General features: G+C 56.1%; 54 protein-coding genes and 1 riboswitch (1 of these 55 cut by a window edge). Of the genes, 36 read left to right on the top strand and 18 right to left on the bottom strand.

Features of this window, described 5'->3' with window-relative positions; all coding sequences use genetic code 11:
- Positions 1–289: 289 nt before the first annotated feature.
- Positions 290–1672 carry a Na+/H+ antiporter NhaC family protein gene (locus tag L1D43_RS13735; RefSeq protein WP_239852434.1) on the top strand — a complete coding sequence of 461 codons (1383 nt, stop codon included), beginning with the start codon at positions 290–292 and terminating at the stop codon, positions 1670–1672.
- Between the two features lie 149 nt (positions 1673–1821).
- On the opposite strand, the gene nhaD is transcribed toward L1D43_RS13735, so the two are convergent.
- The gene (gene nhaD / locus L1D43_RS13730) at positions 1822–3297 is read right to left on the bottom strand and encodes a sodium:proton antiporter NhaD (RefSeq protein ID WP_239852432.1); all 1476 of its coding nucleotides are present in this window, start codon (positions 3295–3297) and stop codon (positions 1822–1824) included.
- 304 nt (positions 3298–3601) lie between these two features.
- Positions 3602–4462: a pirin family protein gene (locus tag L1D43_RS13725; RefSeq protein ID WP_041508482.1), complete on the bottom strand. Its 861-nt coding sequence runs from the start codon at positions 4460–4462 to the stop codon at positions 3602–3604.
- Between the two features lie 324 nt (positions 4463–4786).
- Here L1D43_RS13725 and L1D43_RS13720 point away from each other — a divergent pair, with 324 nt between their 5' ends.
- The 4 genes from L1D43_RS13720 (at position 4787) to L1D43_RS13705 (ending at position 7933) form a co-directional block, all read left to right on the top strand.
- The gene (locus L1D43_RS13720) at positions 4787–5395 is read left to right on the top strand and encodes a hypothetical protein (RefSeq protein ID WP_239852429.1); all 609 of its coding nucleotides are present in this window, start codon (positions 4787–4789) and stop codon (positions 5393–5395) included.
- A 14-nt stretch (positions 5396–5409) separates the two neighbouring features.
- Positions 5410–6492, top strand: coding sequence for a rhomboid family intramembrane serine protease (locus L1D43_RS13715; protein WP_239852428.1), 1083 nt, complete (start codon positions 5410–5412; stop codon positions 6490–6492).
- A gap of 189 nt (positions 6493–6681) precedes the next feature.
- Positions 6682–7044, top strand: a complete 363-nt coding sequence (locus L1D43_RS13710) for a response regulator (RefSeq protein WP_239852426.1) — start codon at positions 6682–6684, stop codon at positions 7042–7044.
- 295 nt (positions 7045–7339) lie between these two features.
- Entirely contained in the window at positions 7340–7933 is a 594-nt protein-coding gene (locus tag L1D43_RS13705) for a hypothetical protein (RefSeq protein ID WP_239852424.1), read from the top strand.
- Between the two features lie 81 nt (positions 7934–8014).
- On the opposite strand, the gene L1D43_RS13700 is transcribed toward L1D43_RS13705, so the two are convergent.
- The 4 genes from L1D43_RS13700 to metH form a co-directional block, all read right to left on the bottom strand.
- A complete protein-coding gene (locus L1D43_RS13700) occupies positions 8015–8692 on the bottom strand; it encodes an SDR family NAD(P)-dependent oxidoreductase (RefSeq protein ID WP_239852422.1) in 678 nt (225 codons plus the stop codon).
- A gap of 143 nt (positions 8693–8835) precedes the next feature.
- Positions 8836–9315, bottom strand: a complete 480-nt coding sequence (locus L1D43_RS13695; RefSeq protein WP_041508488.1) for a YbaK/EbsC family protein — start codon at positions 9313–9315, stop codon at positions 8836–8838.
- Between the two features lie 162 nt (positions 9316–9477).
- Positions 9478–10305 (bottom strand): SseB family protein, encoded by an 828-nt coding sequence (locus L1D43_RS13690; protein WP_239852420.1) that lies wholly within the window; start codon positions 10303–10305, stop codon positions 9478–9480.
- A gap of 1257 nt (positions 10306–11562) precedes the next feature.
- Complete coding sequence (metH, locus tag L1D43_RS13685) at positions 11563–15285, bottom strand: methionine synthase (RefSeq protein WP_239852418.1); 3723 nt, start codon at positions 15283–15285, stop codon at positions 11563–11565.
- 329 nt (positions 15286–15614) lie between these two features.
- On the opposite strand from metH, the gene L1D43_RS13680 reads away from it, so the two are divergent.
- The 18 genes from L1D43_RS13680 (at position 15615) to L1D43_RS13595 (ending at position 34214) form a co-directional block, all read left to right on the top strand.
- Positions 15615–16226, top strand: coding sequence for a histidine phosphatase family protein (locus L1D43_RS13680; RefSeq protein ID WP_239852411.1), 612 nt, complete (start codon positions 15615–15617; stop codon positions 16224–16226).
- Positions 16227–16278: 52 nt separating this feature from the next.
- Positions 16279–16459, top strand: a riboswitch (cobalamin riboswitch).
- 103 nt (positions 16460–16562) lie between these two features.
- Complete coding sequence (locus L1D43_RS13675; RefSeq protein ID WP_239852404.1) at positions 16563–17525, top strand: ABC transporter ATP-binding protein; 963 nt, start codon at positions 16563–16565, stop codon at positions 17523–17525.
- Entirely contained in the window at positions 17512–18555 is a 1044-nt protein-coding gene (locus L1D43_RS13670; protein WP_239852403.1) for an iron ABC transporter permease, read from the top strand. The genes L1D43_RS13675 and L1D43_RS13670 overlap by 14 nt, the downstream gene beginning before the upstream one ends.
- 153 nt (positions 18556–18708) lie before the next feature.
- Entirely contained in the window at positions 18709–19737 is a 1029-nt protein-coding gene (gene cobT / locus L1D43_RS13665) for a nicotinate-nucleotide--dimethylbenzimidazole phosphoribosyltransferase (protein ID WP_239852398.1), read from the top strand.
- 41 nt (positions 19738–19778) lie between these two features.
- Complete coding sequence (locus L1D43_RS13660; protein ID WP_239852397.1) at positions 19779–20546, top strand: adenosylcobinamide-GDP ribazoletransferase; 768 nt, start codon at positions 19779–19781, stop codon at positions 20544–20546.
- On the top strand, positions 20543–21091 hold the full coding sequence (gene cobU, locus L1D43_RS13655) for a bifunctional adenosylcobinamide kinase/adenosylcobinamide-phosphate guanylyltransferase (RefSeq protein ID WP_239852395.1): 549 nt from the start codon (positions 20543–20545) through the stop codon (positions 21089–21091). Before L1D43_RS13660 ends, cobU begins: the two co-directional genes overlap by 4 nt.
- Positions 21092–21193: 102 nt before the next feature.
- Positions 21194–22708, top strand: coding sequence for a cobyric acid synthase (locus L1D43_RS13650; protein ID WP_239853229.1), 1515 nt, complete (start codon positions 21194–21196; stop codon positions 22706–22708).
- Between the two features lie 14 nt (positions 22709–22722).
- Entirely contained in the window at positions 22723–23352 is a 630-nt protein-coding gene (gene cobO, locus L1D43_RS13645; RefSeq protein WP_239852393.1) for a cob(I)yrinic acid a,c-diamide adenosyltransferase, read from the top strand.
- Between the two features lie 526 nt (positions 23353–23878).
- Positions 23879–24526 (top strand): hypothetical protein, encoded by a 648-nt coding sequence (locus L1D43_RS13640; RefSeq protein ID WP_239852391.1) that lies wholly within the window; start codon positions 23879–23881, stop codon positions 24524–24526.
- A 288-nt stretch (positions 24527–24814) separates the two neighbouring features.
- The gene (locus L1D43_RS13635) at positions 24815–25612 is read left to right on the top strand and encodes a cobalamin-binding protein (protein WP_239853228.1); all 798 of its coding nucleotides are present in this window, start codon (positions 24815–24817) and stop codon (positions 25610–25612) included.
- A gap of 54 nt (positions 25613–25666) precedes the next feature.
- A complete protein-coding gene (locus tag L1D43_RS13630) occupies positions 25667–26050 on the top strand; it encodes an MAPEG family protein (RefSeq protein ID WP_239853226.1) in 384 nt (127 codons plus the stop codon).
- A gap of 349 nt (positions 26051–26399) precedes the next feature.
- Positions 26400–27662 (top strand): HlyD family efflux transporter periplasmic adaptor subunit, encoded by a 1263-nt coding sequence (locus L1D43_RS13625; RefSeq protein WP_239852390.1) that lies wholly within the window; start codon positions 26400–26402, stop codon positions 27660–27662.
- Between the two features lie 11 nt (positions 27663–27673).
- Positions 27674–27910 (top strand): hypothetical protein, encoded by a 237-nt coding sequence (locus L1D43_RS13620; protein ID WP_041508502.1) that lies wholly within the window; start codon positions 27674–27676, stop codon positions 27908–27910.
- Between the two features lie 62 nt (positions 27911–27972).
- Positions 27973–28695 carry an ABC transporter ATP-binding protein gene (locus L1D43_RS13615; RefSeq protein ID WP_011864529.1) on the top strand — a complete coding sequence of 241 codons (723 nt, stop codon included), beginning with the start codon at positions 27973–27975 and terminating at the stop codon, positions 28693–28695.
- A gap of 11 nt (positions 28696–28706) precedes the next feature.
- Positions 28707–30017: an ABC transporter permease gene (locus tag L1D43_RS13610; RefSeq protein ID WP_239852381.1), complete on the top strand. Its 1311-nt coding sequence runs from the start codon at positions 28707–28709 to the stop codon at positions 30015–30017.
- 10 nt (positions 30018–30027) lie between these two features.
- Positions 30028–31224 carry an FtsX-like permease family protein gene (locus tag L1D43_RS13605; protein WP_239852379.1) on the top strand — a complete coding sequence of 399 codons (1197 nt, stop codon included), beginning with the start codon at positions 30028–30030 and terminating at the stop codon, positions 31222–31224.
- A 114-nt stretch (positions 31225–31338) separates the two neighbouring features.
- Positions 31339–32841, top strand: coding sequence for a sigma-54 dependent transcriptional regulator (locus L1D43_RS13600; RefSeq protein ID WP_239852377.1), 1503 nt, complete (start codon positions 31339–31341; stop codon positions 32839–32841).
- On the top strand, positions 32841–34214 hold the full coding sequence (locus tag L1D43_RS13595; protein WP_239852374.1) for an ATP-binding protein: 1374 nt from the start codon (positions 32841–32843) through the stop codon (positions 34212–34214). Before L1D43_RS13600 ends, L1D43_RS13595 begins: the two co-directional genes overlap by 1 nt.
- An 81-nt stretch (positions 34215–34295) precedes the next feature.
- Here L1D43_RS13595 and pyrC read toward each other — a convergent pair whose 3' ends face one another.
- A complete protein-coding gene (pyrC, locus tag L1D43_RS13590) occupies positions 34296–35324 on the bottom strand; it encodes a dihydroorotase (protein ID WP_239852372.1) in 1029 nt (342 codons plus the stop codon).
- A gap of 248 nt (positions 35325–35572) precedes the next feature.
- On the opposite strand from pyrC, the gene L1D43_RS13585 reads away from it, so the two are divergent.
- The 4 genes from L1D43_RS13585 to L1D43_RS13570 all read left to right on the top strand — a co-directional run bounded on the left by L1D43_RS13585 (position 35573) and on the right by L1D43_RS13570 (position 38561).
- Positions 35573–37273 carry an FAD-dependent oxidoreductase gene (locus L1D43_RS13585; protein WP_239852370.1) on the top strand — a complete coding sequence of 567 codons (1701 nt, stop codon included), beginning with the start codon at positions 35573–35575 and terminating at the stop codon, positions 37271–37273.
- A 125-nt stretch (positions 37274–37398) separates the two neighbouring features.
- On the top strand, positions 37399–37833 hold the full coding sequence (locus tag L1D43_RS13580; protein WP_239852368.1) for a YeeE/YedE family protein: 435 nt from the start codon (positions 37399–37401) through the stop codon (positions 37831–37833).
- 9 nt (positions 37834–37842) lie between these two features.
- Positions 37843–38313: a DUF6691 family protein gene (locus L1D43_RS13575; RefSeq protein ID WP_239852366.1), complete on the top strand. Its 471-nt coding sequence runs from the start codon at positions 37843–37845 to the stop codon at positions 38311–38313.
- A 110-nt stretch (positions 38314–38423) separates the two neighbouring features.
- Complete coding sequence (locus L1D43_RS13570) at positions 38424–38561, top strand: hypothetical protein (protein WP_239852364.1); 138 nt, start codon at positions 38424–38426, stop codon at positions 38559–38561.
- Between the two features lies 1 nt (position 38562).
- Here L1D43_RS13570 and L1D43_RS13565 read toward each other — a convergent pair whose 3' ends face one another.
- The 6 genes from L1D43_RS13565 to yjjX form a co-directional block, all read right to left on the bottom strand.
- Complete coding sequence (locus L1D43_RS13565) at positions 38563–39363, bottom strand: phosphatase PAP2 family protein (RefSeq protein ID WP_239852363.1); 801 nt, start codon at positions 39361–39363, stop codon at positions 38563–38565.
- A gap of 189 nt (positions 39364–39552) precedes the next feature.
- Positions 39553–40011, bottom strand: a complete 459-nt coding sequence (locus tag L1D43_RS13560) for a SufE family protein (RefSeq protein ID WP_239852361.1) — start codon at positions 40009–40011, stop codon at positions 39553–39555.
- Between the two features lie 20 nt (positions 40012–40031).
- On the bottom strand, positions 40032–41243 hold the full coding sequence (locus tag L1D43_RS13555) for a cysteine desulfurase (protein WP_239852359.1): 1212 nt from the start codon (positions 41241–41243) through the stop codon (positions 40032–40034).
- A gap of 107 nt (positions 41244–41350) precedes the next feature.
- Complete coding sequence (locus tag L1D43_RS13550) at positions 41351–42391, bottom strand: NADP(H)-dependent aldo-keto reductase (RefSeq protein ID WP_239852358.1); 1041 nt, start codon at positions 42389–42391, stop codon at positions 41351–41353.
- Positions 42392–42513: 122 nt separating this feature from the next.
- Positions 42514–43482, bottom strand: coding sequence for a bifunctional helix-turn-helix transcriptional regulator/GNAT family N-acetyltransferase (locus L1D43_RS13545; RefSeq protein WP_239852357.1), 969 nt, complete (start codon positions 43480–43482; stop codon positions 42514–42516).
- Between the two features lie 169 nt (positions 43483–43651).
- A complete protein-coding gene (gene yjjX / locus L1D43_RS13540) occupies positions 43652–44224 on the bottom strand; it encodes an inosine/xanthosine triphosphatase (RefSeq protein WP_041508515.1) in 573 nt (190 codons plus the stop codon).
- A gap of 443 nt (positions 44225–44667) precedes the next feature.
- Here yjjX and L1D43_RS13535 point away from each other — a divergent pair, with 443 nt between their 5' ends.
- Both L1D43_RS13535 and L1D43_RS13530 read left to right on the top strand, forming a co-directional pair.
- Positions 44668–45939 (top strand): serine/threonine transporter, encoded by a 1272-nt coding sequence (locus L1D43_RS13535; RefSeq protein ID WP_239852356.1) that lies wholly within the window; start codon positions 44668–44670, stop codon positions 45937–45939.
- Positions 45940–45995: 56 nt separating this feature from the next.
- Positions 45996–47363, top strand: a complete 1368-nt coding sequence (locus L1D43_RS13530) for an L-serine ammonia-lyase (RefSeq protein ID WP_239852355.1) — start codon at positions 45996–45998, stop codon at positions 47361–47363.
- Positions 47364–47450: 87 nt separating this feature from the next.
- On the opposite strand, the gene L1D43_RS13525 is transcribed toward L1D43_RS13530, so the two are convergent.
- Positions 47451–47894, bottom strand: a complete 444-nt coding sequence (locus L1D43_RS13525; protein ID WP_239852354.1) for a GNAT family N-acetyltransferase — start codon at positions 47892–47894, stop codon at positions 47451–47453.
- 141 nt (positions 47895–48035) lie between these two features.
- Here L1D43_RS13525 and L1D43_RS13520 point away from each other — a divergent pair, with 141 nt between their 5' ends.
- Both L1D43_RS13520 and L1D43_RS13515 read left to right on the top strand, forming a co-directional pair.
- Complete coding sequence (locus L1D43_RS13520; RefSeq protein WP_239852353.1) at positions 48036–48341, top strand: DUF4234 domain-containing protein; 306 nt, start codon at positions 48036–48038, stop codon at positions 48339–48341.
- A 152-nt stretch (positions 48342–48493) separates the two neighbouring features.
- Positions 48494–49792 (top strand): dicarboxylate/amino acid:cation symporter, encoded by a 1299-nt coding sequence (locus L1D43_RS13515; RefSeq protein WP_239853223.1) that lies wholly within the window; start codon positions 48494–48496, stop codon positions 49790–49792.
- Between the two features lie 89 nt (positions 49793–49881).
- Here L1D43_RS13515 and L1D43_RS13510 read toward each other — a convergent pair whose 3' ends face one another.
- A complete protein-coding gene (locus tag L1D43_RS13510) occupies positions 49882–50295 on the bottom strand; it encodes an META domain-containing protein (protein WP_239852352.1) in 414 nt (137 codons plus the stop codon).
- Positions 50296–50458: 163 nt separating this feature from the next.
- On the opposite strand from L1D43_RS13510, the gene L1D43_RS13505 reads away from it, so the two are divergent.
- On the top strand, positions 50459–50692 hold the full coding sequence (locus tag L1D43_RS13505; protein ID WP_239852351.1) for a hypothetical protein: 234 nt from the start codon (positions 50459–50461) through the stop codon (positions 50690–50692).
- A 7-nt stretch (positions 50693–50699) separates the two neighbouring features.
- Here the strand turns inward: L1D43_RS13505 and L1D43_RS13500 are convergent, their stop codons facing one another.
- Both L1D43_RS13500 and L1D43_RS13495 read right to left on the bottom strand, forming a co-directional pair.
- On the bottom strand, positions 50700–51644 hold the full coding sequence (locus L1D43_RS13500; RefSeq protein WP_239852350.1) for a GGDEF domain-containing protein: 945 nt from the start codon (positions 51642–51644) through the stop codon (positions 50700–50702).
- A gap of 210 nt (positions 51645–51854) precedes the next feature.
- Positions 51855–52820 carry a GGDEF domain-containing protein gene (locus L1D43_RS13495; protein ID WP_239852348.1) on the bottom strand — a complete coding sequence of 322 codons (966 nt, stop codon included), beginning with the start codon at positions 52818–52820 and terminating at the stop codon, positions 51855–51857.
- 121 nt (positions 52821–52941) lie between these two features.
- Here L1D43_RS13495 and L1D43_RS13490 point away from each other — a divergent pair, with 121 nt between their 5' ends.
- The 3 genes from L1D43_RS13490 (at position 52942) to L1D43_RS13480 (ending at position 54430) form a co-directional block, all read left to right on the top strand.
- The gene (locus L1D43_RS13490; protein WP_239852346.1) at positions 52942–53517 is read left to right on the top strand and encodes a GNAT family N-acetyltransferase; all 576 of its coding nucleotides are present in this window, start codon (positions 52942–52944) and stop codon (positions 53515–53517) included.
- Positions 53518–53528: 11 nt separating this feature from the next.
- A complete protein-coding gene (locus L1D43_RS13485) occupies positions 53529–53930 on the top strand; it encodes a hypothetical protein (protein WP_239852344.1) in 402 nt (133 codons plus the stop codon).
- Between the two features lie 92 nt (positions 53931–54022).
- The gene (locus L1D43_RS13480) at positions 54023–54430 is read left to right on the top strand and encodes a VanZ family protein (RefSeq protein ID WP_239852342.1); all 408 of its coding nucleotides are present in this window, start codon (positions 54023–54025) and stop codon (positions 54428–54430) included.
- A gap of 70 nt (positions 54431–54500) precedes the next feature.
- Here the strand turns inward: L1D43_RS13480 and metK are convergent, their stop codons facing one another.
- Positions 54501–55652: a methionine adenosyltransferase gene (metK, locus tag L1D43_RS13475; protein WP_239852340.1), complete on the bottom strand. Its 1152-nt coding sequence runs from the start codon at positions 55650–55652 to the stop codon at positions 54501–54503.
- Between the two features lie 511 nt (positions 55653–56163).
- Here metK and tkt point away from each other — a divergent pair.
- Positions 56164–56416, top strand: partial view of a transketolase gene (gene tkt, locus L1D43_RS13470; RefSeq protein ID WP_239852338.1) — the 5' end (the start) only. Its footprint extends 1742 nt past the window's final position; only the first 253 of its 1995 coding nucleotides appear in the window; the start codon lies at positions 56164–56166; the stop codon falls past the right edge of the window.

The following is a 56416-nucleotide window of genomic DNA, read 5'->3' as shown; positions in this document are numbered from 1 at the left end:
GCGCATCATATTTTGCTTATATTGTTATTTATCAATACCTTGTGCGCTTTGTGTTTGGGGCTTAAAAATTTTTTGTCGCCGGATAACTATTTCTGATTGACTCAGTCTCCAATGCAGATTATTTTGCGCCCGATGTTTTAGCTGGGGTACAAAAATAAAGGCATGGTTCGCCAAGGGCGAACGTCGTTATGTCCATAATAAAGCAGCAATTAAGCGTATAAACTTTGGGGTTTTACGCCGAGTAAAATGAGTTTGCCGTATCGGCTCAATTTTAGAAGGACCTTAAGCCATGTCTGACGCGACAGCCTTAAGTCTTATCCCACCTGTGGTGGTCTTGGTGTTAGCGGTTTGGCTACGCCGTCCAATCCTTTCGTTAATCATAGGTGCCTTAGTGGGTCTGGTCTTGTATCAACCCGATCAGGTGCTGAATAACTTCTCCGATATCTCGCTCTCTGTCATGGCCGATGAAACCATAGGTTGGTTGATTCTGGTGTGTGGCGGTTTTGGCGCCCTGATCGCCCTCCTGGTTAAGACGGGTGGCTCTATGGCCTTCGGTCGCCACGCGCTCAAGTATGCCAAGGGGCCTAAGTCATCCCTGCTGATGACCTTCATCCTGGGCGTGGTGATCTTTATCGACGACTATCTCAACGCCCTGACTGTGGGCTCGACCATGAAGTCGGTGACCGACAAGTTTAAGGTGTCGCGGGAGATGCTGGCCTATGTGGTGGACTCTACCGCCGCGCCCATCTGTGTGCTGGTGCCGCTATCGACCTGGGCCGTCTTCTTCGGTGGCCTGTTGGTGGACAACGGAGTGGCGGGCGAGGGCCAAGGGATCAGCGTCTATATGTCGGCCATTCCCTACATGCTCTACGCTTGGTTGGCGGTGGCCATGGTGCTGCTGGTGATCCTGGGCATAGTGCCTGCTTTTGGCCCGATGAAGAAGGCGCAGCTGGCGGCTTTGGAGGGTAAACCTGCCAAGGCGGTCGATGCCTTTGATGAGGTGCAGACCTCGGATGATTATAGCCTCAAGGCGATCGAAGAGGAGTTTAAGCATGCCGATAACCTTGGCAAGCTACACAACTTCATGGTGCCTATCCTCTTGCTGGTTGGCTTTACCGTCTACTTCGATATCGACGTGCTCAAGGGGCTGATCGCCACCCTGGCGGTGACCCTGCCCTATTATGGGGTGCAGCGCCTGATGCCACTGTCTGAGATGATGGAGCAGATGCTCGACGGCTTTAAATCCATGTTGCCAGCTATCGGCACGGTTATCGCCGCCTTCGTGTTTAAGGATGTGTGCGACAAGCTGATGCTGCCGCAATATGTGATTGGCAACCTGAGCCCCTTCATGACTTCTCAGTGGCTGCCAGCCGTGGTCTTCCTGACCATGTCGATACTGGCCTTTGCCACAGGTTCAAGCTGGGGGATCTTCGCGGTATCTATCCCTATCGTGATGCCACTGGCCCAGGCGGTGAATGCTGATATTCCGCTGGTGATCGGCGCCCTGTTGTCGGCCTCATCCTTCGGTAGTCAGGCCTGTTTCTACTCTGATTCTACCGTGCTGGCGGCCCAGGGCTCAGATTGTAACCTGGTGAGCCATGCGGTGACCCAGCTGCCCTACGCTTTACTGGCGGCCGGACTGACCTTTATCGGTTTCCTTGTCTTGGCCTAAGGGGTTTCCTCGTCTTGGCCTAAGCTAAGTCGGAAGCAGACATAAAGGAGAAAGGGGCGTTGACTAGTCTAGTCAACGCCCCTTTTGATTAACCCATAGGGTGACTATAGGTAATCTAACCTTTTCATTCCTTCACGCTACACACTGGCTTAGAACAGCGAGCTGTTCAACCAGAGGTGCACTAGGATGCTGGCGGCATAGCCGAGCGCAATCACTGGGGTCCACTTAAGGTGGCTGGCGAAGGTGTAGATGCCGCGGGCCTGACCCATCAGGGCGACCCCGGCGGCGCTGCCGATAGAGAGCAGGCTACCACCCACACCCGCGGTCAGGGTGACCAGCAGCCATTGGCCCAGCCCCATGTCAGGATTCATGGTCAGCACGGCAAACATCACTGGGATGTTATCCACGATAGAGGAGAGTACACCCACGGCGATGTTGGCATAGGTCACGTCCCAGTGGGTATACATGGCCTCGGAAACCAGGCTCAGGTAGCCCATGAAACCCAGACCACCGACGCAGAGCACCACGCCGTAGAAGAAGAGTAGGGTATCCCACTCGGCGCGGGCGATGCGGCTAAACACATCGAAGGGCACCACGTTACCCAGCTGCTCCAGGCGCTTGATATTGTTATCGCGCTCCGCCTGTTCTTTCGCCTTGAGTACCGCCTTGGGGAAACTCTTACGCAGGTAGAAGCCGAAGAACTGCAGGAAGCCAAGGCCTGTCATCATGCCCAGTACAGGCGGTAGGCCCAGTAGGCTGTGGGTGCAGACGGCGGTGGCTATGGTGAGCAGGAACAGGGCGACGATACGCTTGGCGCCGCGCTTCATCAGCACCTTCTCCTCATCCGCCTCCTGGACCTGGTTGACGATGAAGGCGCTCATAATCGCCGCCGGTACCAGGAAGTTGACCAGAGAAGGGATGAAGAGGTCGATGAACTGCTCGAAATGCACCACGCCTTTCTGCCAGACCATCAGGGTGGTGATATCGCCGAAGGGGCTGAAGGCGCCACCGGCGTTGGCCGCCACCACTATGTTGATACAGGCCAGGGCGACAAACTTCTTGTTTTCGCCGCCGACCTTCATCACCACGGCGCACATCAACAGGGCAGTTGTCAGGTTATCGGCGATGGGGGAGATGAAGAAGGCCATGAAGCCGGTGAGCCAGAAGACGGTACGTTGACTAAAGCCCTTACCCACCATCCAGGCCCGCAGGGCGTCAAATAGGTTACGCTCCTCCATGGCGTTGATGTAGGTCATGGCAACTAACAGGAAGAGCAGCAGCTCGGCATACTCTAAGAGGTTGTGCTTGAAGGCGGTCTCTGAGAGTTCCGACATGCCATGCTGTACATAGATGTAACCTATGATGCCCCAGATCAATCCGGCGGCGACCAGCACTGGCTTGGATTTCCTCAGATGCAGCACCTCTTCGCCCATCACCAGCAGGTAGGCCAGGACGAAGATGACCACGGCGAGATAACCAGCCCCTGTGGCGGTGAGATCTAACAGCTGCCCACCTGCCTCGCTATTACTGGCAAAAACAGCGGGACTAAACAGTGCGGCCAAACATACAACTAAGCTTGCTAAGGTACTGGCAAGGTTGCCAAAGGGGGGCTTAAGGTTTCTCATTAAGTATTCTCTGTGTTAGGAATAGCTTAAAAATTACCACAGCTTTCCTGCTGTAAATTTTGATGCGCCTCAAGTTTATGTGTATTAGTTACGGCTAAGTCACATAAATTTGATCAAATTATGTTTGAAAAATAAACATTTACCTACAAAGTGGTAATAAGCTTATCATGATTTTTGTGACGATTTCGAGATTTTCATTGTTAGAAAGTTAGCACAGGATCACGATTTTGGCGCAGTAGGATGCTGCTGAATTTACATAAAAAAAGAGGGCCATTGGCCCTCTTTATCTGTTGGATTTAAGCCATTAGGCCTTAATGCTGCCGAATCGTCCCGCCTGATAGTCGGCGATCGCCTGCTGGATCTCCTGCTCGGTGTTCATCACGAAGGGGCCCATGTGCACTATCTTCTCGCGAATGGGCTGACCGGCAAACACCAGCGCCCCAGCGCCCAGCTCGCCCGCCTCGAGCTCGATGAGCTGTTGGCTATCGACGACAAGGTATTGCCCCGCGCCGTAGCGCTTTTCCGGCGCCGCCTGGCTAACCAGCTCGCCCTGATAGAGATAGAGACCCACATATTCGCGCGACTTTAGATCCAGCTGGGCCGAACCATTGGGCGCCAGCATCAGATCGGCTATCTTGCCATCGCCCGCCAGTTCCTGAATGGGCGCCTGCAGCGGCTCGCCACCTTTTAGTTGCCAGCTGCCGGCCAGGGCACGCAGACGGGCACCGCTGTCGTTTTGTGTCTCGGGCAGCGGCTCGTCTGTGCTATCGCGGTAGATGGCCGGGCGCATCTTCTCCTTGGCGGGCATGTTGAGCCAGATCTGAAAGCCGTGCAGGCCATCCTGAGCGTCGGCCAGGGGCATCTCTGAGTGCACCACGCCGCTGCCTGTGCTCATCCACTGTACGTCACCGGCCTTGATTGCCTTGACATTCCCCAGCTGGTCTCTGTGCTCGAAGCCCCCCTTGCGGATATAGGTAAAGGTTTCTATGCCGCGGTGGGGATGGGGCGGGAAGCCGCCAATATAGTCGCTGGCATCGTCCGACTTGATCTCATCCAGCATCAGGAAGGGATCGAAGCGGGTGTTCATAAAGTCGGCCACACGGCGGATGTTGACGCCGTCGCCATCCATTGCGGGACGGGCGGTAAATTGGCTGATCACTTTCATCTTAAGTACCTCATGATTGGGAACCGCCTGGTGCTGCTTCAGTACTGCTTAAGTGTAGCTGGCGGGAATGGGAACAGCCTATCACTGGTTAAATCGAACGAATATTGCTAAATACCGCTTAATAGTTTCTAAAAAATAGGATGTTTAACGCAGAGGTGAGTCGCCTGTTGCATTGGAACTCGGGAGGCTTGTATCACGAAAATATTCGGTAGCTATTGTTTTTGTTATCAAAATAAAACCTCGTGGTACGAATTTGTCATCGGCTTGTGTTAGTATCCGCCCCTGCTTTATACATAGCGCCTTATCAGTCACAGGAATCAGAATATGGATGTTAATGACCAAGCCTCTTTCCCAGCCACAGCCCCAGCCACAGCGATAGAGGATGGCAAGCGTTTTCCCCGTTTAGACAATCGGGAGCTGGTGAAGACCAGTTTCTGGATCAGCCAGATCTTCATGATCATCGCCACGGTCGCCGGCGTCTATCTGGCGGCGCAGGAGGGATTGTCGCAGGCGATCACCTTCGATAACCTGACCAACAAGCAGAACAACTATTACCTGCGTCATGCCCTGTATGATGAGGTGCAGGACAATATCACCATCATCAACGAGTACGCCGACTTTATCGCCGGTAAGGCGCCCTTCGACATCAAGAATCACAAGCCTGCCCTGGCTAGCTTTGTGTGGGAGAATATGCGTTACTCGCCCTATACCCTGGAGACGCCGCCTCAGCTGCTGTCACAGACCCGGCGCTTCTATCTGCAGGTGACCGATATCATTGGCAAGATTGAGGGGCGAGTCTTTGGCGCCAAGTATGGCGGCGACCTGCTCAAGGGGCTGACCAAAGAGATGAGCGACAACACTCTGCCGGCACTGAAGGCCAATTATACTGCGCTGGCCGATGAACTGAGACGCAACGACATCATAGTAGATTAGCAAAGGAGCTCCCCATGACCCATATTTGTCTAGGTTGCCACGAGGGGCGACTAAGAGCCTACAATTTTCACGGCGAGCATGTGGATTGCTGCCGTCAGTGCGGTGGCCTCTGGTTTAAAAACGGCGAGCTAAATGCCGCCCTGTCGAAGGCCGACAACGGCGATGATGATGTCAGGGTCGAAGAGACACTGGGCGAGCTGCTGGGGAGCTCCAGCCGCAGCTGTCATCAGTGCGACCTGAGCCTGCATCGCTACCATCTGATGACAGGATATGAGATCGAGGTTGATGTCTGCCATAGCTGTAGCGGTGTCTGGGTCGATGAGCATGAGCGTACCAAGGTGGTGCAGTCGCCCAAGGTGAGACAACTGCTGGAGGAGTTAAACGCTAGCATCAGCGTCAAGACCTGGCTGTTTCAGTTCCTCTGCAAGATGCCGGTGGAATTTAACCTCAAACCGAAATCGACGCCCTTAGTGACCTACATGCTGCTGGCGCTCAATATACTGATCTTCGTCGCCTACGGCTTTAACCTGAGCAGCACAGAGACAGTGTTCGAAAACTTTGCCATGCGCTCCAACGAGCTGCTGGCGGGCCACCACCCCTGGACATTGCTGAGCCATATGTTCCTCCATGGCGATATCATGCATCTGGCGGGTAACATGTATTTCCTCTACGTGGTGGGGGATAACCTGGAAGATGTGTTGGGCCGCGCCAAGTTTCTCGGGCTCTATCTCCTGTGTGGCCTGGCCGCGGCGGCCGCGCAGATCGCCGCCGACCCTGGCTCTGGCATCTACATGGTGGGCGCCAGCGGCGCCATCGCCGGGCTGTTCGGCATGTACCTCATGTGGTTCCGTCATGCCAGCCTGACCTTCATGTTCGTGGTGTATCAGAAGAAGCTCAGCCCCATGGCCTTCTTCGCCATCTGGCTGGGGTTCAACATCTTTGGCCTGGTGATGGCGGGCCAGGGCGTGGCCTACTGGGCGCACATAGGCGGGTTTGTGATGGGCCTTATCTTGGGGGTTAGCCTCAAGGCCAAGGTGATGCATGATAATCCTATGCTGGCGCTGCTCAACGAGCCCGAGGTGAAAATCGCCCGCTAACCTTTGAGTTGCCGCCGTGCTTCAAGGCCCCGTCTCCGGACGGGGCTTTTTTATGGGCGCGCTTTTTGTTGCTGAAACTTAAGCGAAAAAAATGGGTCTAAACCCTAAGGTTAACCACCTACCACAGGCTGGTATTCCCGCCAGACTTGGATACAATGTAATCAAATCAACAGCGAGAGCGAGAGATAAATGTCCAGAGCGAAAATTTTGATCATCGACGACGATCCCGTCTGTACCGGGGTGTTACTCGCCATGCTGGGAGACGATTATGAGGTTACCGCGGTGAACTCGGGCAGTGGTGGCATCGAGGTGATGAAATCCCTGGTACCGGATCTGATCCTGCTGGATATCACCATGCCCCACGTCAACGGTTATCAGGTGATCCAGCATCTCAAGGGCAGCGAAGAGACCGCCAAGATCCCCCTGGTGGTAATAAGCTCGCTGGCGGAGCAGTCGGACAAGGATTTTGCCCTCAAGCTCGGCGTCGATGACTACATCACCAAGCCTGTAATGCCAGAAGCGATTCAGGAGATAATCGAGGCCTACCTCTAACGCCGCAGCTTGCGAGGTGGTTCACAGGGAATTGGCCTAGGATTTCAAGAATATTCAGCGTCGTATTCGCCAGCCCATTCCTGACAGCAGCATCATAATAAATCATCATTTTCAGCGGCTTGTCCTATAAAGGATAAGCCGCTTTTTCGTGAGCGTGCTTCTCTCTAGACAGGCCCCATGGGCTGGGCTATCTTATGGCGGCAACAAGGAGGTCACCGCCTGGCTGACTAAGCTGTTACACCAGATTAAGTTGCTACACCAGACTAAGCTATTACACCAGATTAAGGGATTAATCATGAAAGCAAGATTCTTACTACCGCTGTTTTTTATCCTCACTAGCGCCCAGGGCGCCGACCTTCCACCACCTGATGCTTACGGCTTGGCTGGCATGGAAGTGGATGTCGATAAGCTTATCGAATTTAATGTTTCGCAGATGAAAGCCGACGGCGACTTTATCGCTATGGAGCAGGTGTCTGGCATCGACAGCGGCAAGCTGGAGCGCGGTTATCGCCACGCCATGAAGAGCTGCTTCGATAAGTATGAGCGCATGACAGAAGAGAACGCCGAGGCCTTGTCTGACTGTTTCATCGACCAGACCGCCGAGGGGGTGGGTGCCTCACGTGAGCAGTTTAATGCCTGGCTGGATGAGCTGGATAGTCAAGACGGCGAGAATCCCGATGCTATCGAGGCCCTGGATATGGAGATGGATAAGATCCATGACGCCATCTTTGCCCTGCAGGATAAGCCAGAGCTCACCCAGGCCGAGCAGGAGCAATTGGCGGATTTAGAACAACAACTTATCGAACTAGGCGAGAAACAACATAAGTTGCAGCTGGAAGAGGCAGAGGCCATGGCCGCCGAGATGGAAGCCATCTACAAGCGTAAGTGATCTGCTAGTAAGCTCTTAAGCGAGGCTCGGCACTGTTTATTCAGGCCGAGCCTTTGTTTTGGGTTCGCTGACCGCTAAGCGCTAGCCTCTGGCGATGGTGATATCGGCGATATGGCCATGTTTGGTGGCCCTTAGGGCTCCCTGTAGCATCTCGGCGGCCTCCTCGGCGCTCATGAAGCTCGAGGTGTCGAGGGACTTGCCGCTGCTGGGCCAGAAGCCGGTATCCATGCCACCGGGATAGACGGCGATGATCTTCATCGGCTTACCCTTGAGTTCCTGGCGCACCGACTCGATGAAGCCGCGCACCGCCCATTTGGCCGCGCAGTAGGTCGACTCCCCCGCCTTGGCTTGCTGGGCGGCCGTGGACATCACTACCACCAGATTCAGCGGCGTGTCTCGATAGCGCCTAACCAGCTCGCGCACCAGCAAGATGCTGGAGGTGACGTTGTTTTGTAGTAATTTAGTTATCTCATCGGCCCGCTGCTCGGCGATGGGGCCGAAGTAGCCGCTGCCGGCGCAGTGAATCACTGTGTTAAGTGGTGAGGCGCCGCTCATGGCGTCGACGCCATCTAACAGGGTCGCTACGCTCTGCTCGTTGCAGAGATCGGCACTCAGAGGATGAAGGCCGCTGCTGCTCTGCGCTACGCTGGCAAGCCTGGCTTGATCGCGCCCCGAGATCACTACCTGCTCCCCCATGTTGGCATAACGCCTGGCGAGGGCTGCGCCCAGGCCGCTGCTGGCTCCGGTAATTAGTATCATGATCCATTCACTCATTAAGCTTGGTTAGGTCGGCCTATTATGCCGCAACTTAGCCCAGATGCCAGAAGCTGTGGGTTGTGAGAAGGATTAATGGAAGCCCGGACAAAAAAAAGGGAAGCCGCCGCTTCCCTGATGAGTCAGTGCTAGTGGATGCTCTGATAGCTAAACCTCAGGTGTTTAGCGTCTTTGATTAGCTTGATGAAGTCTTCCCGGCTGAGCCTGACCAGGCTGGTGTGGTCACCGGCCTCGAGGTAGAGTTCCTTGGCTTCGATCAGCAGGTCATCATAGATGGTCTCTATGTTGTAGGCCGCGCCGAGGGAGGGGATGGCGCCATGTTCGCAATCGTCAAACATCTGATAGACGGTTTGCTCCTTCACCAGATGCAGATCGCGGTTGAGCTTGTCACCCAACGCCTTGAGGTTGATCTTATGATTGGTGGGCAGTACCGCCATGATCCTGCGTCCCTGATGATCTTCCAATATCACCCCTTTGGCGACTTGGGCGGGGGCCAGCTGGGCGGCAATCGCCGAGCTGATAGAGTTGTGGCTGTGGCGGTGCAGCACTATCTCATAGTTCACCTCATGCTCAGCCAGATAGTGATTTAACCGGTTTGAAATACTCATATACTTGCCTCGTTAACGTTGTGAAACGTTATCGATAAGTATAGTCCAGCCAGGCTCCAATGCTGGCTGAGTGCACTTTTCGCCACTGGCTTGATGTCGTTTTTGCGCTGGCTGAGCAGCGCTTTTCATCGATTACGTCACCCGCCAAGCCTGGCTTGCCGATCAGCTAAACCAGGTCTTAATTTTGCTCAACAATGAAGGGCGATAGAAGGGCTCAAGCTTCTTCAGGCAGAAGTCACTTATCTCATCATGCTTGTCACTTCTTAACAGGTAGGGGCGTATCTCCCAGCCATGAAGCTCAATCTCCCTATGGAGGTTGCGGCAATCGCTGCGAATGCGGCTGAAATCATCGCTAATCCTGTCTCCCTCAAGAGTGAGCGCCAGGGTGAAGGCGCTGTCTGTGCCGCCGCGGCGGATATCCAGCTCGCATGACTCGATGAAATAGCCCGCCTTGACGCTGGGGTAGTTAGTCAATATTTGCCGCACCGCGCCGAACATGGGCAGATCGCTTGCCAGTACCTTGCCTAGCAGCAGGAGGTGATTGCCCTGGGGGAGTAGCGCCATGTCGGGAAGCAACATATAGCGGATCTCATCGCTGCTGACGACTTTCGATAGATTACTATTGGGATTGAGCGCCATATCCATCTGATTGGTCAGCAGCAGCTGAAATGCCTGAGGTGCATCTATCTCTATCTGACCGTGAAATTCGCTGCCCTCTGCTTCCATAACCACCTTGGCCTGATCGACCGCCTCCTGGGAGGTAAACAGCGGGACGAAGTAGTGCACCTGATCATCGCTGACGGGGATGTGCCATTGCATGATGGAGAGCTCAGTGGTGCCATCGGCCTGAGGATCTTCTTGGCCATCGCTCAGCAGGTAGAGCCTGGCCTTAATCAGGTGTTCATAGAGGGTTTTGGCCTGGGTGTGATCGGCAAGTGCCGCCTGCAAGGCAGTTTCGAGTGCATTGCTCGGGATGAGTGTGACTTCCATTTTCGCTAATCCTTGTTTCCAGCTGGTATAGACCAGACGTCCTGGTGAGCAGGCATAGTAGATCAAGGTGTTAGCTGGGTCTAGAGGGAAGGGGGGAGTGGGGCAAACTTAGTTTGGGGAAATAATGTTGTGGGTCTTTGAATCACATTTGTGAGAGGTGGTCTGGTTACCTCGTAACCTAGTGGGTCTTCAACCCATACTCATGGGAGAATATCGGTCTGCCGACCGAAGAAAGTCGTGGGATTCCATCCCACACCCGACCAAAAGGGGAAAAGCGCCTGTTCCCCTTTTGGAAATCCCCCGGCGCCCCGGCGAAGTTGTTCTCCTCCGTGTCTTTTTGAAAATCCCTATCGCCTCATATTCGCCATCCATAGCTCACCTGAGGCTATCTCGGCATCCATGCCTCAATCACGTGATTTTCTGCAATCCATTCCGGCAACTTCCAACGGGGTCTTTTAAACCACAACCCGCACTTGTTATAAGTCGCCTTAGATATTCTTTAACTATCTATAATCTATAAAATTTCAAGATTGTCTGGCCTTATGCAAATGAGGTCAGATGCTACAACAAGTTCCCATCGAAGCCTGACTTAAGCCTAGAACTTCTATAAGCTGTGCTTTAAAAGCTTCGCAAGCTTTCGGGTAAGTAAAAAGCAGCCTGTACCTAGGCTGGAGCTAGATGGATTCAATCGCCTGTAAGGTGGTGATTGGCGGGTATTAAATAGGGAGGTTTTATGGCTAAAGGACCAGAGAGCAAAAGGCTGACTAGCGTTGGGCTAACTCTTTATATCGCTATGGCGAGTATTATCTTATCTGGGCTAATATTTTCTAGCCTGTATCCCAGCTCGTTTTTGGGCATCATCACTCAAAGTCTTCTAAATTCTGTAGTTTATGCTCTAGTCGTGGCGACTCCCTTCATTGTTCTTGAAAGGTATTTAGCCCAAAAAGGTATCTTGATAGTGACCAATGACCAGGGTGACTGACCCTTCAGAATAGGTTAGATGCTACAACAAGTCCCCATCGAAGTTGCCGAAGGGCGTTGGAATAAATCGGGTGAGGCGGGCATGGATGCCCGACTAGCTTCCGCAGGTGCATGGATGCATCCTTCGGAAGCGCTAGCGATTTATCCATAAGCACGAGGGATCACAACTTCGTCTGGGGTGTCCTTGGCCGGGTGAAGCCTGGAAGGCTTCGAGTTCTAGCCAAGCAAAGCTTGGCTCATCAAAGCGTAATAAGGTTTACGCAGCAACCCTCTCCACTAAACATCATAATCGAGTACTGGCGCCAACCAGCGCTCTGTCTCTTCGACACTCATCCCCTTACGTTTGGCGTAATCCTCCACCTGATCTTTACCTATGTTGGTCACACCGAAGTAGCGCGACTGCGGGTGGGCGAAGTACCAGCCGGAGACGGCGGCGGTGGGGAACATGGCATAGCTCTCGGTGATCTTGAGATCTATGGTCTCATCTGGCTTAAGCAGTTCCCACAGCAGGCCTTTCTCTGTGTGATCCGGGCAGGCGGGGTAACCTGGGGCCGGACGTATGCCCTTGTATTTCTCGCGGATCAGCGCCTCGTTATCCAGGTTCTCGTCGGCGGCGTAGCCCCAGAACTCCTTACGCACCCGTTCGTGCATTCGCTCGGCGAAGGCCTCGGCCAGACGATCGGCCAGACACTTGAGCATGATGGCGCTGTAGTCGTCGTGGTTGGCCTCGAAGCGGGCCACATGCTCGTCGATGCCGTGGCCGGCGGTGACGGCGAAGCCGCCCATGTAGTCGGCGACGCCCGAGTCTTTCGGCGCGACGAAGTCGGCGAGACAGAAGTTGTCGTTGCCCACCCGCTCTATCTGCATCCGCAGATGGTGGGTGGTCATCTCGAGTTCGCTGCGCGATTCATCCTTGTAGATCTCGATATCATCATGGTTGACCGTGTTGGCAGGGAAGAGGCCGATGACCGCCTTCGCCGTGAGCCACTTCTCATTGATTATGGTGTTGAGCATTGCCTTGGCATCTTGGTAGAGCTTGCGCGCCTCTTCGCCCACCACCTCGTCGTCGAGGATTTTGGGGAAGTGGCCGTGTAGCTCCCAGCTGCGGAAAAACGGGGTCCAGTCGATGCGATCGACCAGATCCTCTAGCGGATAGTCGTCAAACACTTGTCTGCCAAGCTGATTCGGCACGAAAGGCTTATGGCTCTGCCAGTCCTGCTGGCAGCGGTTCTCCCGCGCCGCCACAATAGAGACTATCTGCTTGCGCTTGGCCTGTGAGTTACGCTTGTCGCGCATCTCCTGGTATTCGCCGTAGGCGGCGTCTATGGTCGCCTGACGTGTGTCATCGTTGATCAGCTTGGCCACCATGGGCACGGCGCGTGAGGCATCGGCGATATAGATGGCGCCCTCGGGTGCGTGGGGGGCGATTTTCACTGCCGTGTGGATCTTAGAGCAGGTGGCGCCGCCTATGATGGAGGGGATATTCAGCCCCGCCTTGTGGAAGGCTTTCACATTGTGCACCATCTCATCCAGACTCGGGGTGATCAGCCCCGACATGCCGATGATATCGACATTTTCCGCCTTGGCGACCTCGATAATCTTCTCGACCGGCACCATGACGCCGAGATCCACCACCTCATAGCCGTTACAGGCCAGCACCACGCCGACGATGTTCTTGCCTATGTCGTGCACGTCACCCTTTACCGTGACCATGAGGATCTTGCCGTTGGACTGGCCCTCGACCTTCTCGGCCTCGATGAAGGGGTTAAGATAGGCCACGGCCTTCTTCATCACCCGCGCCGATTTCACCACCTGGGGCAGGAACATCTTGCCCGAGCCAAACAGATCGCCCACCACGTTCATGCCATCCATCAGCGGGCCCTCGATCACGTCCAGCGGACGGCTGGCCTGCTGGCGTGCCTCTTCGGTGTCCTGGTCGATAAACTCTGTGATCCCCTTGACCAGCGCGTGCTCCAGACGCTTGTTGACCGGCCAGCTGCGCCACTCGAGATCTTCCTTCTTGGCGCCCGCCGCACCATCGCCACGGTATTGCTCGGCGATCTCAAGCAGCTGTTCTGTGTTGTTTGAATCTTTAACCGGGCAGGGCAGGTTTTGCACCACGGCCTCCACCTTGGTCTTAAGCTCTGGGTCGATGTCGTCATAGATCGCCAGCTGTCCGGCGTTGACTATGCCCATGTCCATCCCCGCCTGAATGGCGTGATAGAGGAACACGGCGTGGATCGCCTCGCGCACCGGGTTGTTGCCGCGGAAGGAGAAGGAGACGTTAGACACGCCGCCTGAGATCATCGCATGGGGCAGGGTACGCTTGATCTCGCGAGTCGCCTCGATGAAGTCCACCGCATAGTTGTCATGTTCGTCGATGCCGGTGGCGATGGCGAAGATGTTGGGGTCGAAGATAATATCTTCCGGCGGGAAGCCTACCTTATCCACCAATACCCTATAGGCGCGGGTACAGATCTCTATCTTGCGCGCCATGGTATCGGCCTGGCCAACTTCGTCGAAGGCCATGATGATGGCTGCGGCGCCGTAGCGCTTAACCAGGGTTGCCTGCTCGATAAACTTCTCTTCACCCTCCTTGAGGGAGATGGAGTTGACCACGCCCTTGCCCTGGATGCACTTGAGCCCGGCTTCGATCACCTCCCACTTGGAGGAGTCGATCATGATGGGTACCCGGCTGATGTCCGGCTCGGAGGCGATAAGGTTGAGGAACTTCTGCATCACCTCGACGCCGTCCAGCATGCCTTCATCCATGTTGATGTCGATGATCTGGGCGCCGTTCTCCACCTGATCCCGAGCGACCGACAGCGCCTCTTCATATTCGCCCGTCTTGATAAGCCTGAGAAACTTGGCCGAGCCGGTGACATTGGTACGCTCACCCACGTTCACAAACAGGGAGTCGGCGTCTATGGTCAGCGGCTCAAGGCCCGACAGGCGGCAGGCTACCGGCAGATCGGGCAATTGACGGGCGCTATGTTTGATGACGGCGGTGCGGATCGCCTTGATATGTTCCGGCGTGGTGCCGCAACAGCCGCCTATGATGTTGAGCAGGCCTTCCTGGGCCCAGGGGCCGATCACCTCGGCCATCTGCTCCGGGGTCTCGTCATAGCCGCCAAACTCGTTGGGCAGCCCGGCGTTGGGGTGGGCCGACACATAACACTCGGCGATCTTCGATAGCTCCTCCACATAGGGGCGCAGCTCCTGTGGCCCCAGGGCGCAGTTGAGGCCGATAGAGAGCGGCTTCACATGGCGCAGCGAGTTGTAGAAGGCCTCTGTGGTCTGGCCCGTCAGGGTACGGCCCGACGCATCGGTAATGGTGCCCGAGATCATCACCGGCAGGCGCTGGCCCAGCTGGTCGAACAATGTCTCGATGGCAAACAGCGCCGCCTTGGCGTTGAGGGTATCGAAGATGGTCTCCACCATGATGATGTCGGCGCCGCCCTCGATAAGAGCCTGGGTCGATTCCAGGTAGGCCGCTACCAAGTCGTCGAAATAGATGTTGCGATAGCCAGGGTCGTTGACATCCGGGCTGATGGAACAGGTGCGGTTGGTGGGGCCGAGTACCCCGGCGACATACACCTCGCGGCCGGTCTCGGCGGCGACCTCATCGCAGGCGGCGCGGGCCAGGCGGGCACCTTCGAGGTTGACCTCCTTCGACAGTTCCTGCATCTCATAGTCGGCCATGGCCACGCGGGTGGCGTTGAAGGTGTTGGTCTCTATGATATCGGCGCCGGCCAGCAGGTAATCCTTGTGGATCTGCTTGATCAGCTCGGGCTGGGTCAGTACCAGCAGGTCGTTGTTGCCCTTGAGATCGCAGGGCCACTGCTTGAAGCGCTCGCCGCGAAAGTCGGCCTCCTCCAGCTTGTGGTTCTGGATCATGGTGCCCATGGCGCCGTCGAGGATCAAAATTTCCTTATTGAGCCGCGCGCGGATCGCGTCGTTAATCTGCCTTACGTTTCGAACAGGGGATTGGGTCGCCATAACTTTCACCTACTTCAACTGACCTATTGCCTAAACTGCCGCGTCTATCGATTTGACGTGCTATTTTTATTTTGGATGTATAAACGTATAGACGTCTATACTAATCGACTTATAATACCCAGGGCAAGTCAAAAGAGTATAAGCTTAAATCTGCTTTGGCTTCGAGGAAGAATGGCGGCTAAGCCGCGTTCCCATGGCAAAAGGCTCTCCCCTTGATAGTGGGTGAATCTGAAAGTTTTTCAAGGCCTTATTTATCTTTCATTGCCAAGGGATGCTTCCAGAGAGTATCCTGCTAACCATCTAGATTTTAAAGGTTTAATGCTGCAGTTATGACGCAAACGACACTCTATTTGATGCGCCACGGTGAATGCGAAGGCGGTAACCTGCTTCGCGGACACAGCGATCAACCTCTCACAGAGATAGGCTTCGCCCAGATGCAGTTGGCCTATGCCAAGCTGCCCGAGGCGGTGGACAGGGTGATCAGCTCGCCGCTGTCTCGCTGCCGCGTGTTTGCCGAGCATCTGACCAGCAAGAATCAGGTTAAGGTGGCGCTGGACGCCGGATTGAAGGAGGTTTACTTCGGCCGCTGGGACGGTCAGCCGATTCCTGAGCTGCATGCAGACCATGGCGCCGAGCTCACCGCATACTGGCAGGACCCTTGGGCCAATCCATTGCCCGAGGGCGAGCCCATGGAGGCGTTCGAACAGCGTGTCGACGAGGTGGTTGAGCAACTTGTGCACCAGCACAGCGGCGAGGCGCTCTTGCTCATCACCCATGGCGGGGTGATTCGTCATCTGATGGCCAAGGCGCTCGGGGTAGAGCGCGCGGTGGGTTTCTATACCCGCTTGAGTCTGGATTACGGCAGCGTGGTCAAGGTAAGCCATTACCGCGATAAGGCGGGAGAAAGTTTCTGGCGTCTGCACTGGCATGACGCCAACTGAGTCTGGCCTTGTGTCGGCGGCAAAATTTAGCATAATAACCGGGCGCAGGGACCGCCTGCGCCGGGAGTATGGTGTCGAGATCGCCAAGGCGATAACTCGGACTTAATAGGGAATTGGGGAAGGCCGAGCGCCGCTAGCCCAAACTGTGCCCGCAACTGTGAGTGTGCCCGCCAACTGGTTTTACTTTTTGGCCGCCACGAGTCAGGATACCTGCCTACTCTCTAACCACTATCTCAAGCGGGTGACTTGAGGGAGCCAATAGATGAAGAATACCTCGGGGCCGAGTCTGGCCCAAGGGCGAGGGCGCCTCGGCGCTGCTTCCCGGAGGGCGCGACCTTGAGCGCCCCTAGTCAGCCATCACAAACAGAATCACTCCTGTCTCACGGCGCCAGTGACGGTGCTATTTTAGGTACAGACACAGGTGCTGGTGCAGCCATCGGCGATGGCGCCTGCGCGCGCCCGGCGCTGTCGGTACGGGATCTCGGCTGGCGCTGCGGCGAGCGCGCCATCCTTTCTGGGGTCAAGCTGGATCTGCCAGAAGGCAAGATGCTGGGGATCATTGGCCCCAACGGCGCCGGCAAGTCCAGCCTGCTACGTTGCCTCTATCGTTTCCTTACCCCTAGCAGCGGCGAGATCACCCTGTTTGGTCAGCCCATTGCCAGCCTGAGCGCCAGGGCCTTTGCCCGCGAGGTGGCCGTGGTGCTGCAAGACACGCCGCAACATTTCGACATGACGACGGCCCAGCTGGTGGCATTGGGGCTCACGCCACATAAGGCCGCCTTCTCCCTGACGACCAAGGCTGATCGTCTGGCGGTGAGTCAGGCGTTGGAAACCGTAGGGCTCAAGGATCGCGCCGGACAGACCTACGCCTCCCTCTCCGGCGGCGAGAAGCAGCGAGCGCTGATCGCCCGCGCCATAGTGCAGCAGCCTAAGCTGTTGATCCTCGATGAGCCCACCAATCACCTGGATATCCGCTATCAGATCCAGATCCTCGAGCTGCTCAAGGCCCTGGGGGTGACTGTGGTGATCTCGATTCACGACCTCAATCTCGCCAGCGCCCTGTGCGATCAGCTTTTGCTGCTGGATCAGGGGCACGCCGTGGCCCAGGGTTCACCCAAGCAGGTGCTGAGTGAGGCGCAGATCGCCAGGGTGTTCGGCGTCTGCTGTCAGGTAGCGCCCCATCCTCAGCATGGTAACCCGCAGATCAACTATTTCTATGGCTATCACAACAATCAGCCGGGAGCTCACCGAGATGACGAGCCTAGTGAGATAAGGGAGGCGACTCATGTTGAGCGCTAGTCTGAGTCAGGGCGGGCGATATGGCGCCTTGCAGCAACTGGCCTTCGTCTGCCTAGGGCTCTTGACCCTGGCGACCCCGGTGCTGGCGGTGAGTTTCGGCGCGGCGCAGATAGGCGTTGCCAAGGTGCTGGAGCTGCTGCTGGCCAAGATGAGCGGCGCCGATCCCGGCGGCGTGACCGCGAGGATCATCATAGAACTGCGTCTGCCGCGCATCTTGCTGGCCTTTATCGCCGGGTTCGGCCTGGCCCTGGCGGGCGCCGTGTTACAGACGGTGACCCGCAACCCCTTAGCCGACCCCTATCTGTTTGGTATTTCCTCGGGTGCATCTCTGGGGGCCGTGGTGGTGATCACCCTGCTGGGCGGTGTCGGCGGCGCTCTTGCCAGTGTTGGCCTGCCGCTCGGCGCCTTTATCGGTGCCAGTCTGGCGGTGCTCATGGTGCTGGCCCTGTGCGGGCGGGATCTCAACACCCAGATAGAGCGCATGTTGCTTTCCGGGGTGGCGATCTCCTTCCTGTTTGGCGCGCTGGCCAGCTTGATGCTCTATTTCTCCGGGCCGCAATCGGCCGCCTCTGTGCTGTTCTGGAGCCTGGGCAGCTTTGCTAAGGCGAGCTGGCAGATGCTCTGGCTGCCCTGGCTGCTGGTGTTGGCGGCGAGCGCCATCTTGCTGCTGCTTAAGCGGCAGATCCTCGCCATTCAGGCGGGGGATGAGACCGCCCACACCCTGGGCATTCGGGTGCAGCGCCTGCGTCTCGTCAGCCTGCTGCTCTGCTCGCTGATTACCGCCGTCCTGGTGGCCAACTGTGGCGGCATCGGCTTCGTCGGCCTGATGGTGCCCCACATGGTGCGCCTATTGCTGCCGGGGCGTTTCGCCCTGTTGCTGACGGCCCTGGTGGGCGGCCTGTTTATGATCTGGGTGGATGTGCTGGCGCGCTGCCTGCTCAGCTATCAGGAGCTGCCGGTGGGGATCATCACGGCTGTGATAGGCAGCCTCTTCTTCCTGTTTATCCTGGGCGGCAAGCGTGGCAACTAGCACAGGTCCCTTGTGTATTGGAGGAAAGGCGTATCGAAGGAAAGGTGTATGGAAAGAGAGAGCATTGAAGGCAAAGCGTATTGAACTATGCCTGCAAAGAAGGTGTGGATTGGAAAGAATCGAGAACGAGGGCGAGCGATATGAGGTACCAGTATGTTTGAAGTCACTGAGGTAAGTAGCGAGTTCGATGCCAAGATCCTGCAGAAGATAGACACTAAGACCAAGCCACTGGGCGCCCTCGGCGCGCTCGAGACCCTGGCGATGACCATCGCCCGGGTGCTGGGGCCAGACAAGCCGCAAATAACCAAACCAACTCTGTTGGTGTTTGCCGGCGATCACGGCATCGCCGCCTCCGGCGTCTCCATCGCGCCTAGCGAAGTGACCACCCAGATGGTGATGAATTTCCTCAAGGGCGGCGCGGCCATCAATCTGTTCTGTGCCCAGGGGGGGATCACCATGGAGGTGATCGACTGCGGCATCGCCCAGGAGATCCATGATCAGCCCAAGCTTATCAATCACAGGCTGGGGGCGGGCACAGGTGCGATTCATCGCGAACCCGCCATGACATTGGGTGCGGTCAAGCAGGGCTTCGCCATGGCCAGGGAGCGAGTCGCGCTGCATCAGGGCCGCGGCTGTAACCTTATAGCCTTCGGCGAGATGGGCATAGGCAACACCAGCTCGGCGGCGGCCATCATGGCGGCGCTGATGGGGCGCGAGGCGGCCGAGTGTGTCGGCCGGGGCACTGGCATAGATGCCGCTACCCTGGCACGCAAACAGCTGCTGGTGGAGCAGGCGCTGTTTTTGCACCGCGAGCAGCTTGACGACCCCTATGGCGTATTGGCCTGTCTGGGTGGCTTCGAGATAGTGCAGATGACCGGCGCCATATTGGCGGCGGCAGAGCTGAAGATGCTGGTGCTGATCGACGGCTTCATCGCCACGGCGGCGGCCTTGGCGGCGGTGACCATAGCGCCCCACGCCCGGGACTATATGATCTTCGCCCACGAGTCCGGCGAGCGCGGTCACAAACTGATGCTGGAGCATCTCAATGCCCAGCCGCTCTTGTCTCTCGGGCTGCGTCTCGGTGAGGGGACCGGGGCGGCGCTGGCTGTGCCTCTGGTGCAGGCGGCGGCCACGTTTTACAACGAGATGGCCTCCCTGGAAGAGATGGGCATTTCGATTTAGCGGCAATAGCAATCTAAGGATCAAAAAGGAAAAGTGCTGAGATGTTTGCCAGAGAGTTAAACCTGTTTTTTATCGCCATGGGCTTCTTTACCCGGATCCCCATGCCTGCATGGGTGGAGGTCGACAATGAGCGGCTCAATCAGGCCAGCCGTTACTTCGCCCTGGTCGGCGTGCTTGTCGGTGGCATCTGCGCCCTGGTCTATAGCCTGGCGACTCAGGTATTGCCCATCAGCGTCGCCATCCTACTCGCCATGGTGGCCGGGCTGCTGCTCACCGGTGGCTTCCACGAGGATGGCCTGGCGGATACCGCCGACGGATTCGGTGGTGGCTGGCAGGTGCAGGATAAGCTCACCATAATGAAAGACTCGCGTGTCGGCACCTATGGCGTGCTCGCCCTGGTGATTAGCCTGCTGTTCAAGTTTGTGCTGCTCAGTGAGATTGCCCTGTTCGATGGCGATCTTGTGATGGCAGCCTTGGTGGTGGGCCACTGCCTGAGCCGTATGGTAGCGGCCTCCTTAATCTTCACCGAGACCTATGTACGGGATGACGACAGCAGCAAGAGCAAACCTCTGGCCCAGTCGCAGACCCCCAACGAGCTGGGAATTTTGCTGTTGACCGGCATCCTCACCCTCTGGCTCAGCGGTATCGCCTCGGCGCTCTCGCTCTGTTTGGTGTTGCTGGCGGCGCGCCAGCTGCTGGTACGCAGTTATCGCCGTCAGATAGGCGGCTACACTGGCGACGTGCTGGGGGCGACCCAGCAGGTGATCGAGCTGCTCTGTTATCTCTTTATCCTGGTGATCAGCCTATGATACACCTGGTTCTAGGCGGCGCCCGCAGCGGCAAGTCTCGCCATGGCCTTTCCCTGGTGGCCGATTATGTGGCCAAGGGTTATGAGTGCCTGTTTGTGGCCACCGCCCAGGGGCTGGATGAGGAGATGCGCGCGCGTATCGCCCGCCACCAGGATGAGCGCCGTGATGATGGTTTGCCCTGGCAGACCCAGGAGTGTCCGCTACACTTGAGTGCCTGTATCGAAACTCACGCCAGGGAGAAGCGGGTGATCTTAGTCGATTGCCTCACCCTCTGGCTCACCAATCAGCTACTCGAGGGCGATGACTGGCCGAGCGCTAAGGCGGAGCTGCTGCGCGCCTTGGAAACTGCGCCAGGAGCTGTGGTGCTGATCAGCAACGAGGTGGGCTGCGGCGTGGTACCGGCCGACCCCTTGAGTCGCCGCTTCGTCGACGAGGCGGGCTGGCTGCATCAGGCGATCGCTCAGCGAGCCCAGCAGGTGGTCTTGGTCACCGCGGGTCTGCCGCTGATCCTCAAGGATGAGACGAGCCAGGGCGCCAAGGAATAGGAAGAGTAGCCAATGACACCAGATAACTTAAGTAATCAGCCCAACCAGAGTAAACAGAGCAAGCAGGGCAATAGCAATCAAGAGACAAGTGGCAATATCTTGATGGTGCAGGGCACCACCTCGGATGCGGGTAAGAGCACCCTGGTGGCGGGCCTGTGCCGCTACTTCGCCCGTCAGGGGCGCAGGGTGGCGCCCTTCAAGCCGCAGAATATGGCGCTCAACAGCGCGGTGACTGCCGATGCTGGCGAGATAGGCCGTGCCCAGGCGCTGCAGGCCGACGCCTGTTATCTTGCGCCCCACACAGACTTCAATCCCATATTGCTCAAACCCAACTCGGACACCAGCTCCCAGGTGATAGTCCAGGGCAAGGCCCTGTCCCACATGGAGGCCCAGACCTATTTTGGCAAAGACAGCCAGGGTTATCGCACCAAGGCGATGGCGGCGGTGCTGGATTCGCTGTCACGCCTGGAGCAGCAGTATGAGCTGATCCTGGTGGAAGGGGCGGGTAGCCCAGCGGAGATCAACCTGCGCGAGGGCGATATCGCCAACATGGGCTTCGCCGAGGCGGTGGACTGCCCGGTGATCCTGATCGCCGACATCGACAAGGGCGGGGTGTTCGCCCATATCGTCGGCACTCTGGCACTGTTGTCAGCATCCGAGCAGGCCAGAGTCAGAGGCGTGGTGATCAATCGCTTTCGCGGCGACATCTCTCTGCTTAAGCCTGGCCTGGATTGGTTAGAGGCCAGGATAGACAAGCCCGTGCTGGGCGTCTTGCCCTACCTTAATGATCTGCATCTGGAGGCCGAGGACGCCCTGGATGCCCGTCAGGTGAGCAGTGGCAACGCCCGCTTTAGGGTCTTGGTGCTGGTCTTCCCGCGCATCAGCAATCACACAGATTTCGATCCCCTCAGGCTGCATCCAGACATAGACTTTCGCTATCAACAGGTAAACGAGGCGTTCGACGGTCAGGCAATTGATGTCGATCTCATCATACTGCCCGGCAGCAAGAGTGTGCGGCAGGACTTAGATGTCATGGTCGAACAGGGCTGGGATCGCGCCCTTAAGCGCCACCTGAGATATGGCGGCAAGGTGATAGGCATCTGTGGTGGTTATCAGATGTTGGGGCTGGCCATCGAAGATCCCCAAGGGGTCGAGGGCGAGGCTGGCGACAGCGATGGCCTGGGGCTACTGCCCATAGTCACAGAGCTGACCCCAAACAAGCGTCTGGCTCAGGTTAAAGGCACGATAAATCTGGCGGGTGAGCGCGCAAGCATATCAGGTTATGAGATCCACTGTGGCCGCTCCAAGGTGTTGTCAAAGGCGACCAAGCCCCTTGTCCTAGAGAGTGACGAGGGCAATCGGTTTAACGAGGGCTGTTTGTCCAATGATGGCCAGATCCTGGGCAGCTATCTGCATGGTCTGTTCGACAGCTCGGAGGCCTGTGCGCTGCTCCTTAACTGGGCCGGGCTATCGACCGCGGCCACCATAGACCCACAGGCGATCAAACAGGCACAGTTAGATCGCCTGGCCGATACCCTGGCCGAGCATCTGGACATGGCGAGGCTGAGCGCCATCCTCGCCGAGACGCCACTGAGGCGCCCAAACAAGAATAATTAATGAGAGGAGAGAAGATGAGCGCGGATAAGCAGGCGGAAAACCAAGCGGAAAATCATAAGGCCGAGCGTCATAAGGCGCGCCAGCAGAAGGTGAAGGAGGCGGTGGACGCCAAGATCGCCAAGGCCCAGACAGAAAAGGGCGTGCTGCTGGTGATGACGGGCAACGGCAAGGGCAAGACCACGGCGGGTTTCGGTAACATCACCCGCGCCGTCGGTCATGGCAAGAAGGCCGCCGTGGTGCAATTTATCAAGGGCAACTGGCCCTGCGGCGAGCGCGCCGTGCTGGAGAAGGTAGGCGTCGAGTTTCATGTGATGGCCACCGGCTTTACCTGGGAGACCCAGGACAGAGAGAAGGATACCCTGGCGGCGCTGAGCGCCTGGGAGGCGGCCGAGACCCTGCTGAGTGACGACACCATAGACATAGTGCTGCTGGATGAACTCACCTACATGGTGAGCTATCACTATCTGGATCTGGACAGGGTGCTGACGGCACTTAAGAACCGTCCGCCCATGCAGCATGTGATTGTCACGGGACGAGCCTGTCACAGGACGATTCTGGAGCTGGCGGATACTGTGAGTGAGGTGCAGCCGATAAAGCATGCATTTGATCACGGCGTTAAAGCCCAGCTTGGCTTTGACTACTGATTTCTGCCTGTTTGCTTCTGTGGCGGTATTGTCTGCGCCGGCTCACCCAATCACATACTCATGTATGCTCATGGACTGATCCAGCTTGACGGCTTAGCCACAGAAGCAAACCGTTTGAAATGACGGATATGGGCTTCATGACGCAATTTGGATTTCTGCCTGTTTGCTCCTGTGGCGGTATTGTCTGCGTCGGTTCACCCAATCACATACTCATGTATGCTCATGGGCTGAGCCCGCTTGACGGCTTAGCCACAGAAGCAAACCGCTTGAAATGAAGGATATGGGCTTCATGACGCAATTTAGATTTTTCTTTGAGCTCACCTCGGTGGGGTTATTGTCTTCATTTCTACTGCCAATTACATGATCATGTATGCGATTGAGTCTGCTGTAGCTTAAAGACGGAGATGATGAGTTACTTGTCTATATATATGAGAACATTTTTATTAACTTGGCCAGCTTATCAAATGTTAGAGTGAGCTAGTCTTATAAACGCTAGAAAAATTATCCGAAGGAGTTAGGGGTTGAGATGAAGATAAAATTTGTTGCACTATTAATATCCCTCACGACCTTTGTTTCTCAGGCTGGTCAATTGCTCGATTATCACGGTAAGGTCTCAGTATACGCCAAGAGCCAAGATCGTCTCGCGCTACATAGCCACTATAGATATTATGATAAGGATATAAATGCTTTAAAAGATGTCTCATATCTTGAACTATATGATGGTAATAGTTTAGGTCTTACTCCTTTTTATCAAGAAAGCTCACCAAGATTTCTCGCATTGACTTGGACTACAAATGGGGAATATCTCATTGGTATGTCAACGCATAGTCAAGCAGATAATTATTTGTCGGTGTATTCAAATGCTGGTATTCCATTGAGAACATTTAGCATGGATTGTTCCTTCTGGTTTGACGAATCAAAAGAAAAAGAGTTTGAAAATAAATCACAAATTTTCATTGGTATGTTAGGTGCGTTTTGCGATACAACGCCTGAATTATTCTACATGCTTACTGATATCAATTCATTTAAGGCTATTTATTTAGGGGGAGGCGTTAATGCCGTTGGGAGTTGCATTCGAGAAGATTGTGTTGTCTTACCTTTAGATGAAAGAAAACAGGAAAGTTTTATGACCCTATATGAATTACGAGATAAGTATAAGCTCAATAAATTTTAGATTCGTATTACATATTAATGTTTTTGGGGTTTATGTCTATAAAAGTAGTGTGGACGGTGTGAGTAAATATGAGGTGAAGTTAAGTGAAAGGGATGTACTGTACTCTGTATATTTTGACTCAGCAATGGAATTTGAAGAGTGTGAAGGGGAAAGAGGGCTAAAACCTTAGAATCATTATTTGACGGCTGAGCTGCCTTTGTTAGAAAAATGCGCAGTCCGCTCAGGTATCTCGATATTTGTAACATAAGGGAAGAAGAAAGAATGAAGATAAGGGTTAACCTGTGGCTGATGTTGGCCTTATTGCTGTGTGTGCCTGGGCTTAAGGCGGCGCCTGCGAAGCGGATCATCGCCCTGTCGCCCCATGGGGTGGAGATGCTGTTTAGTATCGGGGCGGGGGACAGTGTGGTTGCGACCACAGATCATGCCGATTTTCCCGATGCGGCCAAGGCGATACCGCGTATCGGCGGTTACTATGGCGTGCAGATAGAGCGAGTGATCGAGTTAGACCCAGATCTTATCGTCATCTGGGGCGGCGGCAATAAGCGCGAGGATATCGAGCGCCTGACCCAGCTGGGTTACCCCATCTATGATAGCGACCCTAAGACGCTGGAGGCGGTGGCGGAGGATCTGCTGGCGCTGGGTAAGCTGACCGGTAAGGAGGTTGAGGCTCAGCGGGTGGCCGAGCAGTACCTGATTGGCCTTAAGACGTTGAGAGAACAGTACCGCGCCAAGGCGCCGGTGAGCGTCTTCTATCAGCTCTGGTCAGTGCCCCTGATGACGGTGGCCGAGGGTAGTTGGATAGAGCAGATCATCCAGGTCTGCCACGGAGAGAATGTGTTTAGCGACGCGGGTAACGAGTACCCCCAGGTGAGCCTGGAGGCTGTGCTGCTCAAGCAACCTCAGGTGATATTGCAGAGTCAGGATGAGGGCAATGTGCGCGGCATCGACTGGTCTGCCTGGCAGGAGATCCCGGCGGTGAAGCAGCATAATATCTATCAACTGGATGCCGACCTCTTGCATCGGGCGACTCCAAGGGCCATCTTAGGGATTGAATCTTTGTGCAAGGCCCTGGACAAGGCAAGATAAACACAAACTAAAACTAAAATTAAAACAATGCGCTAAACAAGAAGGAGATAAATGATGACTATGCTATTGGCCTGCCTACTCTTTGCCATGTTGCTTCCCTACCTGGCCAAGGTGCCCGTGGCCATGGCGATGGCCAAGCAGGGTGGCTATGACAACGCCTACCCCAGAAGCCAGCAGGCTCAGCTGACCGGCTTCGGCGCCCGGGCCTTAGCGGCCCATCAGAATGCCTTCGAGTCCCTACTGATCTTCGCCGTGGCGGTGCTGACAGTGATAGCACGGGACAAGGTCGACGACACTGTCGGTCTGTTAGCCCTTGTACATGTGCTGGCAAGATGTGCCTATCATCTCCTCTACCTACTGGATAAGAGCACGCTGCGTTCGCTTTCCTGGTTCGTGGCCATTATCGCCGCCTTCGCCATCTTCGCCCGGGCGTTTTAACTCCTTCCTCAATACTCAGCAAGTGTGTTCGCCATGTGCGCAGCCCTTTACCCTCTGTGGTTGGGGCTGCCGCGCAATAGCTCGCTACTCTTCCAAGCGTTTTAACGCTCTATCCGGCTTTCTCCTATGTCCGTACTTTCTAGTCTGTCCGGCTTTCCTCATATGCGGACACTCGGGGAAAATGACCGGACACTTTTGCGGGTGTCCGCGGACACTTTCATCGAGCGATGAACGGATGCTCTTAATTAACTTGTTGATAATTAATAAATATAAAAGTTGGCACAACAATTGTAATCCTAATGGGCAGAAATCGACTCGGTCGAGTTACGGACACTGTTAGGGATAAACAATGATTAAAGATACCAGCGCACAAGATAAGCAAGTTGCCCCCAGCCTGGGACGTCGTATCAAATGGCCTGTCACTATCGGCGCAGGCGTACTCCTGGTTTCTGGTCTGGTATGGGCCAGCGTCAGCGGCAGCAGCGTGAGCGAGTCTATTGACCGTAGTGAGCTGCGTTTTGCCACCCTTGAGCGTGGCACCCTAATACGTGACATCGCCTCGACCGGCAAGATAGTCGCCGCCAACGCCCCCATCCTATACGCCCCCGAGAAGGGCACGGTTACCCTTATCGCCAACCCGGGTGACAAGGTGGAGCAGGGCCAGGTGGTAGCAACCATCGAGAGCCACAGCCTGACCAATAGCCTCAAGCAGCAACAGGCGCTGCTGGAAGGGATGCAGAGCAGCCTTGAGCGTGCCCGTCTCGATGCCCGCCGCGACCAACTCAAGGCGATACAGACCCTGGACATGGCCAAGGTGGATCTGGAGGCGGCGGATCGTGAGAGCCGTCGTGGCGACCAGCTGATCGAGTCCAGCCTGATCTCCAAGATAGATTATGAGAAGAGCAAGGATGAGCTACACAAGGCCAAGCTGCTCTTTGCCCACGCCCAGCAGGAAGCCGAGCTGATGAAAGACACCTTGAGCTTCGAGCTGAAGAACAAGGCCTCTGAGGTGGATCGCCAGGCACTGGTGGTCGCCGAGCTCGAACGTCAGGTGGCGGCGCTGAATATCACCGCCCCCGTCGGCGGCATCATAGGTAACTGGCTGACCGAGCAGAAGGCCCGAATCGGCCAGAGCCAGCCCATATTGACCGTTGTGGACCTTAGCGCCTTCGAGGCCGAACTGGCGGTGCCAGAGTCTTACGCCGACGAGCTGGGTCTGGGCATGGATGTCGAGCTGAACTTCGGCGGCCAACTGGTGATGGGCAAGCTGTCGGCTATCTCCCCCGAGGTGCGTAACCGTGAGGTGACCACCCGAGTGCGCTTCGCGCAGCAAGATTCGCTGCACCTGCGCCAGAACCAGCGCCTGTCGGCCCGCGTCTTACTGGAAAATCGTCCCGACGTGCTCATGGTCAAGCGTGGCCCCTTCGTCAACAGTGGCGGCGGCACTTTGGTCTATGCGGTCAAGGGCGATCTGGCCGAGCGCACCGAGATCCAGCTGGGTGCCCGCAGCATGAGCCACATAGAGGTGGTCTCGGGCGGGGAGGCGGGCGAGCAGTGGATCATCTCCTCCACCGACGCCTTTAAGAACGCCGCGCAAGTATTGATACGCTAAGGAGCGAAGCGATGAAGTCCCTGATAACAAGCCTTAATCCGCAGCGAGTGGTCGCAAGCCTGGCCCTATTGCTCCTGCTGGTGGCGACTCAGGTCTATACCCAGAATGCCTCAGACTGGTTTCTGCTTGGGCTCAACATTATCGAAGCGACCGGCATGCATGGGCAGGCCGTCGATAGCAACCAACTTCCCGACGTCGCCAGAGTTGGCGGTGATTTAACTCAATGGTTATTGGCCCGATTGTCTTAGTTGTAGGCATAGGCGAAATAGCAAACTGAATAACGCGATACAAGAAATAAAGGAAACAACCCATGTTAACGATGAAAAATATCAACAAGGTGTTTAAAACGGATTTGGTGGAAACCCATGCGTTACGGGATTTCAATCTCGAGGTTAAGGAAGGTGAGTTTGTCGCCGTCACCGGGCCGTCTGGTTCGGGCAAGACCACCTTTCTCAACATTGCCGGCCTGCTAGAGGGCTTTACTAACGGCGAATATCATCTGGACGATGTCAACATCTCCAACCTGAGCGACAACAAGGCAGCCGCCATTCGCAACGAGAAGATAGGCTTTATCTTTCAGGGCTTTAACCTGATCCCCGACCTTAACCTGGCGGAGAATGTCGAGGTGCCACTGCGCTATCGCGGCTTCAACGCCAAAGAGCGTCAGCGCCGCGTGAAGGCCGCGCTGGAGCAAGTGGGTCTAGGGGCACGTATGAAGCATCTGCCATCACAACTTTCCGGTGGTCAGCAGCAGCGTGTGGCGATTGCCCGCGCCCTGGCTGGCGAACCAAGATTTCTCCTCGCCGACGAGCCAACAGGTAACTTGGACAGCCTGATGGCTCGTCAGGTGATGGAGCTTTTAGAAGAGATCAACAAGGCGGGCACCACCATCATCATGGTGACTCACGATCCCGAATTGGCGCGCCGCGCCCAGCGCAACATTCAGATCGTCGACGGTCAGGTGTGTGACTTCACCCTGTACCAGGGCGGTCAGTCGCACCTGGTCGATACGGCCGAAAAAGTGGCCAGCTAAGGAGAGCAAGCATGTTTCTATATTACGTCGATCTCGCCTGGCGCAGCATACGCAAGACGCCGATTCTGTCGCTGCTCATGGTGCTGGCCATCTCCGTGGGGATAGGCATCACCATCACCACGCTGAATGTCTACTCTATGATGGCCTATAACCCTGCCGGTGAGCGCTCGGAGCAGCTCAATGCCATTCAGCTCTGGTCACAGGGGCCGGACACCTGGGATGACTTTCATCGTCTGATCACCTACCAGGATGCGATGAACCTGCGCAAGGGCAATGTGGCTAATGCCCAGGCGGCCATGTTCCGTAGCGGCATGGCGGTACAGACAGACAACCCAGAGGTACTGCCCAGACTGCAAGGCATCAGGGTAACGGATGGCGACTTCTTCAAGATGTTTGAGGTGCCCTTCATCTATGGTAATCGCTGGGACAAGGCGGTGGACCTCGACCCTGCCTATCAGGCGGTGATTGGCGAGAAGCTCAACCAGAAGCTGTTTGGCGGCGAGAATAGCGTCGGCAAGACCATCTACCTCAACCGTAAGCCCTATCAGGTGGTGGGGGTGATCGGCGACTGGAATCCTCAGCCTAAGTATTACGATCCGACCAGTGGCGCCTTCGCCAAATCGGAGCAGATCTATATTCCCTTTTCGCTGTCGGCAACCGAGGAATTTAGCGTCTGGGGTAACTCGTCGGGTTGGAAACATGAGCCGATGAACAACTATCAGGACAGGTTGAATTCGGAGAAGGTGTGGCTGGAGTTTTGGACCTATCTGCCGAGCGCCGAAGATCGCGCCGCCTATAAGAACTACTTGGCCAACTATGTCGAGCAGCAGAAGGAGCTGGGTCGTTTCACCGATAACAAGTCACCTGTCGACTCTGTGCTCATGTCAGATGTTGACGGCTGGTTGGAGCGCAGCCATGTGGTACCGGAAGATAACAAGATTCTGGTGGGACTGAGCGCCCTGTTCCTCAGCGTCTGCCTGGTGAATATCCTCGGCCTGATGCTGACCAAGTTTCTTAAGCGTGCGCCGGAGGTGGGTGTCAGACGCGCCATCGGCGCAAGTCGGGCACAGATCTTCTCTCAGTACATGGTGGAAGTAGGCGTCATCGGCCTGTTTGGTGGCCTGGTAGGACTCTTATGGGCCTGGGGCGCCCTCTATGCCCTGTCGGCACGCTTCGGTGTCGCCGAGGGACTGACCCATCTCTCCATGAGCATGTGGTTGATCACCCCTAGTATCGCAGTAGGTACCGCACTGCTGGCCGGACTCTATCCTGCCTGGGTAGTGTGCCGCACTAAACCAAGCGTCTACTTGAAGAGCCAATAAGGGATTGAAAATGCTTAACATTAAACCAATTTTTAGCAGTTTGCTCCGCAGTAAGAGCGGCCCGGTATTGCTGCTGGTACAGATAGTTTTGTCGGTGGCCATAGTCGCCAACGCCAGCTTCATCATCCATGAGCGTCTGGAGATGATGCAGCGTGACTCTGGTATCGCCGAAGAGGAGGTGTTGACCTTTAGCGTGTTTAACTTCGACCCCAGCATAGATGGTGAACAGCAGAATAAGATCGATCAGCAGATCCTGCGCGGATTGCCAAACGTGCAGGCGGCCACCTCCACTAACATGTTGCCCCTGAGCGGCAGTGGTTGGTCGAGCACCCTCAACCTGGGGCCAGATCCTGAGACGGCCAAGTCGACGCCACAGTTTGCCATGTACCTGGGCACAGAGCATACGGTTAAGACGCTTGGGCTCAAGCTTATCGAGGGGCGTAACTTTTACGCCGATGAGATCAACACGAGCGTCAACGATCCCGGTAAGCTGGCGATCATCTCCAAGGCATTTGGTGAGGCGGTATGGCCGGGTGAGTCGGCCATCGGCAAGTTGCTCTATGTCGATGATGAGCAGCTTGAGGTGATAGGCGTGGTGGAGAAGTTTCAGGGCGCCTGGGTCGACAGTGACGATTTGGAATACAGTGTGATCCACAACGTCGACTTTGCCGGTTATAGCTATATGGTGCGCGCCGCGGCCAGCCAACATGAGGCGCTGCAGGATGCCATCGTCAAGGCGCTGATGAAGGAGAATCCTAACCGGGTGATCGACGATTTCCAGTCTGTCGCCGAGGTGAAGAAGCGCTCCTACAGTGACCATGAGCTGATGATAACCGTGCTCTCCATGATGGTGGTCTTGCTGCTGTTGATCACGAGTCTGGGGCTGACAGGTATGGTGATGTTCAACATCCAGCGCCGCACCAAGCAGATAGGCACTCGCCGCGCTCTGGGCGCGACCAAGGGGGATATCCTCAGCCTCTTCCTGGTGGAGAACTACCTCATCTGTCTCTCGGGTGGCGTATTAGGGGCCAGCCTGGCGGTGCTGCTGGGGCAGCAACTGATGAAGTACTATGATCTGCCGCAGCTCAACCTGCTCTACCCGCTCATGACGGTAGTCGGCATGATGCTGGTGACTACTGTGGCCGTGGTACTGCCAGCACGCAAGGCGGCGAACATCTCGCCGGCCATGGCGACCCGCAGCGTCTAAGCCTGGTCTTTAAGCCTGGGCGCTAAACAAGAGACACCGAAAGCGTTTGCCCTTTTCATCGGCGGCGCTTTCGGTTAGTTTGTTGCTCTGCAAGTAAAAAGTTAATAAGAATATATGGATACGATTCTCATCGTCGACGACAATCAGGCAGTATGCAGCGCGCTCTCCCTGATGCTCGAACTCAATGGATTTAAGACCCTAACTTGTTTCTCCCCGGAGGAGGCGCTGGGCCTGGTGGCCGAGCAGGAGATCGCCCTGGTGATCCAGGACATGAACTTCACCCAGGACACCACCTCGGGAGAGGAGGGCAAGCGCTTGTTTTACGATATCCGCGCCTGCCAGCCGCAGCTGCCCATCATACTCCTGACCGCCTGGACCCAGCTGGAGCTGGCGGTAGAGCTGGTGAAGGAGGGGGCCGCCGACTACATGGGCAAGCCCTGGGACGACGATAAGCTGCTCAACAGCGTCAACAACCTTATTTCCCTCCATGCCCTGTCGCGGCAGAATTCGCAGCTGGCGCGCTCCGAGCACCAGCGGATGTCGGCGATCAAGGATGCCGATCTCTGCGGCATCGTCTTCGGCAGCGGCGCCATGCAGCGCTGTATCGATCTGGCGCTGCAAATAGCCAAGTCCGACGTATCCGTGTTGATCACCGGCCCCAACGGCGCCGGTAAGGACAAGCTGGCGGACATACTGCACGCCAACTCTCCCCTCAAGCATAAGCCCTTCATTAAGGTGAACATAGGCGCGCTGCCGATGGAGCTGCTGGAGGCCGAGCTGTTTGGCGCCGAGGCGGGTGCCTTCACAGGCGCTAACAAGGCCCGCATCGGTCGCTTCGAGGCGGCCGATGGTGGCACCTTGTTTCTCGACGAGATAGGCAACCTGCCGTTGTCGGGTCAGGTGAAGTTGCTGCGGGTGTTGCAGACCGGCGAGTTCGAGCGTCTGGGCAGCCATCAGACCCGTAAGGTCAAGGTGCGGGTGATCAGCGCCACCAATGCGGATCTCGCCGAGGATATCGCCAGCGGTCGTTTCCGCGAGGATCTCTTCTATCGCCTCAATGTGATCGAGCTGGCCTTGCCGCCTCTCAATCAGCGTCAGGACGATATCCTGCCCCTGGTGAATCACTTCATCGGCCAGGACTTTAGCGTGAGTAAGCCGACCCAGCAGGCGCTGGTCAGCTATCCCTGGCCCGGCAATGTGCGCGAGCTGGAGAACGCCTGTAAGCGGGCGGTCATTCTGGCCGCCAGCCCGACGCTGACCATGGCTGACTTTGGCTTAAAGCCTGTGAGTGGCTTAAATCCTGTGAGTGGCTTAAATCCTGTTAGCGGCGTGTCAACCACCACTTCTGAGTCCACGCCGAGTTCGGTCACTACGCAGCAATCGGCTCAGCAATCGGCTCAGCAAGAGCCTCTGCAACAGGGCGGAGGGGCGCAAGTCTCGACTCCCTCCGAGTCCCAGCCTGAAGCTAATAGGCCTCAAGCCTACGAGCCCACCGGGGCCGATATCGAGCTGGCCCTGGCGGAGCATAACGGGGTGATCGCCCGGGTGGCCAAGTCCCTGGGGCTGAGCCGTCAAGCGCTCTATCGCCGCATGGAAAAATTTGGGATAGAGAAATAATGCCTGCGCTGCGCACTAAACTTATCTGGGGCAATGTGATTGCCAGCCAGCTGGCGATTGGCCTGTTTATCCTGCTGCTCAATTGGCTGGCGCCCGAGCTGTACCACAAGGTCGCGCCTGAGCTGCTGGCGGCCTGCTTCTTGTTGTCTGGGGGACTGGCCTGGCTATTAAGCCGCTGGCTCACCCGGGGGCTGTCCACCAGCCTCAAGGCGCTGGAGGTGGGGCTGCTCAACATCAAAGACAATGATTTCAGCGTGAACATTCCTGTGACGGGGGACAGCCAGCTCAAGGCGCTGGCCAGCCTGTTTAATGAGTCGGCGGCCGTGCTACGCCGCGAGCGTCAGTATATCTATCAGCGTGAGTTGCTGCTGGATAAGGTGATTCAAAGCTCGCCTAACGTTATGGTGCTGCTCGACGATCGCCAGCGCATCATCTACGCCAACGACGCCGCCCGCCACCTGTTTGCCCAGGGGGCGCGCATCGAGGGCAGCATGTTAGATGAGTTGCTGGACGGCGTCAGCGAGGAGCTGGCCGGCGCGGTCAACAATCCCAAGGGCGGGCTGTTTACCCTGGCGAGTGTGGAGGAGGGCGGCGAAGATGAGACCTGGCATCTCTCCCGTGGGCGCTTCCTGCTCAACGGTCAGTATCACCATCTTATCCTGCTCAAGCAGATGACCCGTGAGCTGAACCGTCAGGAGGTGGCCGTATGGAAGAAGGTGATCCGCATCATCAGCCACGAGCTCAACAACTCGGTGGCGCCTATCGCTTCTATGGTCAACTCGGGACGCAAGCTCACCGAGCCGCTGGATGACCCTAAGCTTAAGCTTATCTTCGATACCATAGAGGACAGGACTAGCCATCTGAGCCAGTTTATCTTCAACTATGCCCGCTTCGCCAAGCTGCCGCTGCCGAAGAAGAGCGAGGTGGATTGGCATAAGTTGGTGACTCAACTGGCCGAGCATTTCCGTTTCACTCTGGTGGGCGAGCTGCCTCGGCGCTGCGGCTATTTCGACCTGATTCAGCTGGAGCAGGTGCTGCTGAACCTACTCAAGAACGCCCATGAGTCGGGCTCGCCCGAGGAGTCGGTAAGCCTGAGCGTCAGGGAGCAAGGCCTGAGTGATGGCAGCGACGGGGTGACTATCGAGATAACCGATGAGGGCAGCGGCATGTCGCCGGAGGTATTGACCCAGGCATTGCTGCCTTTCTACTCCACCAAGCAGTCGGGCACAGGCCTTGGCCTGCCCTTGTGTAGGGAGATCATCGAAGCCCACGACGGCCGTATTAGCTTGCACAATCGCGAGCACAAGGGGCTGCTGGTGCGTATCTGGCTGCCTGATGATGCCGCCCAGCCGCTGGAGCAGGCAAGCGCCTAAGACTTTTGCTGACACCAAAAATCGTTAAGCAATAAAAAAACACCGCCAATTGGCGGTGTTTTTCTTTTTATCTAGAGCGGGTTAGTCTTCTACCTGCCACTCAATGGTTTCGCCGGCGCGGATCGGCACTACGCCCGCGTCACCCAGCGGATAGGTGGCGGGCACCTCCCAGCTGCGTTTCACTAGTGTGATGGTGTCTGTGTTGCGCGGCAATCCGTAGAAGTCTGGGCCGTTGAAGCTGGCGAAGGCCTCTAACTTATCCAGGGCGCCCACCGACTCGAACGCCTCGGCGTAGAGCTCGATGGCGGCGTGAGCCGTGTAAGAGCCGGCGCAGCCACAGGCTGCCTCTTTGCGATCCTTGGCGTGTGGCGCCGAATCTGTACCCAGGAAGAACTTCTTGCTGCCGCTCGCAGCCGCCGCCAGCAGGGCCTGCTGGTGGGTGTTGCGCTTGAGGATCGGCAGACAGTAGAAGTGAGGACGAATACCACCGGCCAGCATATGGTTACGGTTGTAGAGCAGGTGATGGGCCGTGATGGTGGCGGCCACGTTGTCGGAGGCGCCCATGACGAAATCCACCGCATCTTTGGTGGTGATATGTTCCAGCACTATCTTTAGTGACGGGAAGTCGGCGACCACCTGCTTGAGGGTGTTGTTGATGAAGGTGGCCTCGCGATCGAAGATGTCGATGCTAGAATCTGTCACTTCGCCGTGTACCAGGAAGAGCATACCGACTTCCTGCATCGCCTCCAGCACAGGGTAGATGTTCTTCACATCAGTGACGCCCGAGTCTGAGTTAGTGGTCGCGCCCGCAGGGTAGAGCTTGGCGGCCACCACCTTGCCCGACGCCTTGGCGGCGCGGATATCCTCGGCCGTGGTGTTGTCGGTGAGGTAGAGCACCATCAGCGGCTCGAAGTTGGTGGTGCAGACCGCCTTGATGCGCTCATAGTAGGCCAGTGCCGAGTCGACATTGGTGGCCGGTGGCACTAGGTTAGGCATGATGATGGCGCGGCCCATGTAGCGGCCAGTGTCTCTTACGGTATCGGTCAGCACGTCACCATCGCGTAGGTGAACATGCCAGTCGTCGGGTCGGGTAATGGTTAATTTGGTCATCTAGGACTCTTTCTTTTGCGTGGACTGGCTGGATCTTATGTGGCTGGCCAGGGCCTGTAAAGGGCTATCTTGGTTTTATCCCCCAAGCAAAGGTGGTCAAGATTTAATCTTCCTATGCTCACTATGCCACCGAGATCACTGTTTTCACTATTCGCTTAGATTTTTCTAATAAAAGGAATTTGCATGTAATGGTGAATGTAATACACTCACGGCCAAGGTCTGTTTAGTGCAGTAGGAGAAGCATTGAGATGAAGAAGATACTGATCATAGGCGGCGTCGCCGGTGGCGCCTCGGCGGCGGCAAGGGCGCGTAGACTCAGCGAAACCGCTGAAATCATTATGTTTGAGCGTGGCGAGTATGTCTCCTTTGCCAACTGCGGCCTGCCCTATCATATCAGTGGCGAGATAGCTCAGCGCAGCGCCTTGGTATTGCAGACCCCAGAGAGCTTCAAGGCCAGATTCAATGTGGATGTGCGCGTTAAACATGAGGTGGTGGCCATCGACCGCGTCGCCAAGCAGCTGACCGTAAGACGTTTGAGTGATGGCAGCGAATATCGGGAAAGTTATGACGCCCTGCTGTTAAGCCCTGGTGCGGCGCCCATAGTGCCGCCTATCCCAGGTGTCGATAATCCTCTGACCCATTCCCTGCGCAACATTCCCGACATGGACAGGATCCTACAGACGATCCAGATGAATAATGTCGAGCATGCCACCGTCGTCGGTGGCGGCTTTATCGGCCTGGAGATGATGGAGTCACTGCATCATCTGGGGATCAAGACCACTTTGCTTGAGCTTGCCGATCAGGTGATGACCCCTGTGGATCGCGAGATGGCAGGCTTTGCCCATCAGGCGATTCGTGAGCAGGGCGTGGATCTGCGCCTGGGGACGGCACTGTCAACCGTTGAGCATCAACCGCAGACCCATGTGGCCAGCGAGGCCGCCGGTGAAGACACGGCCCATCAACACATCAAGGGCCATCTCAGCCTGACCCTGAGCGACGGCGAAACCTTAGATACGGATCTCTTGATCATGGCCATCGGCGTGCGTCCCGAGACCCAGCTGGCGCGCGACGCAGGTCTGGCCATCGGCGAGCTCGGTGGCATCAAGGTCAACGCCATGATGCAGACCAGTGACCCTGCCATCTATGCGGTGGGGGACGCCGTCGAAGAGCAAGACTTCGTGACCGGTCAAGCCTGTCTGGTGCCACTTGCCGGTCCGGCGAATCGTCAGGGGCGCATGGCGGCCGACAACATGTTTGGTCGACAGGAACACTATCAGGGCACCCAGGGCACGGCGATCTGCAAGGTATTCGATCTGGCTGTTGCCGCCACGGGTAAGAACGAGAAGCAGCTCAAGCAGGCGGACATCGACTATGAGAAGGTGTATGTACACACCGCCAGCCATGCCAACTACTATCCTGGCGCCGAGGTGGTCTCCTTCAAGCTGCTGTTCGATCCAGTCAAGGGCACTATCTTAGGTGCCCAGGCGGTGGGTAAGGATGGCATCGACAAGCGGATCGACGTGATGGCGGTGGCCCAGCGCGCCGGCATGACGGTCGAGCAGCTACAGCATCTGGAACTTAGCTACGCGCCTCCATACGGCAGCGCCAAGGATGTGATCAATCAGGCGGCCTTCGTGGCCAGCAACATCATCAAGGGCGATACCACACCGATCCACTTCGATCAGATAGATGATCTTAACCAGAATCAGCTACTGCTGGATGTGCGTAACCCGGGCGAGCTGAAGAATGGCGGCCTGGAGGGCGCTATCAACATTCCCGTAGATGAGCTGCGTGATCGCATGCATGAGCTGCCTAAAGACAAGGAGATCATCATCTTTTGTCAGGTGGGGCTAAGGGGCAACGTGGCCTATCGTCAGCTGGTCAACAACGGCTACCGGGCACGCAACCTGATCGGCGGCTATCGCACCTATATGTTTGCCCGGATGTAAGTTTGCCCGGACGTAAATTTGCTAGGGCATAAATTTGCCCGCGTGTAAGTTTCAGCCTTTAAAGTTCTCAGGCCGGGGCACCTTGCCCCGTCCCTTCCTTCTGCGACAGATGAAAGAGGTACTCGATGTTTTCATCATTCGCTATCGCCCTGTGCGGTGGTCTGTTAATTGGCTTGGCGGCAAGCCTTCTCATGGTCGTCAATGGCCGTATCGCGGGTGTCAGTGGCATCATATCCGGCGCCTTGTGGCGCAGTGAATCGGCGGGCTCGGCAATAGGCTGGCAGGTCTATTTTCTTGCCGGACTGGTGCTGAGCGGTCTGCTGCTGGCCACCCCCTTGGAGGCGTGGCTGGCTATCGAACCTGTGGTGATTAGTGCCAGGGGAATTGCCTTGCCGACCCTCTTGTTGGCGGGGCTGCTGGTGGGCCTGGGCAGTTCTCTGGGTAATGGCTGTACCAGTGGTCATTGCATCTGCGGCATGGGACGCCTGTCGCCGCGCTCCATCGCGGCATCGTTACTCTTTATGCTGGTGGGCGTCATCGCCGCCGTGCTGCTGAGTTAGGAGGGGACTATGCGTAATTTAATGGCGTTACTGTCCGGGTTGCTGTTTGGTGCCGGTCTGCTGCTCTCTGGGCTTGCCGATCCTGCCAAGGTGCTTGGCTTCTTAGATATCAGTCGTGTGGTCAGCGGTGAGTGGGACCCGAGCCTGATGCTGGTGATGGGCACCGCCTTGAGCATCTATCTGCCCGTCTATCTCTTGTGGGTCAAACCCAGAGCCGCGCGTAAGCAAGGCCCGCTGCTGGACAGTCAATACCATCTGCCTGGCAACACCCGTATCGATGGGCAGCTAGTGCTGGGAGCCGCCTTGTTTGGCCTCGGCTGGGGCATGTTAGGCATCTGCCCTGGCCCCGCGGTGGTCAACCTGGCTAGCCTAGATCCCATGGCGCTGGCGTTCATGGCCGCCATGGTGCTGGGGGTTTACCTAGGTAGGCTGATTAAGAGAACGATCGCACGTAGGGAGTCTGGCCCAATCCAGATCTAAGCGGCTTATTTTTATATAAAAGTGCTTGGCAGCCTCACGCTTTGATGCTTAGCTTATAGGTAGATAATTGATAAGGCCAAGGTTGGCCATCTAGTCTGCTGGAGCCTGCTATGCACTGCTTGTTGTTTAGGGATAGGTCTGCGTTTGTGGCCGATCAGGCCATGTATATCGCCAAGGGACGAGGTGACAACCAATATCATCTGGGGCCGGATCATAGAGCCGATCTCGGCCATCGTCTGGTCCTTTGAGCTAGCTGGCCGTCTGCAGCGCCGGGCTGACCGATAACGCCTGCCGACGACGCAGGAAGAGGGCGTAATACCAGGTGAGCGCCGAGAACCAGGAGATGGTGAGCGTCCACACATCGTGGGAGATGAAGTGAGCCCCCCTGAGCTGTTGGGCGATGCCGAAGGTGAGCCCCAGTAGCAGACCAAAGCCTAAGCCAATCCAACGAAACCTTGGGCCATAGGCCAGGGCGAAGAAATAGAGTGCCACCCAGGCGTAGCCGCCGCTGGAGTGACCGGCGGGAAAGCATTGACCCGGCGAGTCGGCATCAAACTGACCCGAGAATAGCGAGAAATAATCGGCGCTACCGCCGAAGATTTTCAGGTGCCAGGGGCAGTCCAGATGCACCAAGGACTTGCCGAGTCTTACCAAGAGCACGCTACTCAGCACGCTCATGAAGAGGAAGGCCAGGCCCCTGCGATAGGCCTTCAGGGCCGGTTTCCTGTAGCTTAGCCCCAGCAGGCTAAGCACTATCACCCCCAGCAAGATCACTAGGTTGCGCCCGCCGACATGGATTAGCTTCTCGGTTAGCCAGGCATTGCGTAGCGGCCAGCCGTCGACGCCACCTTCGAGTCGAAACAGCCATTGCCCCAGGGCGATATCCAGGTGGAATAGCTCGATGAGGCTGACCGCCAGTAAGAAGCAGATGGCGGGTAGCATGAGGTGATGACGCCAGAAGGCGGGTGAGGTTGGCGTGTCTACTGGCAGGCTAATCGACTCAGTCATCAACTCTGTCATCGACTCTGTCACCGGTTTGGCAATCGACATAGCAAAGTGTCCCATCGGCACCTAAGCTCAGGTGCAAAGATAAAAATAGCGGTTAGGGAAACAGTCTAGGGAGGGAGGCGTGAATATTATGTGGATCGCCCGGCCGCTTGGGCGCAGCCGGTATTTTTTGGGAAGCTGATTCTGTGGGAGCCGGTTTTTAGGGGGCCAATTTGGGGTACAGCCGAGGAGTTAGCGCTTGCTCGATTCCACGGCGGCGGCCTTGATCGCCTCGGCCAGTGCCAATACACCGTTGGTGCGCGATGGGCTCAGCTGACCGCTCAGCCCCAGTCGGTCGAAGTACTCGTGTAGATCTAAGGCGGCTATGGTTTTCTTATCCTGCCCCTGCACCGCGGTGAGCAGCAGGGCGATCAGCCCCTTGACGATGCGGGCATCGCTGTCGGCCAGGTAGTAGTGTCTGCCGTCTATCTCTCTGTGATAGAGCCAGGCGTTGCTCTCACAGCCTCTGACCTGAGCCGACTCCTGTCTTAACGCCTCAGCCAGTGGCGGCAGACGTTTACCCAATAGCATGAGGGCGCGGTAGCGCTCCTGCCAGTTAGCGGCCTGGGTGAAGCTTGGCAGTATCTCCTGGGGATCCAGTGTCAGGCCGGTAAAGGTCTCTGTGGATGGGCTTAGCTTGTTATCATTCATTTGGACATTGTCTCATACATTTAAAGCAGCAGCTCTTTTACCGATTTTAGCGCCTGGATGAAGCGATCGATATCTTCATCCGTGCTATACACGCCGAGGGAGGCGCGGCAGCAGCCAGCAAGGCCCAGGGTTTGCATCAGTGGCATGGCACAGTGATGGCCACAGCGCACGGCAATTCCCTGCTGATCCAACAAAATCCCCACATCCTGATGATGCTCGCCGCTAAGGTTAAAGGCCACGGCGCCGACATTGTCGTCGTGGGCGCCATAGAGGCTGATGCCCCCAAGTTGTTTGAGTTTGGCCTGAAGGCGTTTGAGCAGAGCCTGTTCGTGCGCCCTGACGGCCTCGCGCGGCAGCGACTGGATGAAATCGATGGCGGCGCCAAGGCCTATCACCTCGGCAATGGGCGGGGTGCCTGCCTCGAGGCGATTGGGCAGGATATTAAATGTGGTGCCTTCGAAGCTCACCTGCTTGATCATCTCGCCGCCGGTGAGCAGGGGATCTAGCTTGTCGAGCACTTCATAGCGGCCATATAAGATGCCTATACCCGTCGGACCATACATCTTGTGGCCGGAGAAGAGGTAGAAGTCGCAATCCAGGGCCTGCATATCCACCTCGAGATGGGCGATCGCCTGGGCACCGTCGATGAGTGTGAGTGCGCCGACCGCCTTGGCCTGAGCGATCATCTCCTTAACGGGATTGACCGTGCCCAGCACGTTGGAGACATGGCACAGGGCGACGACACTCGGCTTACGGGCGAGCAGCTGTCGGTAGGCGTCTTGGTCGAGGCGCGCCTCGTCCGTGAGCGGGATGGGCACTATCTCGGCGCCGGTTTGTTTAGCCAGCATCTGCCAGGGGACGATATTGGCATGGTGGGCCGCGCTGTCTAACAGAATCAGATCCCCAGCCTTTAGCTGGCTGGCCAGCCCCAGGGCCACCAGGTTGATCCCCTCTGTGGTGCCATGGGTAAAGATGATCTCTTCCCGGCGGTCTGCATTAATGAAAGCCTTCACCTTGTCGCGCACCGCCTCATATTGGCTGGTGGCGCGGGCAGACAGCTGATGGGCTGCACGGTGCACGTTGGCATTGTCCGCCTGATAGTAGCGACTCATCGCGTCGATCACCCCCTGGGGCTTCTGACTGGTCGCGGCCGTGTCCAGATACACCAGCGGATAGTCGCCGAGTGACTGGGTGAGGGCGGGAAACTGACTGCGCAGCTGGCTAAATTCCATCGATTGGGTCCGTTGGGTGGTTCAAACAAAAAAGGCGCTCAGATCTTGGGAGATCTCAGCGCCTAATGCAAGTTCAATTAGCCTTTTAGGGCATCACTAGCCTGGTTTTAGGGGCTGGGGATACGATAGATGTCTGCCAGTTCGTCGATTCTGCCCAGCAGCTCGTCACTCAGGCTGACGGCCGCGCTGTCGATATTCTCTTTCAGCTGGTAGAGGTTAGTCGCCCCTATGATGTTGCTGCCCACGAAACGGCGGCCGTTGACGAAGGCCAATGCCATCTGCGCCGGGCTCAGGTTGAACTCCCGCGCCAGCTCCACATAGGCCTGGGTGGCATCTAGGGCCATCTGCGAACCTGTGTAGCGGGCGAAGCGCTTGAACAGGGTGAGTCTGGCACCCTCTGGCCATTGACCGTCTAGGTATTTGCCGCTCAGGGCGCCAAATGCCAGTGGCGAGTAGGCCAGCAGTGGCAGTTCTTCCCTGTGAGCGATTTCGGCCATGCCCACCTCGAAGCTGCGGTTAAGCAGGTTGTAGGGATTCTGCACGCTGATGATGCGCGGCAGGCCGTGCTTCTCCGCCAGCTGCAGATACTTCATCAATCCCCATGGGGTCTCGTTGGAGACACCTATGTAGCGGATCTTACCCGCCTTGATCAGATCCGCCAGGGCTTCGAGCGTCTCCACTATGGGGGTGAGCTTTTCGTCATCTTGCTCTTGGTAGAAGAGCTCGCCGAAGAAGTTGGTGTTGCGATCCGGCCAGTGCAGTTGATAGAGATCTATGGTCTCTATCTGTAATCGCTCCAGGGAGTCGTTAACCGCCTGATGGATGTTGCGCCAGTCCAGCGCCATGTTCTGACGGATATAGTCGCTCTTGCCACCAGGGGCCGCGACCTTAGTGGCGATAATGAGATCGTCACGCTTGCCCCTGGCCTTGAGGTAGTTGCCCAGGATGCGCTCTGTCTCTCCCTGGGTCTCGGCCTTAGGTGGTACGGGGTACATCTCGGCGGTATCGATAAAGTTGATGCCCTGTCCGATGGCGTAATCGAGCTGCTCGAAGGCCTCGGCCTGAGTATTTTGTTCACCCCAGGTCATGGTGCCCAGGCAAATTTTACTGACGTCTAAGCTGGAATGGGGGAGTCTTGTGTAGTCCATTCAAATCTCCAGAATGCGCGAGGATTACCTCTGAGGCTAGCAAGCTTTAATCTGAAACACTAGCTAATTTATCTCTCCCTAACTCAAAAATTATCTTGATGATTTGTTTGTAATTTCTGCGGCTAAAGTTTAAGCAGCATGGGGATTTCACAGGCATCGTGGCCCGTGTTGCCAAGGGGGGCTGAGAGGTGCTCGAAGCCGAGCTTCTCATAGAGATTGATCGCCTCGCTCAGGCAGGCGGTGGTCTCCAGATAGCATTGGCTAAAGCCCTGAGCGCGGGCAAACTCGAATGCCTGTAGTGCCATGCGTTTGGCAAAGCCCTTACCCCTGAGCTTGGGGTCGAAGTACATCTTCTGCAGTTCGCAGACATCATCGTGCCCCGGTAGCGGCGCGATACCGACGCCGCCCAGCACTAAGCCCTTGTAGTCGACCACCCAGTAGTGGGCCTTATCGTCCTGGTAGACGCTGTAGAGATCATCCAGGGTAGGGTCGGCGACGCTGTAGCCCTTGTCTGGCGTCAGGCCATACTCGGCGGAGACATTGCGGATCACCCTGGCGATATGGGGGTTGTCTTCCCGGGTGAGGCTGCGGATCTCATAGCACTGCTGGGCGTTGGCCAGATCGATGGCGCGGGTGTATTGGCCCAGGCTGGTTTCCAACTGGGTTATCTGCTCAGGTGACAGCTGAGCCAGGATCTCCTGGTACATCTTGTTCTGTTGTTCGTTCAGGCGGCTGAGCTGACGCTTGCCCTGGGGAGTGAGCTGACACAGCGAGCTGCGGCTGTCTCTGGGGTTGTTGCGACTCTTGGCAAAGCCCTTGTCGCAGAGTTGGCTCACGGCGCGGCTGGCATTGGACTTGTCGATATTCAGGGCCAGGGCCAGCTGCTTTATCGACAGCTCCTGAGCGCCGAGTTCGATCAAGGCGTGGGCCTGCACCGGCGACAGTGGCTGATCGCCACAGGCGGAGTTGAGCATGCCCAGTTGCCTCACCAATTGCCTCGACAGGCTGCGCAATGAAGAGCAGGTCTGGGGCAGTTCGACAGCCTGAGAGAGACAGGCTTCTTCGTGTATCGAAGGGCAAGATGGTGACATGGTTAAGATCCGTGTGAGCTATATAGTTGCGATATACATCTAACTTAGATCCCTAAAAAGAGAAATGCAAGCTTTTGCTAATGTAATCATCTGGACAGGTTCGGCCTGGCCTAACCTGCCTCGTTTCTCCTTACCTGGATTAAGACTTGTGGCGACCCCCGACGGCTGATCAGGCGAAGATCGCCGGGTTTAATAGCGGCGCCATCGCCAACACTATCGCCTGGGTATAGACGCTCTCACGGCTGGCCTTGCCCTGGGTAAAGAGACCGATAGCGCCCCCCTTCTGTTTGATGTTGACCGTGTTGAACAGCCTGTCCATCACATCGCCAAGCTCTTCACCGGCCACCAGGGCGTCGTACACCCGGGCGGGCAGGGGAAGCTGGGCGCTGCGACCTATGCTGAGTTGTCCCCTATGGATGATGGCCATGTAGGCGTAGGTGGCCGCGCCGTGATCGAACAGGTCGACCCCGCCCTCCATGGCAACATAAAGATCGGCCGCTAATGCCTCATCCTTCGTACCTTGTTGCTCGCAGTAGCGAGCGCGGTTGATGGCGCCCTCGCGGGTCTCAGTATCTGTCATCGGCTGGGCGGCAACCCCCGAGGGAGCGTGTATGCCCTGGCAGAGGATCTCGGCTTCGGGAAACAGCAGAGAGAGGGCATTGCGGGCGGCGCCTATCTTGACGGGATTGGTCGAGCCGACCGTGATGCGAAGAATAGCTTGTTGGCTGAGAGCGCTGGGCATGGGTATTCCAAAAGTGAATGAATCGACAGGGCGCCATTTTGCCATAAAGCGTCTCGGGATGCATGGCGGGGGAGGCTGGGCGTGCGGCGAATTCCTTAACCCGTTAATGCCAGCTTGTGGCGACGAAAGCCTCTGGCGCTGGGCTGGGACGAGATGACCTTAGTTTAACAGATGTGAAAAAGGGTAACGTGGATGTGATGTTCTGGTTCGCTTTGGTTAGCGTGAGATTGCCGTTATGAAAATTTATAACGTAATAATTTCGATTTGGCTCACAAAGCCGATTCATTCTGAAAATTCATTACAAAAAAGGGTGTCAGATCAATTTCTGGCGACCCGGCTGCTATATGCTGTGCCCGAATTTTAGTCGTGCTCGCCGGGCGAAAAAGCGCCGTATGGCGGGGCGTCGGACCACTCAGATGCTAGAGCATCGATAAGGTTATTTTATGCAAAACGAAGCGACAATCTCTGATGTTAATCTCACGCAGCGCCAAGGTTGGACTCGCAGCGATACAACCTGGATGTTGAGTCTTTTCGGCACCGCAGTGGGCGCCGGAATCCTGTTTCTGCCCATCAATGCGGGTATGGGCGGCTTCTGGCCACTGGTGTTGATGGCCGTCATCATAGGTCCAATGACCTATCTGGCTCACAGGGGCCTGTCCCGTTTCGTCTGCTCCTCCCAGCGTCAGGGCAGCGACATCACCCATGTGGTCGAGGAGTATTTCGGTGTCGGCGCCGGTAAGGCGATCACCTTACTCTACTTCTTCGCCATCTACCCCATAGTGCTCATCTATGGCGTGGGGATCACCAACACGGTCGACAGTTTCATCGTTAACCAGCTGGGAATGGCCTCGCCGCCACGCTTCCTGCTGGCCGGTATCTTAGTGCTGGGCATGATGTCTGTGATGGTGTCTGGTGAGAAGTTCATGCTCAAGGTGACTCAACTGCTGGTGTATCCGCTGGTGGGGATTCTGGCCTTCATGTCGCTCTACCTGATCCCAAGCTGGAAGATAGACGCCCTGATGGAAGTGCCTGCCGCCGGTGAGTTCTTAGGTACCGTTTGGCTGACCATTCCTGTACTTGTGTTTGCCTTCAACCATTCGCCGGCCATCTCGCAGTTCTCGGTATCGCTGAAGAAGCAACACGGCAGCCATGCCGCCAAGAAGGCCGATGTGATCCTGCGTAACACCAGCATGATGTTGGTGGGCTTCGTGATGCTGTTCGTCTTCTCTTGCGTGTTGTCACTCAGTCCGGCGCAGCTGGCGGAGGCCAAGGCGCAGAATCTACCGATCCTCTCTTATCTGGCTAACGTGCATGCCAGTGGCTTCGTGAGCTACTTCGGCCCCATCATCGCGGTGATCGCCATCGTTTCCTCTTTCTTCGGTCACTATCTGGGTGCCACCGAGGGCCTGAGGGGGATCATCACCAAGCAGCTGCGCAGCAGCAACAAGGAAGTGTCGGACGCCAAGATCGACAAGTTTATTCTCGGCTTCATGTTCCTGACCATTTGGGGCGTTGCCGTGATCAACCCGAGCATCCTGGGGATGATCGAGGCCCTGGGCGGCCCTATTATTGCAGCCATCCTCTACCTCATGCCTATGTATGCCGTCTATAAGGTGCCTGCACTGAAGGCTTACCGTGGTCGCATTAGCAACATCTTCGTGATCCTGGCTGGCTTGCTGGCGATGACGGCCATCCTCTTCGGCATGCTCTCTTAATCGACTCATGTCGCGCCCGGCGATAGACCGTCGGGCGAATCTCTGTGGAAGTATTTATGGTTAGCGCATTTGATATTTTTAAGATAGGTGTGGGTCCCTCCAGCTCGCACACTGTAGGGCCGATGAAGGCTGCCAAAGGATTTGTTGACGACCTGCGTCAGCGTGGAGAACTAATGAGTATCACCAGCGTCAAGGTGGATATCTATGGCTCCCTGTCGCTCACCGGCAAGGGCCACCACACGGATAGCGCCATCATCATGGGGCTGGCGGGTAACAGTCCTGAGTCGGTGGATATCGACCTGACGCCCGAGTTTATTCGCCAGGTGGCCTTGACCTCCTGTCTGCCGCTGGGCAGCGAGGCCCACGGGGTCGACTTTCCGCCCGAGGCCGTGGTGTTTCATCGCGAAGCCCTGGCGCTGCATGAAAATGGCATGACCCTGAGCGCCTATATCGGCTCCCAGTGCGTCTACAAGAAGACCTATTACTCTATCGGCGGCGGTTTCATCGTCGACGAGGAGCATTTTGGGATGACGGCGGCCAACGAAGTGGTCTTGCCATATCCCTTCGCCAATGCCACCGAGCTGCTGGATTTGTGCCAGGAGACGGGCATGAGCATCAGTGCCATCATGATGGCCAATGAGCGCTCGCTACATAGCGAGGCCCATATCGCCGAGGGGTTCGAGGCGGTGTGGCACACCATGAAGGAGGCGATCGAGCGCGGTTGTCACACCGAAGGAGTCTTGGCCGGCCCGTTAAGGGTACCGCGCAGGGCGCCGGCCTTGTATCGCCAGCTGGCCACGGGTGAGCGCCTGTCGGCGGATCCTATGATGATCGTCGACTGGATCAACATGTTTGCCCTGGCGGTGAGTGAAGAAAATGCCGCCGGGGGCCGTGTGGTGACCTCGCCCACCAATGGCGCGGCGGGGATCATCCCGGCCGTGCTGGCTTATTTCGACAAGTTTATTCAGCCCGTCGGCCCCAAGGAATACAGCCGCTACTTTCTCGCCGCCGCGGCGATCGGTGGCCTGTATAAGCGTAACGCCTCTATCTCTGGCGCCGAGGTGGGCTGTCAGGGAGAGGTGGGGGTTGCCTGCTCTATGGCGGCCGCCGGCTTGGCGGAGCTGATGGGCGGTAATCCGGCCCAGGTCTGTATCGCCGCCGAGATCGGCATGGAGCACAACCTGGGGCTGACCTGCGATCCCGTTGCCGGTCAGGTGCAGGTGCCTTGCATCGAGCGCAATGCTATCGCCTCGGTGAAGGCGATTAACTCGGCGCGCATGGCACTACGCCGCAACAGCGAGCCCAGAGTCAGCCTGGATAAGGTGATCGCCACCATGTATGAGACCGGCAAGGATATGCATGTGAAATACCGCGAGACCAGCCAGGGCGGCCTGGCGATCAAAGTCACCAGCATATGTGCATAAGGCTTGTGTATAAGCCTTGCGTATCAGCTCTGTAAATGAGCCATAAAAAAACGCCCTCAGGGGCGTTTTTTTATGTTTGGTTATCGGCTACTTTTCCTCATACATCAGGTAGTAGCTCTGCTTCATGCCGAGGGCCTCATAGGTCTTTTGCGCCTTGTGATTCTCCTGTTCGACATAGAGTCTGAAGCTGGCGGCGCCGCCTGCCTCCTCGGCAATCTGCTTCACCGCCTGATACAGCTTGGCGTAGATCCCCTGACGACGATTCTCTGGGCGGATATAGACGCTCTGGATCCAGTAGTAGTCTTTGGCGCGCCAGTCGCTCCACTCGAAGGTGACCATGAGTGAGCCCAAGATCTCTCCAGCCTCCTCGGCCACCAGATAGAAGCCGCGGGCAGGATTTTCGAGTAGTGTCTGTACACCCTTAGTGAGGGTCTGTTGATCTAGGCTGAGCCCCTCGGTTTCGTTGGCCATGGCCTGGTTAAACTGTACCAGTGCGCTGAGATCCGATTGTTGGCCTTTTCTTATTTGCATTATCGCCTCCTTAAATTTGGCCATACTCTAGCATGCTTCTCTGCTGAGCCGGGGCAGAATTTTTTCGATTGGCTCTTAGACTAAAGTCTAACTCTGCTATGCTTTGAAGATGGGGCTGCGAAGTGTCTATGGGGTGATAAGATGAGTGATTCTGAGCAGAGAGAGTCTAGTAAAATCAATCAAAATCAGCGTGATAGCTTGGTTCGTGCTCAGGAGCTGGATAGGTTGAACCATCTGCTACACTTCCTGCTGACCCTGGCCACCCTCGGCGTCTGGGGACTGGTGTGGTGGCACCTGATCTTAAAATCCCAGGGCAAGGCGGAGCGCCTGTTTCATGGCTTCGACGACGCCTACTGGAGCCACCTGATCGAGCGCGAACAGCCCCCTGCCGCCCTACATACCTTCAGGGTCGACGCCAAGCAGGAATCGGTTTACTTCGAGGCCTGATAGGCCGCGCTTGATATGAATCACAGCTTACTGCAGGTTTCTCTGATATTATCCCGTTCCCATTTGCGTCTGCCGCTTGCAGCATTGCAACTTGCTCTGAAGGAATAAGGGCGGCAGGACCAAACCACTCTCGCGATTCAAGGTTATTAATGATGCGTCAACAAACCTCTTCTTGGCTGGGCCGTGCCTGGTCTGGCTGGATGTCTGTGCCCCTGTGGCTACAAATCCTTATCGGTATGCTCCTGGGTATCTGTACCGGCTTAGGCCTGGGTGAGCAGGCGGTACTGCTCAAGCCGATAGGTACGCTTTTTGTCAACACCATCAAGATGTTGATCGTCCCCTTGGTGTTCTGTTCCCTGATTGTCGGCGTGACCTCAATGCAGGATACCGCCAAGATGGGCCGAATCGGCTTTAAATCCTTCGCCTTCTATCTGGGAACGACCTCTATCGCCATCACACTCGGCCTAGCCGTGGGGCACTTCATGCAGCCCGGCGCGGGGCTGGCGATGACCTCGGCGGAGAGTCACAGCGCGGTGAAAGAGGTGCCCTCCATCATGGAGACACTGATTAACATAGTGCCCACCAACCCCATCGCGGCGCTGGCCAGTGGACAGATTTTACAGGTGATCGTCTTTGCCGTGGCTCTGGGTATCGCCCTGGTATTGATTGGCGATCACGGTAAGCCCGCCATCAAGGTGTTCGAGAGCCTTGCCGAGGCCATGTATAAGCTGACCGACATGGTGATGAAGCTTGCGCCTTACGGGGTATTTGGCCTGATGGCCTGGGTGGCAGGTGAATATGGCATGGACATGTTGATGCCGCTCATCAAGGTGATCCTGGCGGTCTATATCGGCTGCGCCCTGCATATCATAGGCTTCTACAGCCTGGTGCTGACCTTTGTGGCCAAGCTTAACCCGGTGCAGTTCTTCAAGGGGATCAGCAATGCGTTGGCGGTGGCCTATACTACCTCGAGCAGTGCCGGTACTCTGCCTGCCAGCATGAAATGCGCCAGCGAGTCTTTAGGGATCAACAAGAAGATCTCCAGCTTCGTTCTGCCCCTGGGCACCACCATCAACATGGATGGCACCGCCCTGTATCAGGGGGTTACCGCCCTGTTTGTTGCCCAGGCCTTTGGCATCGATCTCACCTGGGTCGACTATATCACCATCATTCTCACCGCGACCCTAGCCTCTATCGGTACCGCAGGTGTCCCTGGTGCCGGTCTGGTGATGTTGACCCTGGTACTGACGACAGTTGGTCTGCCGCTGGAAGGAGTGGCCATCATCGCGGGTATCGACCGTATCCTAGATATGGCGCGCACCGTGGTTAACGTGTCGGGGGATCTGGTGGCCACTACAGTGATCGCCAAGTCAGAAGATGAGCTTGACCTGGAGCACTATAACGCCGACGCCGAGCAGAGCCAGATACTGGCAGAGCGCCTGGATAGCTAATTTAGGCTAGCTAATTTAGACTAGCTAAGCCGCTAGGCTATAAAAAAACCGCCTTAAAGGCGGTTTTTTTGTGGGGCTAATCTCGATAATTACTGCTTACTGAGTACCAGCTGGGTCTTACCGTCTGCGTCTTTGAGCAGCAGCTTACCTTTGGCCAGCTCGGCCTGGGTCACCTCAGACATGGCCTGCATGACGGTATGCTCCTGCTGCATCAGGGCATCGACACAGGCTTTCATCGTGCTACCGGCTGGGGAGAGGGTCAACGCCTGGCCGTCCAGTTGATACTTACCGAAAAATTGGTTGCAGCTGTTATTGCCGCTGAGTGCGCCATCTTCGGCAAACACCAGCTGAGCCGGGCTGTAATCGATGGCGGCCTTACCCTGGGCGGCCTCTATGTGCCAGCTACCTAAAATATCCAGATCCTCGCCGCCCATGAGAGATGTGCTTTGACAGGCTGATAAGCCGAGCAAGGTACCGGCGATAAAAATAAACTTCTTAAACATGGGGAAACTTCCAATTCTGTGAGACAGATATTTTGACAAGCTTACTCTTAATTAAAAAGCCTTAATCGGGGTTTTTCCATGATATTTTGTTCATGCTAAGCTGTTTCTACTGTCGGCTGGCGGACACCGACGGCAAATTTTCTGATATGGGAAAGATAAAGCGATGATGACAGGATTAAAACTGGCCCACTGGCTGGGACTCGCGATGGTGATGGTGGGCCTGGGGATCTATGGCCTGACCTCTTGGGCAGAGCAGATGCAGGGGATACTGCTGGTTTCTAGTCTGCTAGGTCTGGGTCTGGTGATGATGTCGCCTTTCCCCATAGTGCTCTTCATTCAATGGGCAAAGGCGCAGGATCAGACTCAAGCGGAAACACAACAAGATAACCAAGGCTAAATTTGCCTTAAGCCTTTACGTCGCCCTGCTGTGTCTGCTTTTGGTTGGCATGTAGATTCTGTCTCGCCGCCTCGACCATAGGTTCTATGGCCAGATGTGTGGTAGGGGTGAAGAAGCTCACGCCTATGCTAATCTCCGCCTTGATCTCCTCCTTGGCGATCTGCTTGAGCAGGCGCTTGGTGAGGGATTCGAGATTGGCCTGACTATCGACGAAGGCCAAGATGGCAAACAGGCCATCCTCGATACGGGCCGAGACATCGGCATCACGCATATTATGGTGTATGACTCGCGCAAGCTGTCTGAGTCCATGGCCCTGCTCGAGTTGTCCCTTGTACTGGGTATTATCTTGCAACAGGACGATACCCGCATGGGAACCGAAACGACGGCTGAGGCTGAGTTGTCTCGGCGCCATCAGGTTGAAACCATAGGGGTTGAGCATGCAGGTAAGGTCGTCTTGTACCGACATCATCTGGATCTGCTGCATCAGGAACAGATGCTTGAGCTCCGCCTGGATCAGGGCCTTGGCGTTTTCCATGAGCGGCAGGAGTCGCTGAAAATGTTTGCTGCGCTGGCTGTCACAGATCAGCATCACCCCGAAGGCCTGACCGTCTGACCAGTAGAGGGGCAGGGCCAGTAGGCTGTCGAAGCGGGCCAGATGACTCTCGGGATCTTGGCTCTCTGTGAGATCCAGCAGGCCGTAGGCGGTATGCTTGCTCAGGGCGTGGGTCAGGCTGGCATCATAAAACTGGGTGCCGGCATAGAGATTGAGATCCGTGCGCTGGCGACTACAGACGACCTGATATTCGCCGTCGATACATTGCAGTACCACACTGGCCTGAGCCTGATAAAATTCATTAAGTAGATCAACTTGTTGCTGCCAACGTGGCAGAGTAATGGCGGGATGATCGGCTTCCCTGAGCCAGAGGCTGGTATCGGCGCATTCTAACAGCATAGTAGTGCTCTCTTATTGTTATTATTTAATTGCATAACTCGCTAGTCTCTGCCGATCAGCCTAAAGACTGACGACACAAAGTGTTTACATCATACTCAAAAATCATATGTTGTGAGAATGTAAATTTTCAATTTTTGCGAGCAAAATCTATTTTCTATTCTCTATTACCCCACTGTGCAGGTATCTGTTTGCTAACAGAAACGGCCGAAATTAGCCCTTGCTCTCCGTCTCCACCGCATCCTCGTTCCGATGATAGGACTTGAGCTGTTGCTTGGCCTGTTCCAGCATAGGCGCCAACTTGGCGGAGGAATCGGGAGCGAAGAAGGAGTGCCCCGAGTCCAGCCGTAGGCGATCGTTTTGTTGGGCCAGCAGCTTTTCGACCCTGCGGCTGATATGGCTAAGGTCGCGCTCGGCATCGACGAAGACCAATACCACGAACTGGCTGTGGCTGTAGTGTGCGGCGATGTCGGCGGTGCGTATGGTGTCCTGGATGATGTTGCCAAGTAGCCGGATATGTTTGTCCTCTATCTCATCTATCATAGGTGGATTGGGATAGAGCTCGAAGAAGAGTATGCCTGCATGGGCACCGAAGCGTCTGCCCAGGTTGAGCTGTCTGGGCGCCATCATGATAAAGCCGTAGTGATTCAACATGCCTGTGTCACGGTCGCGCATCGACAGCGACTCGATACGCTGACTCTGACAAAGTAGCGCCAGATCTTGCTGCAACAATATTTGGAAGGGTTCCAGCATGAAGGCGTTATTGCTGGCGGTTTCTCTGCTGCCAGGATTGACCACACAGAGGCAACCGAAAATTGTGCCGTCTGGCCAGAGAATCGGCCGGGATAACAGGCTGCTGGCGGTGGCGAGATCCTTAGGCAGCTCGGCATTGGATTCTCGGCTCAGATCCAGGTTGATCCCTTCGGGCTGGCTGTTGGACAGGCGGGTAAAGAGCTCGAATTTTTCGTTATACAGGGTGCCGGAGAGAAATTTGCGGGTGTCGTTGATGGAGCTGACGATGATCTCAAAGCCAAGATCCGTCTGCTGGGCGACGAAGGCTACATCGGCCTCGAAATAGCGTTTCATCAGCTCACATTGATGCATCCACCTGACTAAGTTGATTTGCGCGTTATCGTTTTCAAGTATACTCACACCCGTATGAATGTTTTCCGGCAGCATGATCGGCTCTAACCTATTGGTGTTTCAAGTTTGTTAAGTGTGGTAGTCGATGAGCTATTTTGCAAATAGCCCGAATATTTAAGGGGATATCCTTGTTTCAATTGAGTATAGAGAGTCTGTCATGACTATCCGCTTGGCCACAGGTGCCGATCTCGATGCCCTCGTCGAATTGGAGGCGAGGGAGTGGCAGGCCGAGTTGACCCCAGGACAACGCGGCGCTTTGATGACGGGCCAGCATTTTAGTCGCCAGGAGTTATCCGAGCTGATTCAGAAGCATTGGTTGCTGTTGGCCGAACGGGAAGGGGAGATCGCCGGCTATGTGATCGCCGGTCACTGGTCTTTCTTTGGGGAATGGCCCCTGTATCGCTCTCTGGTGAAACGGCTCGAGACGAGCCGCTTCGAGATGGACCGTTTCGAGACTGCCTCGGGTATAATCAATAAAGCCAACAGCTGTCAGTATGGCCCTATCTGGATCGCACCATCTCAGCGTGGAACGGGCCTGTTTGCCGAGTTGGTGGCCGAGCTCAAGACACGGGTAGCTCCTCAGTATCCCTACATGGTTACCTTCATCGCCGAAGAGAACGAACGCTCCTTCGCCGCCCATACCCAGAAGGGGGGCATGCAGGTGCTGGACTTCTTCGAGTTCGACGGCCGCGGCTACTATCTGCTGGCGGTCGATACCGCAGGCGCTATATAGGGGGGGACCTTATGACGAGCAATAATACCGAGAGTGGCATGAATGAGAGCAAGATGGCTGAGAGCAAGATGCAAGGCTTCCCGCCGCGTCTTGCCGAGCTAGTTGAGCCCTATGCTGGCGTCACCCTCAGCGCCCTGGATAACCTCAAGTTGTTAGCCGCCTTGGCGGCCCAGGCCGAGCTTGGCTGCGAGTGTCTCGAGCTGAGCGATGAGCCGCGTGCCATCTATGTTGCGAATTGGGATGGGCACTGGTTTGATTGTGGTTTCAGTAACGCCTATAGCGCCGAGATTCGGCCCATGGCGGGGCCGTCCGAGGCGCGATTGGCGACGGCTAGAAGGGTCGAGGTGCCGCTGCTCAACGCCCAGCAGCTGAGCTTCATGTGTATGCAGTATGCCCACTTCGACCACTGTTAGCCCGCTGGCTAGGGCGAGTTAAGCATGAGTGCGAGTCGCCAAGAGGAGCGCCTGATGAGCGGCGTGAGAATGTTAAGGATGAGTCCTAATTGATGGTGAGAACCTTTGCCCTGCTGGGCGTATTATTCAGTGGTTTCCTGGTTTGGCTGATTGTCAGCGCCGATGCCGGGCGCAGCAACCCCTTGTTTGAGCTGGCCCATTCGATTCCCTACGGTGACAAGCTCGGGCATATGATCTTGTTTGGCACCCTGACCTTGTTTGCCAATGTCGGCAGTCATTTCAGGCGTGTGTCCCTCGGCAAGGTGCGGCCCTATCTGGGGGCTGTGGTGGTGGCGATTGTGGTGATCATCGAGGAGTGCAGTCAGCAGTATTTTCCCAGTCGCACCTTCGATGGCTATGACTTACTGGCCGACGGGGTCGGCATCATGCTCTTCAGCATGGTGAGCCTCTATCTTGAGAAGCGATTCTCTACTGGTAATGAGTCCTCTAGTCGCAATTAATATATCTCATTGACCAAGATACAAAAAAGCCGCCAAAGGGCGGCTTTTTGCTGACTGGCGAAATCCAATCTTACAGCTTAGCGTCTGCGCGTAGCGCCTCTGCCTTGTCGGTGCGCTCCCAAGGGAACTCGTTACGACCGAAGTGACCGTAAGCCGCAGTTGCCTTGTAGATAGGACGGGCCAGATCCAGCATCTCGGTCAGGCCGTATGGGCGCAGATCGAAGTGTTGACGAACCAGGCCGATTAGCACTTCTTCAGAGACCTTGCCCGTGCCGAAGGTTTCGACGCTGATAGAGGTTGGCTCGGCCACACCGATAGCGTAAGACACCTGGATCTCACAGCGATCCGCCAGACCGGCTGCCACTATGTTCTTCGCCACATAACGTGCCGCATAGGCCGCGCTGCGGTCAACTTTCGATGGGTCTTTGCCCGAGAAGGCGCCGCCGCCGTGACGTGCCATGCCGCCGTAGGTATCGACGATGATCTTACGACCCGTCAGACCACAGTCACCCATAGGACCACCGATAACGAAACGGCCGGTTGGGTTGATGAAGTACTTGGTGTCTTTGTTCAGCCACTGTGCTGGTAGCACTGGCTTGATGATGGTTTCCATCACGCCTTCGATCAGATCAGACTGGCTGACGCTGTCGCAGTGCTGAGTAGAAAGCACGACGGCATCGATGCCGACGATCTTGTTGTCTTCGTAGGCGAAGGTCACCTGGCTCTTGGCATCTGGGCGTAGCCAAGGCAGTGTCTTGTCTTTGCGTACTTCCGATTGACGCTTCACCAGTGCGTGGGCATAGGTGATAGGCGCTGGCATCAGTACGTCGGTTTCGTTGCTGGCGTAACCGAACATCAGGCCCTGGTCACCGGCGCCTTGCTCTTTAGGATCGGCGCGATCGACACCCTGGTTGATGTCTGGAGACTGCTTACCAATGGCGTTGAGTACCGCACAAGAGTCGGCGTCGAAGCCCATGTCCGAGTGGGTGTAGCCGATCTCGCGTACCGTCTTACGGGTTAGCTCTTCGATGTCGACCCATGCAGAGGTGGTCACCTCACCACCTACCATCACCATGCCGGTTTTGACGTATGTTTCGCACGCCACACGTGCCTTAGGATCTTGTTCTAAGATCGCGTCGAGTACCGCATCAGAAATTTGATCGGCGATTTTATCTGGATGACCTTCTGAGACCGACTCAGAGGTAAACAAGTGCTTTGCCATAATGGAAAAATCTCGTCTTTAAACAATTCGAATGTGTAGAAGTATCTACATCTAGACGGCCATTTTAGTGGAAATCAGATCGGATAACACCCTTTTCGATGAAAATTGTGGAGTAAAACCGGGTAATTATTCTAATGCCTCGGATGAGTTTAAATAAAAGTTCTTCATAACTTGTTGTTATTGCTGTTTTTAATTGACGTTATAAGCCGCCAGTTTTTTATTGCCAAAGGATCGCTTCGGACGGATTAGTGCCGCGGCGGCCAAGAGGGGTGGCTAGGAGGTGCGGTTTGTTCCGGCGCGGGTAAGTGAAATCCTGACTCCCCCTAAGGCGGTAAGCGAGGTTTTACCTGGGATGGCAGAAGCGCCGTTTTTCGGGTCTAGAAGGATTTAATCTAAGCTAAAGGGCGAAATTTATTTGCGTCCCATCCGCGAGTAGGGGAAAATATGCCCCCATTGTTGCCCGCAAATTCGGCCCGCAAAATCCCCAACATTCAAATCAGCAGGAGAGAGCATGTCATCTCGTAAAGAACTCGCAAACGCTATCCGTGTGTTAAGTATGGATGCCGTTCAGAAAGCCAACTCTGGTCACCCAGGTGCGCCATTGGGTATGGCCGATATCGCCGAAGTGTTGTGGAATGATTTCCTGAAGCACAACCCAAACAACCCAGAGTGGGTCGACCGCGACCGTTTCATCCTTTCAAACGGCCACGGCTCTATGCTGATTTACTCTCTGCTTCACCTGACGGGTTATGCACTGCCGATGG

This window comes from Shewanella sp. Isolate8, assembly GCF_022398495.1.
Classification (GTDB): domain Bacteria; phylum Pseudomonadota; class Gammaproteobacteria; order Enterobacterales; family Shewanellaceae; genus Shewanella; species Shewanella aquimarina.
This window is presented reverse-complemented; position numbering and strand designations above follow the sequence as displayed.

Excerpts from the sequence above, each read along its gene's own strand:
- L1D43_RS13735 (WP_239852434.1), top strand. The coding sequence starts at position 290 with ATGTCTGACGCGACAGCCTTAAGTCTTATCCCACCTGTGGTGGTCTTG.
- nhaD (WP_239852432.1), bottom strand. The coding sequence starts at position 3,297 with ATGAGAAACCTTAAGCCCCCCTTTGGCAACCTTGCCAGTACCTTAGCA.
- L1D43_RS13725 (WP_041508482.1), bottom strand. The coding sequence starts at position 4,462 with ATGAAAGTGATCAGCCAATTTACCGCCCGTCCCGCAATGGATGGCGAC.
- L1D43_RS13720 (WP_239852429.1), top strand. The coding sequence starts at position 4,787 with ATGGATGTTAATGACCAAGCCTCTTTCCCAGCCACAGCCCCAGCCACA.
- L1D43_RS13715 (WP_239852428.1), top strand. The coding sequence starts at position 5,410 with ATGACCCATATTTGTCTAGGTTGCCACGAGGGGCGACTAAGAGCCTAC.
- L1D43_RS13710 (WP_239852426.1), top strand. The coding sequence starts at position 6,682 with ATGTCCAGAGCGAAAATTTTGATCATCGACGACGATCCCGTCTGTACC.
- L1D43_RS13705 (WP_239852424.1), top strand. The coding sequence starts at position 7,340 with ATGAAAGCAAGATTCTTACTACCGCTGTTTTTTATCCTCACTAGCGCC.
- L1D43_RS13700 (WP_239852422.1), bottom strand. The coding sequence starts at position 8,692 with ATGATACTAATTACCGGAGCCAGCAGCGGCCTGGGCGCAGCCCTCGCC.
- L1D43_RS13695 (WP_041508488.1), bottom strand. The coding sequence starts at position 9,315 with ATGAGTATTTCAAACCGGTTAAATCACTATCTGGCTGAGCATGAGGTG.
- L1D43_RS13690 (WP_239852420.1), bottom strand. The coding sequence starts at position 10,305 with ATGGAAGTCACACTCATCCCGAGCAATGCACTCGAAACTGCCTTGCAG.
- metH (WP_239852418.1), bottom strand. The coding sequence starts at position 15,285 with ATGGCGACCCAATCCCCTGTTCGAAACGTAAGGCAGATTAACGACGCG.
- L1D43_RS13680 (WP_239852411.1), top strand. The coding sequence starts at position 15,615 with ATGACGCAAACGACACTCTATTTGATGCGCCACGGTGAATGCGAAGGC.
- L1D43_RS13670 (WP_239852403.1), top strand. The coding sequence starts at position 17,512 with ATGTTGAGCGCTAGTCTGAGTCAGGGCGGGCGATATGGCGCCTTGCAG.
- cobT (WP_239852398.1), top strand. The coding sequence starts at position 18,709 with ATGTTTGAAGTCACTGAGGTAAGTAGCGAGTTCGATGCCAAGATCCTG.
- L1D43_RS13660 (WP_239852397.1), top strand. The coding sequence starts at position 19,779 with ATGTTTGCCAGAGAGTTAAACCTGTTTTTTATCGCCATGGGCTTCTTT.
- cobU (WP_239852395.1), top strand. The coding sequence starts at position 20,543 with ATGATACACCTGGTTCTAGGCGGCGCCCGCAGCGGCAAGTCTCGCCAT.
- L1D43_RS13650 (WP_239853229.1), top strand. The coding sequence starts at position 21,194 with ATGGTGCAGGGCACCACCTCGGATGCGGGTAAGAGCACCCTGGTGGCG.
- cobO (WP_239852393.1), top strand. The coding sequence starts at position 22,723 with ATGAGCGCGGATAAGCAGGCGGAAAACCAAGCGGAAAATCATAAGGCC.
- L1D43_RS13640 (WP_239852391.1), top strand. The coding sequence starts at position 23,879 with ATGAAGATAAAATTTGTTGCACTATTAATATCCCTCACGACCTTTGTT.
- L1D43_RS13635 (WP_239853228.1), top strand. The coding sequence starts at position 24,815 with ATGTTGGCCTTATTGCTGTGTGTGCCTGGGCTTAAGGCGGCGCCTGCG.
- L1D43_RS13630 (WP_239853226.1), top strand. The coding sequence starts at position 25,667 with ATGACTATGCTATTGGCCTGCCTACTCTTTGCCATGTTGCTTCCCTAC.
- L1D43_RS13625 (WP_239852390.1), top strand. The coding sequence starts at position 26,400 with ATGATTAAAGATACCAGCGCACAAGATAAGCAAGTTGCCCCCAGCCTG.
- L1D43_RS13620 (WP_041508502.1), top strand. The coding sequence starts at position 27,674 with ATGAAGTCCCTGATAACAAGCCTTAATCCGCAGCGAGTGGTCGCAAGC.
- L1D43_RS13615 (WP_011864529.1), top strand. The coding sequence starts at position 27,973 with ATGTTAACGATGAAAAATATCAACAAGGTGTTTAAAACGGATTTGGTG.
- L1D43_RS13610 (WP_239852381.1), top strand. The coding sequence starts at position 28,707 with ATGTTTCTATATTACGTCGATCTCGCCTGGCGCAGCATACGCAAGACG.
- L1D43_RS13605 (WP_239852379.1), top strand. The coding sequence starts at position 30,028 with ATGCTTAACATTAAACCAATTTTTAGCAGTTTGCTCCGCAGTAAGAGC.
- L1D43_RS13600 (WP_239852377.1), top strand. The coding sequence starts at position 31,339 with ATGGATACGATTCTCATCGTCGACGACAATCAGGCAGTATGCAGCGCG.
- L1D43_RS13595 (WP_239852374.1), top strand. The coding sequence starts at position 32,841 with ATGCCTGCGCTGCGCACTAAACTTATCTGGGGCAATGTGATTGCCAGC.
- pyrC (WP_239852372.1), bottom strand. The coding sequence starts at position 35,324 with ATGACCAAATTAACCATTACCCGACCCGACGACTGGCATGTTCACCTA.
- L1D43_RS13585 (WP_239852370.1), top strand. The coding sequence starts at position 35,573 with ATGAAGAAGATACTGATCATAGGCGGCGTCGCCGGTGGCGCCTCGGCG.
- L1D43_RS13580 (WP_239852368.1), top strand. The coding sequence starts at position 37,399 with ATGTTTTCATCATTCGCTATCGCCCTGTGCGGTGGTCTGTTAATTGGC.
- L1D43_RS13575 (WP_239852366.1), top strand. The coding sequence starts at position 37,843 with ATGCGTAATTTAATGGCGTTACTGTCCGGGTTGCTGTTTGGTGCCGGT.
- L1D43_RS13570 (WP_239852364.1), top strand. The coding sequence starts at position 38,424 with ATGCACTGCTTGTTGTTTAGGGATAGGTCTGCGTTTGTGGCCGATCAG.
- L1D43_RS13565 (WP_239852363.1), bottom strand. The coding sequence starts at position 39,363 with ATGTCGATTGCCAAACCGGTGACAGAGTCGATGACAGAGTTGATGACT.
- L1D43_RS13560 (WP_239852361.1), bottom strand. The coding sequence starts at position 40,011 with ATGAATGATAACAAGCTAAGCCCATCCACAGAGACCTTTACCGGCCTG.
- L1D43_RS13555 (WP_239852359.1), bottom strand. The coding sequence starts at position 41,243 with ATGGAATTTAGCCAGCTGCGCAGTCAGTTTCCCGCCCTCACCCAGTCA.
- L1D43_RS13550 (WP_239852358.1), bottom strand. The coding sequence starts at position 42,391 with ATGGACTACACAAGACTCCCCCATTCCAGCTTAGACGTCAGTAAAATT.
- L1D43_RS13545 (WP_239852357.1), bottom strand. The coding sequence starts at position 43,482 with ATGTCACCATCTTGCCCTTCGATACACGAAGAAGCCTGTCTCTCTCAG.
- yjjX (WP_041508515.1), bottom strand. The coding sequence starts at position 44,224 with ATGCCCAGCGCTCTCAGCCAACAAGCTATTCTTCGCATCACGGTCGGC.
- L1D43_RS13535 (WP_239852356.1), top strand. The coding sequence starts at position 44,668 with ATGCAAAACGAAGCGACAATCTCTGATGTTAATCTCACGCAGCGCCAA.
- L1D43_RS13530 (WP_239852355.1), top strand. The coding sequence starts at position 45,996 with ATGGTTAGCGCATTTGATATTTTTAAGATAGGTGTGGGTCCCTCCAGC.
- L1D43_RS13525 (WP_239852354.1), bottom strand. The coding sequence starts at position 47,894 with ATGCAAATAAGAAAAGGCCAACAATCGGATCTCAGCGCACTGGTACAG.
- L1D43_RS13520 (WP_239852353.1), top strand. The coding sequence starts at position 48,036 with ATGAGTGATTCTGAGCAGAGAGAGTCTAGTAAAATCAATCAAAATCAG.
- L1D43_RS13515 (WP_239853223.1), top strand. The coding sequence starts at position 48,494 with ATGCGTCAACAAACCTCTTCTTGGCTGGGCCGTGCCTGGTCTGGCTGG.
- L1D43_RS13510 (WP_239852352.1), bottom strand. The coding sequence starts at position 50,295 with ATGTTTAAGAAGTTTATTTTTATCGCCGGTACCTTGCTCGGCTTATCA.
- L1D43_RS13505 (WP_239852351.1), top strand. The coding sequence starts at position 50,459 with ATGATGACAGGATTAAAACTGGCCCACTGGCTGGGACTCGCGATGGTG.
- L1D43_RS13500 (WP_239852350.1), bottom strand. The coding sequence starts at position 51,644 with ATGCTGTTAGAATGCGCCGATACCAGCCTCTGGCTCAGGGAAGCCGAT.
- L1D43_RS13495 (WP_239852348.1), bottom strand. The coding sequence starts at position 52,820 with ATGCTGCCGGAAAACATTCATACGGGTGTGAGTATACTTGAAAACGAT.
- L1D43_RS13490 (WP_239852346.1), top strand. The coding sequence starts at position 52,942 with ATGACTATCCGCTTGGCCACAGGTGCCGATCTCGATGCCCTCGTCGAA.
- L1D43_RS13485 (WP_239852344.1), top strand. The coding sequence starts at position 53,529 with ATGACGAGCAATAATACCGAGAGTGGCATGAATGAGAGCAAGATGGCT.
- L1D43_RS13480 (WP_239852342.1), top strand. The coding sequence starts at position 54,023 with ATGGTGAGAACCTTTGCCCTGCTGGGCGTATTATTCAGTGGTTTCCTG.
- metK (WP_239852340.1), bottom strand. The coding sequence starts at position 55,652 with ATGGCAAAGCACTTGTTTACCTCTGAGTCGGTCTCAGAAGGTCATCCA.